Here is a 57,671-nt window from a genome sequence, read left to right as displayed (position 1 = left end):
GGTCCGTGGCAGTTCTGCGGTCTCCCCGGATTGATAATGGATGCGGAAAGCACCGACGGGCTCTTTAGTTTCCGTATCAAGGGACTCAATCACTGCTCCGAACCTCTCAAATCGGTTTTTGATCCGGACAAATACTTCCTTTCGAAGCGTGAGTCATTCCTGAAAATCACCGACCATAGCCGCCGTAACCGTTCATCGTCGATCAAGGCGCTCACCGGAGGCCGTGTCAAACCCCAAACCGACAACGCTGTCTACTTTGACCTCATAGAAACTGACTACCGCAGCCAATGAAACGGCCGATGTTCATTCTCTCTTAATGAAACGGCCGACGTTCATCTCTCTTAATGAAACGGCTGACGTTCATCTCACTCTTTAGAAATACAGCCGGATAAGAGGCTGATATAATCAGTGATTTTGCAATATCGCTCTTAAAATCGGTGGCAAAAAAATAGTACCTTTGCAGTGAGATGAAAAATTTGATTTGGATACTGATTTTAGCCGCCTTGGGCATGGTTGCATGTTCCCGGTCTGTGTCATATTATGATGATGTCATAGCCCATGCTGAGACTGTTGTTTCGGAAGACCCGGACAGTGCGTTGTCAATGCTTGAGGTCATAGATCCGACGGAACTATCTGTTGATTCCCTGAAGGCTAAATATCATTATCTCATGGCCTCAGCACATGAGATGCAGGGACACGTCATGCTGGCAGATTCCATGATAAGGTATTCTGTGGATTATTATAAGGATAGGGATTTGCCACGGGCCATTAAAAGCGCAACATTATTGGCACTATACAAATTATGGAGTGGAGATGGCAGAACTGCAATTAAACAGCTTGATTCTTTGTCCAACCTCGCGAATGTTCCTGACAGCCTTATGATATATCCATTGGTCAAAAGGGCTTATTGGGGCCTGAAAGTGTCCAATTCAGAGAATAATAGAAAGAGTATAAGACGTCTACTCTCTATTGATAAAGATTCAGCCTCACAGAATTTATACAAATATTGGCTCTATGTTGATTATCTTTATAATGGGGACAATGATTCTGCCCTTGTCGTGTTGAATGAGCTGATTGATAAAGCCATAAATGATAAGGCATCTTCAAAACAGTTCAGCTATGAGTATGAGAAAATAGGTGTGTTGGAAGAAATGGACCGATATGACGAGTCCCTGCTGTTGACAGACAAATTTCTGGAAAAAGCACCTGAAAATTCAATCAAGCATTATATTCATCTTTGGAGGTCGTTGGCACTGTTCAATATGGGAAAAATGGATATGGCTATTCATGAATTAGGGAAGGCCGATAGTTGTGCCTCGGTGATTTCTGATGCAGAGAAAGGTTATTATAACAGTTTCGCTTATGTGCTATATACTGTTTTTGACTTTCAGAAGACCGGCAAATTAAAATTGATACGGATGGCGCAGATCAACAATATTCAAAAAGATAATTTGCTTCGCAGTCTGTCCATACAGCGGGAGTCGGAGCAAAACGCTCTTGAAATCGAGAATAAAAGATTGATTCTGAAAGCAAAAAATGAACGGCAGACAGCAATGACAGTTATAATAGTTCTTGCGGGCTTCCTGATTTCGGGAATACTGTCCTGGTATGCGTTGAATAGGAAACGAAAGGCCATAGAGAAGGAAGAGCAGGTTGAAGCTTTGCAAAAGATGGTTGACGAGTTGACGCCATCTGCTTCCCCGTCGTCTGGCCAGGAATCGTTGCGCCGGGCGATGCTTCAACAGCTCGGCATTATAAAGATGGTAGCCGAGACTCCGACTGAGCAGAACCGGGAGATGCTCAGGAAAATATCTTCGATAGACAGTGATACAAAGGGGGCACTCGTGAATTGGAATAATGTGTTTGAAATAATCGACAATTTGTATGCCGGGTTTTATTCATGTCTTCATCAGCGCTACGGAGATTTGCTTACCGATAGGGAAAAGCAGATTATAGTTCTTATGATGGCCGGATTCTCAACAAAGGAAATCAGTGTAATCACAGCACAGACAACAGCGACCATATATGTGCGTAAATCATCTGTCCGAAAAAAGCTCGGTTTGCCCGAAAAGGAAGATATAGTGGCTTTTCTCCATCGTGAGGTATCCGTTTAATCCCGATTTAGACCGGTGAGCGTGATATTTAGACTTTTAAAACTAATCGCTGTTGATAATCAGTAAGTTATATAAGGGACGTTAAGATTTTTACATTTGGCGTTAAGACTGATTTAGGCATAAATTTGCGATATGAAAATCAAAAAAACTATCGCAATATGAACACAAAAAACATTAGTCGAATTGTATCTGTTGTAATGGCCCTAATCACTATGCCTGCCATTGCAATATCTCAGGAAGTTGCTGACTCAATCGCTACGCATGAACTCACAGAAGTCGTTGTTCAGGCGTCGAGGGTCATACGCAAGACAGATATGGATGTGTATCATCCGTCCAAAAGCGCGCTTGAAAATTCCAAGAACGGTATGCAGTTGCTCAGGAATCTGATGATTCCGTCACTTACAATCAATGATGCTCTTGGTACAATAAGTGCCGCCGGTCAATCGGTGCAGGTTCGCATCAATGGTCGGGAGTCGACGATACAGCAACTGCAGGCGCTACTGCCGGAAACAGTCAAGCGCGTGGAATGGATGGACAATCCGGGGCTTCGTTATGGTGGCGCGAATTATGTCCTTAATGTTATCGTGGTCAATCCCTCAGTTGGTGGCGCGTTTATGGCTGATGCCAAACCGGCCTTAAATTGTGCGTGGGGAAAATATAATGTATCTGCAAAATTCAACACCGGATATTCGCAATGGGAAGTAGGAGGACATTTCAAACTAACCAATAGGCTGGATGCTCACCGTGATTACGCAGAAACTTTTACATGGCCGGATGGAAAGGTGTTGACAAGGACTGAGACTCCGATTGGTGGTAAGCTGAACAACACCCAGGGTTACGGTTGGCTGTCGTATAACTATATAAAGCCTGACACCACTGTTGTTTATGTCCAGATGTCTGCCTATAGGAATTTCTCGGATCTTTGCCGATACAACGGGATTCTATCGCTGAGTAACAGTGATGAAAAAATTCTTTTGAATGATGCGTCAGGCCGAAGAGGAACAACGCCTCGCTTTTCCGCATACTTGGAGCAGCATTTCGCCCATAAACAGATGTTAGTTGTCGATTTTAATGCCTCTCTATACTCAGGTCATTCTTATTCGGATTATCTTGAAAGATACGAGGCTGCTTCGGACTATATAACCAATGTAAATACCTACATAAGGGACCGCAATCAAGCCTACGGTCTTGAGGCTGACTACATAAAACAATGGCGTTCATCTAAACTTACCGCAGGGGCATCCTATACGGCCAACCGTAACCGATCCATTTATGAAAACCTTGGAGGTGAGATTTTCCATCAGCGTCAAGATAAGGCATATTTCTTTGCAGAATATTTCCAACGCATAAACAAGGTCACACTTACAGGTGGACTTGGAGCGCAGTACACATCTTTTAAATTCAAAGAGACAAATCAGGGAAATCACTCGTGGAATCTCCGACCGCAAGCCACGGTGACATATTCACTGAATCAGAACCATAATTTCAGACTTGCATTCACATCATGGCAATCCGCCCCCTCTTTGGTGGAGACCAATATCGCTCCTCAGCAACTCGATGGGTTCCAATGGCGTATCGGAAACTCAAACCTTAAGACCTCATCTTCTTACATGCTTACCTTCAGATATGGGCATAATCTGTTTAACCAACGTGTCAGTGGTTCTTTCGGTGTCAGGGCGTTTACAAGTCCCAATGCAATAACCCCGTATTTATATTGGGATAATGACCGACTGATAACCTCATACGAAAACAGCAGAGGATTGCAGAATATGAGTTTCTGGTTGGCCGAACAGATACAGATTATTCCGGATTGGCTGATGTTTTCCGGCACAATACAGTATAAAGCTGAACGTATGAGGGGCAATACATATACTCTTTATAATCACACATGGAGCGGTGACGCGGCCTTGATGTTCATGCATAATGGATTTCAACTGGTATTCCAATATGTGAGGGCACAACGTGACCTGTGGGGTGAAAAAATCAGTTGGGGCGAGGATTTCAATGTGATTGCCGCCAATTATAATTGGAAAAACTGGCAATTTGAGGTCGGGATGTTCATGCCCTTCGGAAAATATGACCAAGGTTCGAAAATGTTGAGCAAGTGGAACACCAATGAGCAGCATACTCGCCTCGACATGAGGATGCCATATCTGAGTGTCAGCTACAACATCCAGTGGGGCCGTCAGAAGCGTGGTGCCCGAAAGATGATCAACGCCGATGCCAATGTCGACACCTCCATCGCCGGAGGCAGATAGACAATTTGCCCCCGTTAAAATAGCTGTATGATAAAGGCCTACAAAAAAATGAGGGATACATAAGCACACAAGGGCATAAGAAACAGAAGAAGTATATTGCCTATATGGGTGTCAATTATCATGACCTATAGACTGTCAATTATCATGACCTATACGGCTACCGAGTGCTTTTTATGACAAATACGCTGTATAGCAGATAATTGACAAATATAACTTCTGTTTCTTATGCCCTTGTGTTCTTCTGTATCCCCTTTTGTGGGTTATTCCTCGGAAAGCTTGCTGTAGGCTTCATCCGTGACCGGTTCGAGCCATTCATTGGAAGTGTCTTTGCCATCGACCGACATGGCGAGGTGTGCAAACCAACTGTCGGCAGTCGCGCCGTGCCAATGCTTGACGTTGGCAGGGATGTTTACGACATCTCCGGGACAGAGTTTGCGCGCGGGTTTTCCCCATTCCTGATACCATCCCTCACCGGCCACGCAGACGAGCAACTGACCGCCACCCTCGGTGGCGTGGTGGATATGCCAGTTATTGCGGCAACCCGGTTCGAAAGTCACGTTGGCTATGCCAATCTGCTCCGATGATATGGGCGCGAGATAGCTCTGACCGATGAAATACTGCGCGTAGGCATCGTTAGGCGAACCGATGGGAAATATCATCTCCTGCTCGAATTTCCGGCGCGCGTCGGTTGCGTCATTGTCATCTTTCCATACCTCAGTGGCTTGACGGAACGCACCCCATGCTTTGGGCCATCCGGCATAGAAGGCCACTTGGGTGAGGATTTCGGCGATTTCAGTGCGCGTCACGCCGTTCTTTTTTGCTTCCTGAAGATGGTAGGTGAGCGATGAGTCAATGATGCCGCTGCTCACGAGTGAGGTGACGGTGACGATGCTGCGGTCACGGAGCGAGAGGCGGTCGGTGCGGCTCCATACCTCTCCGAAGAGGACATCGTCGTTGAGTTGTGCGAATTTGGGCGCGAAGTCGCCGAGCTGTGCCATTCCGGCTGTCTGACGTATATCCGACGGTTTGTCGGTGAGGCGGGTAGGATTCTGGGAGTGTGCCATGATTGCTGTGGTGAGTAATGTCAAGATGAATGCTGAGTGTCTCATTGGAGAGGCGGTTGATTGGTGATTTCTTCAATGCAAAATTACAATGCAATTTCGGTATGCATTATACATTTTCACATAGATATGTACCAATTTTAATGCTCCGCCTGATTAATGATACCCTGTCATTTTCACAATGATGCAGCTTCCCTCGTTTAATCACATTTGATCACAGTCCATTCTCCTCCATCCCTGTGGCAGTGGCATTATCCTCCATTCCCGGGATTGTGGTATCGGCCTGAGTGACGGGGCCGAACCATTCCTCAAGCTTCGTGCGGGCACGGTCGAAGACGGACGGTGTAAGATTGTGCCACACGGTTTTCAGGACGAATGTCAGTGCAGCCATGTCATCTACAAAGCCACCGAAAAGCGCGTCGGGAATGATGTCGAGCGGCACCACGAAATAACCAAGGGCGGCCATTATCATCATCCTGTCTTTGAATGAAATGGATTTGTCAAGCGAGGCATAGTAGAGAATCAACACACCGTAGACTACCTTCAACCCCGCCTTGCGCCCATATTTTTTGAGTTTGTCCATGAGGGCAGTGTGGTCGTAGGCATCTTTGAAACGATTGATATTGTCGAGGAAATATTTCCGAGAGAAGGCCATGATTGAGAAGTTGGGATAAGGATTATAGTGTGCGTGTCATTACTGTAAACGTCAACCCCCGCCTGTAGGTTGAGATGGTCGCTCACTCCGGAGAGTTATTTATCGTCCGCTTTTTCGCCTTGATTGCCATTCGTGGCGTTCGTCTGTGGCCATCTGTTCATAGGCGTAGCTGAGCATGATTGAGGGCATACGGGCCACATTCTCATCAAGAAAAGCGCGCAACTCACGCCGATAACCCTTCTTCCATACTTCTCGAAGCATCCAGCCCGCGGCCTTGTGCAAGAGGTCGTGGGGACTCGACAGCAGGAATCCGGCTCTTCCGAGGCATTTGTCAATATGGCCTCTGCGGGTGAGCATCCATGTGCTGACCATGGCGATGCGCTGTTGCCAGAGGGTGTGGCCATCCGGTTTTATCCACTCGTCCATCAGGGTGAGTTCCGGATTCATGACCTCATGATTGCCGACAATCTTTATCGCCGAGAGGTCGACAAGGTCCCAGTTGTTGATATACGGATGCAGTGCAAGATATGATTCGAAAATCCGGTTCATAGCCTCCGTGTCGCCCTTTTTCATGGCTTTCAGATATTGCTCCACCATTATCAGAAGTCCGCACAGACGCACTTCATGGAGAGGCGACCTCGCGAGTTTCTCAGCTTCGGAAAGCGGAGTTTCCTTCCATGCTTCTTTCACTACCATGCGCACCTGTGGATTGCGCAGACCGATGAATTTGTCACCCTCGCCGTATTCTCCCGGACCGGTTTTAAAAAATCTCAACAGTTGCCGGGCCTGACGTTCATCCGCCATGCTCAGCAATGTAGCTTCTATGTCTGCTGCTTTAATCATGGATTTCTCTTTTTTTGAGGGGTGTATGATGGACAAGTTTTTTAGAATGGTTGATAGGTCTGCGAAGTTACAAAATTTTTATCAGTCCTTTGCATTATCGCACCTTTCCGGAAATTTCGGATATTAATTTTGTGTCAAAAACAAAATTAATATCCGACCACTATCATGAAAAAGACATCACCTCTGACCTCCACAGGCAAAAAATCAAGGTCAATCACCAATATTGCAGCCACTTCGGCAATCTGTAAACTGCCACCTCTTCCGGTTTCCAAAAAATTCTATGCAGCTATCCGTCAGCGTGTCACCGATAGCTGCGCTTGCCTTCCGAACGGCAAGGAAGTGTGCAAGTCGGCGCTTGCACTGATTGACACATATCTTGCTATGGGTAAGGCTGATCTTGATTGGTGGCCAATCGAATGTAGCCTCATTTTCGCTCTTGTGAAGCCGGAAATCGACCGGGCAATTGAACGGTCGAAAGCAGCAAAAGCGCGTGCAGCACGAAAGAAAAAAACGATGGAAAACGCTGTCGGTCCGAATGATATGGCCGGTGTAGAGACGCATGAATGTATGCCTGCAAATCAACCGGATATAGAGAATCCGGTGACGCAGTTTTCACACGATGAGGAGTATCCCCCCTGCCCGGAGACAATCAGTCTGTCGCGCCGTCAGCGTCGCGCGATGTCGCGCTCCCCGAAGCGTAAATGGGCCAAGATAAGCTCCGGAGGAGGAAAAGTGGGAATGCGTTAAGACAGGCTCAGGAGGAGGAAATGTGTGATTCGTTACGCCCTCTAAAGATATTCTCAGTTATTCTTATTGATGAGGTTGACCACGACCTTTACCATCGTATCCTTTTCCTCGGTGCGGCTTTCGGCAATCATTAGCGTAAGGGCAACGAGGGTATTGTCGGCGATTCGCTTTGTGCCGTCCTCGTTGTAGAGGATGCCGTTGCCGTTCAAGAACCATAGGAAGAGCGTGGCTGCAATGCGCTTGTTGCCGTCGCTGAATGAATGGTTTTTGGTTACCAGATAGAGCAACATGGCAGCCTTTTCCTCGACAGATGGATAGAGGTCAACACCACCGAAAGTCTGGTAGATTTGTCCGATGGAGCTTTTGAAGGAGTCGTCTTTTTCATTTCCGAACAGGGAACTTCCCCCGAATTTCTCATGAAGTTCGCGGATTACCTCCATCGCATTTTCGTAAGTGGCGTGAAACTCCTCTTTTCCGGTTGTTTCCTCGATTTTAAGCTCCTGATAGTCATAGCGGTCAAGGGTGTCGAGGGCGTAGGTGTAGTCGACTACAACTTCGAGAAGCGAGCGGCTGTCATCGGTCAGTTTTTCCTGATTCCTGATTGTCCGGCCAAGGACTTTCACCAATTGGCTCAGCTCGTCGAATTTCTGCGAGGCAATGCGCTCGTTGACGGCATAACCGTTGAGAAGGTATTGTTTCAATACCTTGTTGGCCCAGATGCGGAATTGGGTACCACGTTTTGACTTGACTCTGTATCCTACCGAAATAATGACGTCAAGACTGTAGACTTGAGTAGGTTTATACTTGGAAAGAGTATTATGCAAAATTTGCATATTACTTTCTTTTTCAAGTTCCCCCTCCTTAAAAACGTTGGATATGTGACGTGCGATGACAGATTGATCCTTATCGAATAGCTCTGACATTTGATTCTGACTGAGCCATACGGTATCATTTTGCAGGGTTACGTCGATGTTCAGATTGCCGTCCTGCGACTGATAAATTACGAGTTGAGAGTTGTTGTATCCTTCCATTTCGCAAAGATATGATTTTTATTTTGATAATCAATCACATAACAATGCGAAATTAAGATTACGGATATGCCAAATCCGCTTTTGATTCCGGATAGTGAATCAGCCTATTGTGTGGAATTCGATATTCCCGTCGGATGATGCGGAGTCCGCGCTGACGAAATGCTCCCCGTGGAGCGAGAGGAGGCCGGATGCAGAATTGATACAGGAAGTGACAATCAGTCGGAGCAACTCTCCACGGAGGGTTTTCAGCTTGCCCGAATTCGGAGTCCGGGTCGTTCCTCCGGGCAAGAGCTCCCGGAAATCAGCTTTCCACACTTTCGCCGACTTGCCCACGGCCTTCCAGTCTATACACTTGGCGGCATCACCGGGGAGGAGGTTCAAAACATCCTCATGTCCTCCCGTCGCGATTTCTTTAAGAAGACATTCGGTCACCTTGTCTCGCCAATATGTCGCAAGTGCTTTCCCTCCGGGTGCAAGCGGGGTTGTGAAATCCATCCGGTAGGCTTTCACGATGTCATCCGGGCGCAACCATCCGTAGAGCGATGAAAGGAGTCTGACGCATCCGGTTGTGTTCCGACGAGCTTCCTCGTCAAGCGACGCATAGTCGAACGCCTTGAACACCACACCGGTGAAAGCCTCGATGGCACGGCTCCCGACAGCCTTGTTGGGAAACTCGTAGGCCATCTGCTGCAACTTCCTCACCATCGGCAGACTGATTTTGACAGTCGCCACCAGCTCATCAGCGCTCAGGGAGCGGACGGTCTCCATGATTGCATCGGCATCGGATTCCAGCATCGGACGGCAAGCTGCATAGTCCGCCTTACTTACGGCGTTGCCGCAAGGTGTCATTGTCTTTGATTCGGCTATGAGGATAAGCATGTCAGATTGATTCAGTAGTGTACATGTCTATGATTCGGTCACGATGCGAATAGTCCGCCCCAGGGATAGCTTCCCGGTTTCATGGTGATGTGGGTGCCATTGTCGCTTCTCATACGGATTACGCCGGGGGCAATCTCATGGGTTATGGTGAAAGACTCCCAACCCAATTTCCGGAGGATGGCGTAGGCTGTCGCTCCCCCTTCGATGACCAGTTCGGAGGGAGCATGGTGGCCGACAAGCCGTCGGACAATGTGGCCTGTGGTTTCCCTCAGATGCACGGCAATTTCCTTGCCCGTGCGGTGACGGTCGCGTATGGCGAGGATGAGGGAGTGTCGGAGGTCATATTCCTTTTCAAGTTCATCTGCCCAACTGTCGGCAGTCGTTTCGCCGTTGTAAAGTGTGGTGGGCATATAGAGGGTCTCTATGCCGCAGTCGATGGGTTTGCTCTGAGTGCTGCCACAGACAATCAGGGTGTCGGTTGTGTCGAGCGTGAACGTTTCTGTCTTCCTTGCTCCGTCGACCGGAAGATAATGTTTCAGAAATGCAGTGAAGAGGTCGGCTGCACCGGCGAGTATGGTGCTGTTTCCGGCTGAAGAGACAGCATGGACCATGTCATCCTCGTTTACGGCGTCGGCATATTCAATCCCCTTGACCTCGCATCCCGGGAAACGCTCCGCCATCTTCGACGAGAAGGCCGGAAATTCCGGGTCGAATGAGAAGTCTGTCTCATGAATCGGCTTGTCACCGACATAGTAGACACCATCGCGGATGATTCTCCCTTTGGAGGGATTGGCAGGAATATAGAGGGCCTTGGTGTAGGGCGTGGCGCTTATGATAGCCTCCAGCTCGGCCACGACATGGCCTCGCAGGGCTGAGTCTGTCTTTTTGAAGATATGCGCCACATCCGGCATTGAGGCGAGTGCGGAGGCAACACGGCGGGATTCAGCCGCAGCCTCGCTTTCGCACATCGAGCGGGTGTCGGTGGCCACTACAATCACATCGCAACCGGGAGCCTCTGCGGGTTCCACGGTCAGTTTCACACGAAGGCCGAGACGGTGGGCAATGCCCGCCATCTCGGCTGCTCCTGTGATGTCGTCGGCAATAACGGCAATCATTATTCCTTTATGCCTAAACGGTACTTCGCCATGCGTGTCGCGTAGTCGATGCTGAGCACCATGGCATCATCGCTTGCAATTCCCTTTCCGGCAACGTCAAAGGCGGTGCCGTGGTCCACGCTGACGCGGATGATAGGAAGACCGAGGGTGATGTTCACGCCGTTGGCGCTTTCCATCTTGCCTGTCTCCTTGTTCCAGTTGAAGGCGCAGACTTTCAAGGGGATATGGCCTTGATCGTGATACATGGCCACGCAGCCGTCATACTTCCCGCACTTCGCTTTCGCAAAGATTGAATCCGGGGGAACGGGGCCGTCGACGTTGAAACCGCGTGATTTCAGCTCCTCGATTGCAGGAATGATTTCCTCGGCTTCCTCGTAGCCGAACATGCCGTTCTCGCTGCTGTGGGGGTTGAGGCCTGCGATACCGATGAGGGGATTCTCGATTCCGAACTGCTTGCAGGCATCGGCGATGAGTTCAGTCACCTCGATGATGCGCTGCTTCTTCACAAGGTCGCAGGCCTTACGCAGGGGGACGTGGGTCGAGACGTGGATGACACGGATATTCTCGTCGGCGAGCATCATGGCATACTTCTTTGTGTTGGTGAAGGTTGCATAAAGCTCTGTGTGGCCGTCGTAGTGGTGTCCGGCAAGGTTGAGGGCTTCCTTGTTGAGCGGAGCTGTGACGGTTCCGTCGACTTCATTGGCCATGGCAAGCTCGATGGCTTTCTTGATGCTGACGAAGGCTGCGTTGCCGCACTGAGGCTGGACCTCACCGAAGCGGAAGGTCGACATATCGACACATTTGAGGTCAAACACGTCGATTGTGCCGTACTCAAACTTCGCGTCGCTCACCTTGTCGACAGCGTTGATCTTGAAGTCAAATCCGAGGAGTTTGACAGCCTCGCGCATCACCGCTGCGTCTCCTGTGACGATTGGGCGGCATTTCTCGTATGTTTCCTTATGGCTGAGGGCCCGGACAACGATTTCTGGACCGATACCGGCCGGATCGCCCATTGTGATTGCTAAAATCGGTTTCATAATCAGTAGAGGGAGTTGTAGATGTCCTTGGCATCCTGTTCGGTGACTTCGCGGGGATTGTTCTTGAGCAGACGCTGAACCTCCATAGCAGCTTTGGCCATGCGGTCGACTGCGCTCTGCGGGATGTTGAGCTCGGTGAGCTTCTGGGGTATGCCGACAGCCTTGGAGAGTTCGCAGATGAAATCGACACCGTTCTGTGCGGTCTCGTCGTCATCCTTGCCTTGCGGTGCGCCGCAGGCGATTGCAACTTCGGCATACTTCTTAAGATTGGCGGGACGGTTGAATTTCATCACCGAGGGGAGAAGGATGGCGTTGGAAAGTCCGTGAGGGATATGGAATTCACCGCCGAGGGGATAGCTGAGGGCGTGGACAGCGGCTGTGTTGACCGGGCCGAGCACAAGACCGCCGTAGAGCGAACCGAGTGCGAGAGCCTCGCGGGCCTCGACGTCGTTACCGTCTTTGACGGCACGGAGAAGGTTGGCTGCGATGAGCTTTATACCCTGGAGAGCATAAATGTCGGCTGCGGGATGGGCGAATTTGTTGGTGTAGGCTTCGATGCAGTGGGTGAGTGCATCCATGCCGGTGTCGGCAGTGACCTTGGCGGGAACTGTCATTGTGAGTTTGGGGTCAACGTAGGCTGCGTCGGCAAGCAGATAGGGGCTGACGATGCCTTTTTTGAGCTTGTCGCGCTCGTCGAGAAGGATGGCGTTGGGCGACACTTCGCTGCCGGTTCCTGCTGTGGTGGGAAGACAGGCGAGCCATACACCCTTGGCCTTGATGAAGCCTGTGCCGAAGCAGTCGGCTGCCTTCTGGTCGCTGTTGATGAAGGCGGCGACGAGTTTGGCAACATCGAGCACCGAGCCTCCACCGATGCCGACAACGCTGTCGGCTCCGAATTCGCGGGCGCTTTTGAGGATGGCTTCGAAGTCGTTGAGCGTAGGCTCAGCTACGATATTCTGGAATACTTCGATGCTCACGCCGTTCTCTTTCAGTTTGGCCAAAGTCGGCTCGATGAGGGGGACAATGGGAGGAGCGGTGAGCACGAAGAGGCGCTTATGTCCGAGTTTGAGGTAATCTTCAACGAATGTATTGATGCAGTCCGAACCGAATACGATTTTCTGTGGCTGCAGAAGTGTGATTGGTTTCATATCTTAAGTTGAAAATAAAAAACAAGTTACGGGTTTTAGATACAGAAGAACAAAAGGGGCAAAAGTAACAGAAGTTTTTAAGACGGGAAGTTTACATAAAAAACTTATGTCTCTTCTGACCTTATGTCCTTATGTGCCCTTCCATCATCCTTATTTACCCTTCCATTATATGATGTGTCAGATGGCTTCCACGTCGAGTTGCTGAGCGGCTTTCTTGCGCTCCTCGATATAGCCGAAGATGGTCAGTTCCTTCTCGGCGAGAGGTGCGGCGAAGAGATAGCTTGCGAGATAGCCCACGATGAGGACGATGAGGTGGCTGTAGACACCCAGCATGTATTTGTGGTGGGTGAAATTCCATTCTCCGAGGTCGAGCAGACATTCTTTCACTCCGGTGCCGTGGATGTCGACCTTGGTTGAGGTCAGTACGGCGTAGGCGGTGAAGAGGACGGCTGCTGCGATGCCGACATAGAGACCCTTGGCGTTGGCGCGGCGGCTGAACAGTCCGAGGAGGAAGATGCCGACAATACCGGCCGAGAAGATGGCATAGAGCGAGAACAGTGCTCCAAGCACACCCTCACCGCCCCAGGAGATGTAGAGGATGGCGACACCCACAGCACCGATGCCGGAGAGCACGACCATGATGCGGCCGAAGCGGAGCTGCTGGCGGTCCGTGGCATTCTTCTTGAAACGTACATAGTAGTCCTGCACAGCGATTGCCGAGAGGCAGTTGAGGTCTGTGTCAAGGCTCGATATGGCCGCTGCAGCGAGGGCCGCGATGATGAGGCCGCGTATGCCGACCGGAAGCTCATTGCTGATGAAGTAGGGGAACACTTCGTCGGCTTTCAGTCCGTCCGGAAGGACAGGGGCAGAGGCGGAATGGTAGTAGGCGAAGAGACAGGTGCCGATAAACATGAACATTGCCCAGATGGGAACACTCATGAGCACTCCGATGTAAGCCGCTTTCTTCGCGTCGCGGTCATTTTTCGCGGTGAGATAGCGCTGCACGATGGTCTGGTCTGTGCCGTATTTCTGCAAGGCATAGAAGACACCGTTGAGAACCATCACGAGGAAGGTGAGCTGGGTGAGGTCCCAGTCGTAGGGTCCGACATCAATCTTGTTGTATTCTCCGGCTATGCGCAACACCTCCGAGGGTCCACCTTCGGGAAGGAAGAGCAGGAGCACCACGCAAATTAGGCCTCCGCCGATGAGCAGACCACCCTGCGCCACGTCCATCCACACGATTGCCTCCATGCCTCCGAGGAGGGTGAGGAAGATGATTGTGATGCCGAGGACAATGACAATGGCATAGATGTTCATGTCAAGGAAGGTCGAGAGGGCCATCGAGACGAGGAAGAACACCGTGCCGGCCTTCGAAAAGTGGCCGAGGGTGAAGGCGAAGGAACTATACATTCGGGCGAAGAGTCCGAAACGCCGCTCGAAGTATTCGTAGGTCGAGAGACGCACCACCTTGCGGAACAGCGGGACAATGACACCGATAAGGGCGAGGAGCACCAGCGGAACCATGAGTCCCTGGACGAGAAGAATCCAGTTGTCGGCGTAGGCCGCACCCGGATATGCGAGGAATGTGACGCTTGAAATCAGCGTGGCGAATATCGACATGCCCACCGCCCAAGCCGGAATCTTGCCTCCGGCGGCGAAGTAGGTGCTTGTGTCCTTCTGACGACGTGCGAAATATACGCCCACACCGATTGCCGAGGCCACGGACAGGAAGACAATCAAATAGTCGATCCAGTGAATGTCGTTGCTCATAGCTTCGCCTTGATTGCTTGTTCTTCTTCAGATGAAAGGCGGGTGAGGGGCATGAGCATCCAGGGGTCGCAGAGGCCCTTGGTCTGCATCATCACCTTAAGAGCAGTGAGCGACTGGCCGAGGGTGCGGCCTGCCTGATAGATCTTTGCAATTTCGTTGGTTTCGTCCTGCAGGCGGTTGGCTGTTTCCATGTCGCCGCTGACGGCTGCTTCATAAAGGGTGTTGAACATGTCGGGAACATAGTTGCCGGTGCTGGGGACGATGCCGTCGCCTCCGAGAGAGAGGGAGAATGCCGACTGTGCGGCCCATCCGCAGAAATATGCGAAGTCCTCGCGGTCCTTCGAGATGGCGATGCACTCCTTCATGCGTTCGAGGTCACGCTCAGAGTCCTTGAGACCGACGATGTTGGGATGGTCGGCGAGACGCTTCACCACGTCGACGGGAATGGTCATGTGGGTGGTGGCGAGGATATTGTAGAGCATGAGGGGACCGGTGATGTTGTCAGCGAGGGTCTTGTAGTAGTTATACATCTGCTCTTCAGTGAGGGCATAATACGAGGGGAGGGTGGCGACAATCACGTCGGCACCTGCCTTGGTGTAGGCCTCAGCCTGTCGGAGCTGTTCGCTGAAGCAGTTGCCTGTGAGTCCGGCGTAGATGAGGATGCGGCCCTTGGCGGCTTTTACTGCTGTCTCTACGAGAAGGAGACCGTCGGCGGCTGAAACGCTGTTTCCCTCGCCGGTTGTACCCATCAGGAGGGGTGCCACTCCGTTTTGGGCGAAGAATTCAATGATTCTTTCCACTGCGGCTACGTCGAGATCCATTTTTTCTGTGACAGGGGTGACCATAGGCACGACCACGCCACGATACTTGCAAGTTTTCATTTACTTATTGTTTTAGATTTAGGATATTGTCAGTTGTTCATTGGTAATAGCCATCCGGTTTGCATGAATTGATTGGCCGAGGCCAAATCGGGCAAATCCAATGGGTTGGACAAAAGTAACAAAAAAAGTTGAGCAAACGCCCCTTTTGCCGTAAAAATCTGCCGTAATTGTGGCTTATTGTAGAAACACCCCATTGTAGGGACGCGCTGTAGCGCGTATGCCGGATGAGATAGAATCTGATATGCAGACACACAAAAGCGCACAAAAAACAAAAGTTACGATTATCTGAAGAGAGATAGGGTTCAATCTTGCAGATGCTTTTGTCTCTTGTGCGCTTTTGTGCGTCTGTATCTAAAATGCGTCTGTATCTAAAATGCCTCTATATCAAATAAAGCTTTTTATGCATTATTGTCCTTGACTACTATTATCAGGCTTGCCAGCCATACAACTACGGCTAAAGCAACTGTCCACCATCCGGTGAAATCGCTGAATTTAAGTATGGGCCAAAGCAAGAGAAGCATACAGCCGCCTATCAATGCGACCAATCTGGCTCCTTTTTCCGACATCGTTTTCACGGACAGCCCTTTGGCCTTGACATAGATAATCCATATCGACCAGGCGATAACTGTGGCAAGGTTTATCAGCATTGCAATGAAATCCACAGTCGCAAATCCTGCGTCTGCACCATTCTTTGTCGAGAAGTGGATGACAAGACTGCTTGCAACAGTCATCAAAGCCATCATTGTGACGGGGGAATTCATCACATTCCCTTTATTCGTCATGTCTGCGGTTTTTTCCATAAATAATCCTGTTATTTGACTTATTAGCCCTATTTGACTTATCTGCCTTATAGGTTCTGTTGGCTTTTTTACTCGAAGCGGGGTGCTGTGAGACGGGAGCCGCGGAGGAAGTCAGGGGTAGGCATACGGCGTTTGCCGGGAGCCTGGAGGCTGAGGATTTCGATTGGATTGCCGTCGCCTGTGCCGACAAGGAGTGTCTGGCCTTCGATGATGATTTCACCCGGAGAAAGGTTGGTGTTCGCGGGATGAATTCGGGTCTCGAAGATTTTGACAGCCCCAAGTTCGGTGTCGCCGTCGAGGAGGGTTGTCCAAGCCGCAGGATAGGGGGAGAGGCCGCGGACGAGGTTGTGGATTGTCACAGCCGGAGCGTTCCAGTCAATCTTGCATGTCTCCTTGAAGATTTTTGGTGCAGGGGTAGGCTCGGTGTCACCTATAAGTTCTTCCTGAGCAACTGTGGTGAGGGTTCCTGCGATGATGTTGTCGATGGTCTTGATTGTGAGATCGGCCCCAAGGAGCATGAGGCGGTCATGGACATCGCCGACATTGTCGGTCGGGAGGATTTCTACGCGTTCCTGCGCGATGATGTCGCCGGTGTCGATTTCATGTTTGAGGAAGAAGGTGGTCACACCGGTCTCCGTGTCGCCGTTGATGACCGCCCAGTTGATGGGGGCAGCGCCACGGTAGCGCGGTAGCAGGGAGGCGTGGAGATTGAAGGTGCCGAGGCGCGGCATTGTCCACACGATTTCCGGAAGCATACGGAAGGCGATGACGACGAAGAGGTCGGCGTTGAGCGAACGCAGCTCCTCGACGAATTCGGGGTCTTTCAGCTTGACGGGCTGCATGAGGTGGAGTCCGTGGGTCACGGCATACTCCTTGACGGGGGACTGATAGAGCTTGTGGCCACGGCCTGCGGGTTTGTCGGGCATGGTCACCACGCCAACCACGTTGTAGCCACCCTCGACGATGCGGCGGAGACTCTCGACTGCGAAATCGGGAGTGCCGAGAAATACAATTCTGAGATTTTCTTTAGTCATTGGCAGTGAGGTTTGTCAGGCTTCTACTGTTTCGGATTTTGCAAAGTTCGATTCAATCTCCTCGTCGGTCACTGTGTAGTTCACGAGGTCTCCTGCGAGATACTTGTCGTAAGACGCCATGTCGATGAGTCCGTGGCCGGAGAGGTTGAAGAGGATGACTTTCTCTTCGCCCGGTTTGAGTTTCTTGACCTCGCGGATGGTTGCTGCGATGGCGTGGCATGATTCGGGAGCGGGGATGATGCCCTCGGCGCGCGCGAACAGACATCCTGCCTCGAAGGATTCGAGCTGCTCGATGTCGACTGCTTCCATGAGTCCATCCTTGAGCAACTGGCTGACGATGGTGCCGGCTCCGTGGTAGCGGAGACCTCCGGCATGGATGTTGGCGGGAGAGAATTTGTGGCCCAGCGAGAACATGGGGAGAAGGGGAGTGTAGCCCGCTTCGTCGCCGAAGTCGTAGCAGAACTTACCCTTTGTCAGTTTGGGACACGATGAGGGTTCGGCAGCGATGAAGCGTGTGGCAGTCTTGCCCTCCTCGCCTGCAATCTTGTGGCGCATGAAGGGGAAGGAGATGCCGCCGAAGTTCGAGCCACCGCCAAAGCAGGCAATGACCATGTCGGGGTATTCACCGGCCATCTCCATCTGCTTTTCGGCTTCGAGACCGATGACGGTCTGATGGAGGGTGACGTGGCTGAGGACAGAACCGAGGGTGTATTTGCAGTCTGGGGTCGTGCGGGCAAGCTCAACGGCTTCGGAGATTGCTGTGCCGAGCGAACCCTGATAGTTGGGGTTGACAGTCAGAATGTCTTTTCCGGCGCGGGTGGACATCGAAGGTGAGGGGGTCACCTGTGCGCCGTAGGTCTGCATGATGCTGCGGCGGTAGGGCTTCTGCTCGTAGGAGATTTTTACCTGATAGACGGCAGCTTCAAGACCGAAGAGCGATGCGGCGTAGGAGAGCGAAGCGCCCCACTGACCGGCACCGGTCTCTGTGGTGACATTTTTCACACCTTCCTTCTTGCAGTAGTAGGCCTGGGGGATGGCGGAGTTGAGCTTGTGGGAACCCATCGGCGACACGCTCTCATTCTTGAAATAGATGTGGGCTGAGGTGCCGAGTGCCTTTTCAAGACCGTAGGCACGGACGAGAGGGGTCGAGCGATAGTATTTGTACATCTCGCGCACTTCCTCGGGAATGGGAATCCAGCGGTCGGTCATGTTGAGTTCCTGGTCGCAGCACTCACGGGCGAAGATAGGGTAGAGGTCTTCGGCCTTCATAGGCTCGTGGGTTGCGGGATTGAGCGGAGGAAGGGGTTTGACGGGCATGTCGGCCTGAATGTTGTACCATTCGCGGGGTATTTCGTCTTCCTGAAGGAAGTATCGTTTTTTCTTTTCGTTCATAATGGTTTATGTTTTGGGCGGGATGGGGTTTGTGACGTTGATGAAGTTTTGAGTGTAATGCTTTTTTGACGTTGGATGCGGGTTTTGAAGAGAGATTGATGAGGTTTATTTGGCATACGCGCTACAGCGCGTCCCTACAATTCAATATCGTTTGTTTTTTTGCAATGTTGCTGTTCCCGATATCGTTTGTTTTTGCAATGTCGCTGTTTCCAATATCGTCTGTTTTTTGCGATGTTGCTGTTTCCGGATGCAAATTTACAGTTTTATCGTGTAGGACGGATGGCCCGGCGCTTGATTTTTGATGCATCAGCGCTTGATTTTTTTCTCGGTCGAGCCGTCGGAATAGACAATTATGCATATTCCGGTCGGGACATTCTCAAAATCGGTCCCGAATGATGTGCCGTCCATGCCGTAGATTCCTGTAATGGTTTTAGGGTTCATGAGCGGAGTGTCGATTGCTGAATTGTCCTTGTCTTTTACAGGCCGGATGCTGAAACCGAGCTGTGCCGAGCCCATCATCGACGGTAGGATTACACCGGAATTAATGGCGGTATAGATAGGGGAAATCACTTTGGCGACAATACCGAAGGCAGGAATCTCCTCAACGGAAAATTCGCAGTTCGATGAATGATAGGTGCCGTTGAAGTTGGCGTAGATTACGCGGCCTTCGCTCATGTAGCCACATATCGGTAGCGAGATGGAATTTCCGTTTGCGGCCGTGAGCGTGAGGATGTTGCCGTAGCCTTCAACCACAGATTCCGAATAACTTGCAGTTTCAAAAAGTTCCCTCTGCTCTTCGTCGGTCGGGATGCGCCATCCGTCGCCCAAAATGACCGAGGCTGCATCATGGATGGTGTTGCTGATGTCGGTGGTTCCGAGATCGTGGCAGGTTTCGAAACTGCCGTCGCAGTGGGTGTAGGTCGACCAGTTGTAGACCTCTTTGGTGGATGTCTCGCCAAAGGCATAGAAGCCGCCGCTTTCGTAGGGGTGTGTGGCTTCGAGGTTGCGGTCGGCCCAGAGGACGCTCAGCCCGAGGTCTACGGCTTTCGGTGTGATGTCAGAGGCATTGGTGGTAGCTGAGGCGGTAGCTGAGAGGGCGATGGCGATGATGAGGCGGATGATTCCGAGCGAGACGGCGCGGCGTGTGGCTTCGAGCATGGTTTTCGAGCAGAGTTTTTTCAGGATGTTTCCGCGATGGTATTCAACAGTCTTCTCGCTCAGTCCGAGAGCCTGGGCAATGTCGCGGTTGCTTTCGCCTGCGGAGAGACGGCGCAGGACTTCGATGTCTTTCGAGGACAATATTCCGTCGGTCTGCATGACTTCCCGGCATCGGCGGTCGAAAGCCGAGCTGCGGTAGGTCTTACCTTCCGACACGAGGCGGATGGCAAGCACGAGTTCGTTGAGGTTCTCGCCTTTGAGGACGATACCTTCGACATCAGATTTCATCAGGCGGGCAATGTTCCACAGCTCTTCGTGCATCGTGTAGACCACGACAGGTTTCGAGAAGCCCTCGGCACGCATACGTTCGATGAGGTCGAGTCCGTCTGTGCCGTTGGAGAGGGTGAGATCGGACACGACCATGTCGATATCGCTGAATTCCTTCATGATGGCCATGGCTTGCTGGCGGGTTCCGGCCTTGTGGACCCTGAAACCACGGCGCGTGAGGATGCTGCGGATTCCTTCAAGTACTATGGGATGATCGTCTATTACGAGTAGTGTTTTCATCGTTGGGTAATGTTGAGAGTGTAGGTGCCGTCGTTCACAATGATTTCGATGGAGGCACCGATGATTTCGGCGCGCGCACGGAGGGTGCGTGTTCCGATTCCGTCGCCGGGAGAGGCGTCAATGTCGGTGACACCGTCGTTGGTCACCGACAGCGAAAAGCGTTCGTTGCCGTCGAGGGTGATGGTTATGTAGGTGGCCTCCGAATGTTTGAGGGCATTGTTGACGCTCTCCTGAATGATGCGGTAGAGTTCGTGGCTTGTCCCGGCGGGAAGTGATTTCCAGTCGAAAGAGCCTTCGTCAGTGATGCTGAGGCGTGGTGTGTTATGGGTCGAGTTGTGGTGAGCGACGTAGTCGAGGAGCAGGGATGTGAGTGTTTCGGAGGCGAACTGCGGAGGCATCAGTTCGTGGGAGAGTCTGCGGACTTTGTCGGCTATCTCCTGCAGTCGGCAACCGTTTGCGCCCGGATTGGCGATTTCGAGTTCGCACTGGAGGCCTACAAGGTCACCGGCCACATCGTCGTGGAGTTCGCGGGCCATGCGGGCACGTTCCTGTTCGAGACCGCGGATGTATTCCTGCTGTTTTTCAAGTTCAAGCCGGCGGAGGTGGCGGCGGCGCGCGTTTGTTACGAGCACGGCTCCTGTCCCGAGAAGGATGATGCAGAGGAGGATGATGCTGACAAGAATCCAGTGCTGACGGCTGAGGCGCTGGATTTCCATCTCTTTGTTGAGAGTGTCGTAGCGCACGGAGAGGTCGCTTAGCTGAGTGTCTATTTCGCTGTGGCGGATGGAGTCGAGGATGTGGTAGGCTTCCATGGATTTGGCATGAGCCTCTTTGTGACGGCCCATCTTTGCGAGACATTCGGCATGTTCGAGCAGGATGAGATTGCGGGGTTTCCCGTGGGTGCCGAGCGAGTCAATGGCCATGAGCAGTTCCCACTGGTCGGGATAGCGTTTCTCATGTTCCGCAAGGGAGGCTTTGGCTGTCAGGACCACTGTCGATGCCTGATGTGTCGGGGGAAGGAAGGCAGTTGCCCCCTCCATCATTGCGATGGTCTCACGCGCGGCGGCTACGGAATCGAGGGCGATGTAGGCGCGCACGACGGGTGTAAGGAACTTGATGAGATAGAGTGGAGAGGCATTCCGGGCAAGCGGATAGAAGGGCCGGAGGGTCTTGATGACCTCCTCATGGCGGCTTTCCTTCATGTAGATACCGCCGATTGTGCTGACTGCCGAGAGGATTGCGGTGGTGTCGGCCAGTTCCTCGGCCATCCGGAGCGAGCGTTGGCCGAATTCATGGGCTTCGTCGCAACGGTCGGTCTCCGCGTAGATGACGGCAAGAACATCAGCGAAGGTCTGTTCCATCTCCATGTTTTCCTCGCGGATGGCAATATCGAGACCTCGACGGTAGCAGGCGATGGCCGAATCGAAGAGCTCTTTGCGACGGAATGATATGCCACGGCACTGTTCGCCCTGCATCTCAGCCTCCCCGAAACCGGTCCGGTGGCCGAAAGTGATAAGAGTGTCGGCGTAGGATTGCGCGGCTTCTATCTTTCCGCTGTTGATGAGGGCAACAAGCCGTTCAATCATCAGATAGCCACGCAGAGTGTCGCTCATCTCGCAGTTGGAGAGGAGCGAATCGCTTAGGGTGACGGCTTCATCGTAGCGACCTTCGCTTCCGGGGAGGGCAACGAGCATGAAGGTCTCCTCCTCATCGGCGGGAGCTATTTCCGTCTGATTGGAGCAGCCCGCGAACATGGCAAGCAGTATGGTCAGCAGGGGAAGGCAGGCGAGGAAAGCGGAAGAGAGTCTATTGGAAAACATAGGGGGGATGTGAAGATGACGGTAAGGCTGATTGAAAGCCTATTGGAATAAGAGAACAGGTAATGAATGTGATTCAGGAGGGCTATTGGAACTTGTAAAAAAATATCCGCATGTGTTGAACAGACAATCACTTGCGGATATTTGCGGTGCTCGAAGCGGGACTTGAACCCGCACGGTCGCAATGACCAAAGGATTTTAAGTCCTTCGTGTCTACCATTCCACCATTCGAGCGGCCATGGTACAAAATAACATTTTGCACTGCAAAGGTAACGCTTTTTTTGAAAAATCCAAAAAATTGGGAGCGTGGCATTGACCTTTGTGGCAGTGGCTGAAAAAATAGTATTCCCGTAGGGAGTCGAACCCTAATCGTCGGAACCGGAATCCGATATTCTATCCATTGAACTACGGGAACATGCCCTTGTGGAGCGAGTTTCGTTTCACAGGAGTGCAAAATTAGTGAAAATTTTGTATTTTTGCAAAGAAGTAAAATTAAAATTTAATGACCAATGGACGTAAGGATTGAGCCGTCGTGGAAAAATGCGCTGGCCGATGAATGGAACAAGGATTATTTCAGACAACTGACGGATTTTGTGCGCTCGCGCTATTCGACGCGTCAGGTATTTCCGCCGGCAGGGAAGATTTTCGCGGCCTTCGATGCATGTCCGTTCGAGGATGTGAAGGTCGTGATTCTCGGTCAGGATCCGTATCCGGGCTACGGTCAGGCCAACGGGCTGAGTTTCTCGGTCAATCCGGGGGTGGATCTTCCGCGTTCGCTCCGCAATATCTACAAGGAGCTTGAGGATGACCTCGGTTGCAAGGCTCCGCAGTCGGGCGACCTGAGTTTCTGGGCCCGTCAGGGGGTGTTGCTGCTCAATGCCACCCTGACTGTCGATGCCGGAGCGCCCGCATCGCATCAGAATCAGGGTTGGGAGACATTCACCGATGCGGCCATACGCAAATTAGCTACGGAACGGGAGGGACTGGTGTTTATCCTCTGGGGTGCCTACGCGCAGCGCAAGGGTGAGTTCATTGACCGTTCGCGCCATTGCGTCATCACATCGCCCCATCCGTCGCCGTTGAGCGCGTCGAGGGGATTTTTCGGCAGCCGTCCGTTCTCGCGCGCCAATGCCTATCTGCAATCTCGCGGAGAGAAGCCGATTGACTGGTGCGGGACAGGAGCCTGCGGGATGTGATATTGACAACAAAAAAACAGCATCAATTTATGAAATATACGTTAGAAGAACGCAAGGAGCGTGCCCGTCAGCTCAGAAAGGAGGGCAAGAACTGCTGCCAGTGTGTGGCCATGGTGTTTGACGATGTCGCTGATGCCGACCCTGAAATGCTTTCGCGCATTGCGGCCGGATTCGGTAGCGGCTTTGGCGCGCAGGGAGATGTCTGCGGTGTCATGTCGGGTGTGACTATGGTGACCGGACTGGTCCATGACTCGCTTGCACGTCCGGCTCTTTATGCGAAGGTCCGTCAGCCGATGGATGCGTTCAAGGAAATGAACGGTTCCTACATTTGCCGTGAACTTAAGCAGCCGGGACGCAGACCTTGTATCGACCTTATCACGGATGGTGTGGAAATTCTTCACCGTCAGCTCGAAGCCGATGGTTTCTAAGCGCAGGTTGAAGCGGATGGTGCTGACCGCCGTTGCTGCACTCTGTCTTGCCATTTCCGGCAGGGCGGAGGAGATGGACATGTCGCAACGCATAGTCAATCCGGCATTCAAAACCTTGAAGGTCACTCTCGAGGGGAATGAATTTGCTCCTCCGGTCATCCGCCTCGATGATCCGGCAAGCCGTGTGACCGTGAGCTTCGACGAAATCAGCGAGGACCGACGATATATGCGCTATGAGCTAATCCACTGCGATGCCTATTGGCAGCCGGAGGGACTTGTCGCGTCGGAATTCCTTGACGGTTTCAACGAGGGGGCAGTGGAGGACTATGAGTTCTCGCGCGCCACGCTCGTGCATTATGTCCACTACACAATCACTATCCCCAACCGTGAGGTGCGCATCACCGAGCCGGGAAATTATCTGCTCCGCGTCTACGATGAGAGCGATCCTGAGGAGACATTGCTGCAGGCACGTTTCGGGGTGAGCGATTTCTCGGCGGGAGTGTTCGTCGGGGTTAGCTCGCTGACTGATATTGATGCCAACCGCAGCCATCAGCAGGTGGATTTCACCGTTGACATTCAGCATGTGGCCGGTATTGACGACCCGTTCAATGACCTTAAGGTCGTTGTCAGTCAGAACGGCAGACTCGACAATGAAGTGGTCTTGACGGCTCCGCAGAGGGTGCTCGGAAACCGAGTCATCTACGAGCATCTGCGTCCGCTGATTTTTGATGCGGGTAACGAATACAGGCGCTTCGAGACGGTGTCGACCTCCTATCCGGGGATGAGGGTGGAGAATATCACCTACGAGTCGCCGATATATAATATGTGGCTTTACACGGATACCCCCCGCGCGGGCGAGTCTTACAGCTATGACAGCACGCAGCACGGACGGTTTTTCATCCGTGAATATTCGTCGTCGCGTTCGGACACGGAGGCTGACTATGTGATGACCAATTTCGCTCTTGAGATGCCGGAGCTTCCGGATGCCGACATTTTCATCGACGGCGACCTGACGCAACGGCGTTTTGACCCGCTGTCGCGGATGGTCTACAATCATGCGACCGGGCGCTACGAACAGTCGCTTCTGCTGAAACAGGGAGCGTATAACTACAATTATCTGACAGTGCCTTCCGGCTCGGAAAAAGGGGCGACAGGGCCTGTGGAGGGTGATTTTCACCAGACCACGAATGAATATACGGTCAAGGTCTATCACCGTCCGCGCGGTTCGCGCTTCGACCGTCTGATAGGGGTCGGAATGGTTGTGTCGGGCAATTAGAATTACAATTTATTGACAATGGAAGAAACAGAAGAAATTATGTTACAGATACAGGATACGTTGGTGTCGCTTGACCTTGCGGAAGTTTTTTTCTGCTGCGACCTTGAAAAGTGTAAGGGAGAATGTTGCATCGAGGGTGATGCCGGCGCACCTCTGACGGAGGAGGAGCGGGATGAGATTGACCGCCTGTTGCCTCGCTTTGAGGATAAGCTGCTTCCGTCGGCGAAGGAGCGCATTGCCGAGGAGGGAACGAGCTATCTTGACCCGGACGGTGACCTTGTGACGCAGATTGTCGATGGACGCAATTGTATCTATACCTGCTATGCTCCCGGTGGCTTGTGCCAGTGCGCGATTGAATGTGCGTTCAACGAGGGCAAGACGGGGACGTTCCGTAAGCCTGCGTCGTGTGCGTTGTATCCGGTGAGATTGACGGTCTATCCGAGTTTCACGGCTGTCAATTATCACCGCTGGAAGATATGCAAGTCGGCCGAGCAGCTTGGTCGGAAGCTTGGAATACGACTCTATCAGTTCCTCGAAGGGCCTCTGACGGCGCATTTCGGCAAGGAGTGGTATGATGAGTTGAAACTCGCCTGCGAAGCCTATCTGGAAGAGTACGGAGATAATTCCTCCTCGGATTGATTCCTGAATGTGGAAGGGTACATAAGGACGCATGATGGAAGGGTACAAAAGGACATAAGGTCAGAAGTGACAAAAGGATTTTTCCTGCACGATGGTGGAAGGGTACATAAGGACATAAGGTCAGAAGAGACAAAAGTTTTTTAGGCAGGAAAAATAAAGGGAAGCGTATACTTATTTATATACAGAAAATTTATATACAGATAATTTGTATATAGAAAAATAAAGGGTTTATTCAGCAATCATACGTTGATGCAGGAATAAATCCTTTTGTTACTTTTGACCTTATGTCCTTATGTGCCCTTCCATTTCAATTTGGGACAGGCCTTCGCTGCAGTATAAATCCTTTTGTCACTTCTGACCTTATGTCCTTATGTACCCTTCCACCATCATGCGTCCTTTTGTGCCCTTCCATCGGGGACATAAGGGGGTGATGACAAGAAAGGCGGCTGTACCGTGACCGGTATAGCCGCCTTGTTGGTATGGTCTGATGGTTGCAGACGGGTGATTAGATGATACCCTGACCCATCATTGCATTGGCAACCTTCATGAAGCCGGCGATGTTGGCGCCCTTCATGTAGTTGATGTAGCCGTCGGGCTCAGTGCCGTGCTTAACGCACTGGGTGTGGATATTCTTCATGATTTCATGGAGACGACGGTCAACTTCCTCAGCGCTCCACTGGAGGTGTTCGGCGTTCTGGCTCATTTCGAGACCTGAAGTGGCCACACCGCCTGCGTTGACAGCCTTGCCGGGAGCGTAGGTTGTCTTTGAAGCGAGGAATGTGTCGATGGCTTCGGGTGTGCAACCCATGTTGGAAACTTCAGCAACGAGTTCAACACCGTTGGCAACGAGTTTCTTTGCGTCTTCGCCGTCTACTTCGTTCTGAGTAGCGCAGGGGAGGGCGATGTCCACCTTCTGTTCCCAAGGCTTGCGGCCGGGGAAGAATGTGGCGTTGGGATATTTTTCAGCGTAGGGAGCAACGATGTCTTCGCCGGTTGCACGGAGATAGAGCATGTAGTCGATCTTTTCGCCGGAGATGCCGTCGGGATCGTAGATGTAGCCGTCAGGACCTGAGATGGTGACAACCTTAGCGCCGAGTTCGGTAGCCTTGAGGGTGGCACCCCAAGCCACGTTGCCGAAGCCGGAAACAGCGACTGTCTTGCCCTTGATGCTGTCTTTCTTCTCGTCGAGCATACTCTGCACGAAGTAGAGAGCGCCGAAACCGGTTGCTTCAGGACGGATGAGTGAACCGCCGAAGTCGAGACCCTTGCCGGTGAAGGTACCTGTGCATTCGTTGACGAGTTTCTTGTACATACCGTACATGTAGCCGACTTCACGACCGCCTACACCTATGTCGCCTGCGGGAACGTCGCGGTCGGGACCGAGGTTCTTCCAGAGGCAGAGGATGAAGGCCTGGCAGAAACGCATGATTTCAGCGTCGCTCTTACCGCGGGGTGAGAAGTCGCTGCCGCCCTTTGCACCGCCCATGGGGAGAGTGGTGAGAGCGTTTTTGAATGTCTGCTCGAAGCCGAGGAACTTAAGGATAGAAAGGTTTACAGAAGCATGGAAGCGGATGCCGCCTTTGTACGGGCCAATGGCATTGTTGAACTGGACACGGTAGCCGATGTTGTTCTGAACTTCGCCCTTGTCGTCGACCCAGGTCACGCGGAAAGTGACGATGCGGTCAGGCTCGACCATGCGCTCGATGATCTTTGCTTTTTCAAATTCAGGATGCTGGTTGTAGACATCTTCAACGCAGATGAGAACTTCTTTGACTGCCTGAAGGTATTCCTTTTCACCCGGATGCTTGGCTTCCAGGTTGTTGAGAATGGTGTTAATATCCATGATAAAAGAAATTAATTGAAAAGGTATTTTTATTTGATTTGGTTAACGGTGCAAATGTAATAATTTAATTTGATAGGGCGGATGAAAAAAATGAAAAAAAGCTGCAACCATGCTGTAGAACACATGGAAGCAGCTTTTGAAGTCTTGTCTGATAAAAATTGAGACGTCGTGCGTGTTGATTATTCGCCGGGGATGATAGCGTCGCTGGGGCAAACTTCTGCGCAAGAACCGCACTCGATGCAAGTATCGGGATCGATGTGGTAGATGTCGCCTTCAGAGATAGCGTCAACGGGACAAACGGGCTGGCAAGTGCCGCAAGCCACGCAAGAGTCGGTAATAACGTAAGCCATGATAGATTAATTTGATTAGATAATTTATACGAAAAATTTATACGATGCAAATGTAGCGCTTTTCTTTGAAACTCGGCTAAAATTTGGTGAAAAAAATCATATAAAAGTCATAATTCTGTTAAGGGAGAGTGGATTTAGATGGGCTATCACCTACTGTGTCACGCGCAAATATTTGTGCGTGACACAGTAGTTTCTGGGGGTCGGGCTGAGAGATGGCTCAGGGTTTCACGCGGAATAGGGTGAAGGAGTAGGGTGGCAGGGTGAGTGTGGGGAGTGGCAGGGTAACATCCTCGGGAGTGGCTTTGGAATCCGCCGGTTTGCCGGAGAGCCGGGTGGCTTTCACTTCGCGGATGTCTATCCCGAGGGGGGTGAGGTCGATGGTGCCGGTGGCGCTGACGGGGAGGAGGTTGACGAGTTTCACGATATAGTCTCCGTTTTCCCGGTCAAAGACGGTCGAGATGCCGATACGGGCTGTGACATCGCTGTCGGTTGAGTTGACGTTGAGCGGCGAGGGGATGTAGCTGGTGCCGCTGTTGCTGCCGAACATTTTCTGGACGTGATAGTCGACGGTGGGGAATACGGAGTCATTGTTGAAGTAGATGAGGTCGGGGCGCCATTGGGTGTGTCCCTCCTTGGCGAGCAGAGGAGCGTAGGAGGTCATGGCTACCACATCACCGTTGCGTTCAACCGAGGTCAGATAGAGCGCTTCGGCAAGGGCTGTCTCAATGTTGCTCGGACGGCCGGGGAGATGGGCTGCGTATTCACCGAGATAGACACCGGTGGAGTTGCGGCGGTAGTTATCGTAGTAGTCCTGATTGTGTATCATCCACGAGGGGTGGACATAGTAGTGCTCATCGACCATAGGTATGCCGAGTTCTTCGGCGAGTTTCCATCCGGCATCGTAGTCAGAGCCTTCGTAGAATGGGCCGACGGTGCCGATGACTGTGATGTCGGGATATTCGGCCTTGATTGCATCAAAAATCATTTTGAAGCGCGGGATGAAGACGTCGGAGATGAGGTCTTCGTTGCCGATACCTATGTATTTAAGATTGAAAGGTTCGGGGTGACCGGCTTCGGCGCGTTTTGCTCCCCACGTCGTGGTGACATCTCCGTTGGCATATTCGATGAGGTCGAGAATGTCGCGGACATAGCTGTCCATCTCCTCCATCGGGATGCCGCACTGCTGACCGAAAGTGGTGAGGGGTTCATGGGAATGGTGACCGGGGAGGCCTGAGTTCTGGCAGGGCACACCGGCAGAGAGGACGGGGAGGGGTTCAGCTCCGAGGTCTTCACAGAAGAGGAAATATTCGTGGTAGCCGAGTCCGCGTGTCTGATGGTAGTTCCAGAGATTGCGGAGTGGCTTACGGGCTTCGAGTGGGCCGATCGAACCTTTCCAATCATAGATGTTGTCGATTCCGTTGCCGTGGGCCACGCAACCGCCGGGGAAGCGGACGAATTTCGGACGGAGGACAGCAAGTGTTTCCGCAAGGTCATTGCGCAGTCCGTTGACGCGACCCTTGAATGTGTTGGCGGGGAAGAGCGACACCATGTCTATGTCGGCTTGCGCTCCGGCGGGGAAGTCGAGTTCAAGGTGTGAGCCGGAGGCGGAGCGACCGGTCTTGATGGTAGCTGTGTAACCGGTCCAACCGTCGGACGGTTTGATTTTGATTTTGGCATTGCCGATAATGGAGCCGTCGGGCGCAACGATTGACACTCGGAGCGGAAGGGTGCGGGAACTACGGGCCGATATTGAGAAACGATAGCTCCGGCCTTTCTCCACACTTATTCCATCGTAGCCTGAATTGGCGATTATGGCCGGTCCGTTGACGGAGAGGTAATGGGGATTGTTGGGGTGGATGGGGGAGTCGGTGGAGACTGTCATTGAACCGTTGCCGGTCATTGTCCATGAGTGGGTGGAATTCCATGTCTGGTCTCCTTTGCGGTCGGAGGGGGTGTATTCGAAGTCGCGGTTCTGGACGAGCTCGGCATAGAGACCTCCGTCGGCGGCATAGTTGATGTCCTCGAAGAAAATTCCGATGAGTTTATCGGATATTGGGTAGGCTCCCTGCGGGTCTGCGACAGCGGTGAAGCTTACATTTCCAAGTCCGGCAAAGCGGATGGAGTCGTCTTTCGCACATTGGCTATAAAGTGTGGAGAGGCTGTCGCGCCGACTGACGTAGTTTCTGAGGGTGGCTATCAGCTCCGGGCTCACATCCTGACGGTAGCCTTTGACAAGGGTGTTGCCGATGTTTGCGGAATCGGGAGTGAGAGGATTGAGCGGGCGCATGTCGCGCGGGAGGTCGAGACGGTTTGCAAAGTAGCGTTGCGGTTGCCACGAGATAAGGTCGGGCGACACGGCAAGTGCAGTCACCTCGCCGTCTGGCATGGCATCCCACACGCAGACCCATGAGGAGTCGGCTGCATTGACAAAGAGCCGAGGAGCGAACATTTTCTTATGGCTGCCCCAGGGACCGAAGTCGGAGCTGACGAAGTTGTAGCCGTTTCCGATAGATTCCCATTCAGAATCCGGGCTGATGCGTGAGGCGAGGCGCAGACCGGACTTTCCGTCAGGGGTAGAATAGGAGAAGAGCTCGTCGGCTGATATTGACGGGAGCGACAGTAGCAGGACTGTGGAAGCAAGGATAGATTTAAGTTTCATACGTCGTTGATGTCAGGTGAGGTTCGATTGCAAATTTACGGCTTTATGTGTTGCGAGATGGTATGAAATCGGTCAAATATGGTTGAAATCAGACATAAATTCAATTATTCTTGCGGATTGACGGCTTGATTCATGGTTGAAATGCAGTAATAATGGAAAATCCTTGGAATCCGTGACACGAATAATGACAGGGATTCCAAGGATTTTTCAGCCTGACATCACTCATCGGTTGCGGAGTGAGGTCGGGGGATGTTTCGGGAATGATTTTTAAGCCTCGATTCTCTTGTAGCGGGGAACGAGGAGCTTCATGATGATCCAGCCTACGAGGTAAGCGACACCACAGATGCAGAATACGATGAAGTAGCCTGCGGGTTTACCGGTGAAGCTCATGAACGACATGTTGGTCTGGGCAGAATAGTCAAAGAGGATACCTGAGCAGTAGTTGATGAGGAATGATCCGAGACCGCCTGCCATGCCACCGATACCGATGATGGTCGCGATGGTTGACTTGGGGAACATGTCACCTACAACAGAGTAGATGTTGGCACTCCATGACTGGTGGGCAGCACCGGCGATACCGATGATGATGATGGGGAGCCAGGGGGACATGGAGCTGAGGGGCTGTGCGAGAAGCGCAAGGAGGGGGAACACTGCAAAGATGAGCATGGCGCGCATACGGGCTGCATACGGGTCGATGTGGATACCTTTGCGTGCGGCACGGTCAATGAAGATTGTCGGGAGCTTGCCACCGTAGATTGAAAGCATGGTGATAAGGTAGAGGACAAATATCATGAGCATACCCTCGCCTGACGAAGTGGAAAGTTTGAACACATCGGTGATGTAGGCAGGAGTCCAGAAGAGGAAGAACCACCATACACCGTCGGTGAGGAACTTGCCGAAGAACACGGCCCATGTCTGGGGATACTTGAAGCACTTGAAGAAGGGGATGGTTGCAGTCTCGCTGTCCTCGATCTCTGCCTTCTGCTTGGCTGTTTCATCGGCGGCATCGTCGTCCTGCTCGATGTAGGCGAGCTCGGCGGCGTTGACGTGGGGATTCTCGGCGGGTTTCTTGTAGAGGAAAATCCAGAAGCCCATCCAGATGAAGCCGAGGGCACCGATGATGATGAATGCCATTTCCCAACCGTTGCCCCAGCCGATGCTCTGGAAGAACTTGGCGAGCGGGCCAATGGTGAAGGGAGCGATGAGAGCGCCTACGGCAGAACCTGCGTTGAAGATTGAGGTTGCGTATGCACGGTCACGCTTGGGGAAGTATTCAGCTGTAACCTTGATTGCAGCGGGGAAGTTGCCGGCCTCACCGAGGGCGAGGATGGTACGGGCTGCAAGGAAGAAGTAGACCGACACGGTGGCGATGGTGATAGCCATGTCGCCGGTGGCCTTTACAAGACCGGCGGCATCGTGGAGGCCGAGGGTGGCTTCGGTTGCCACACCGCAGACAGCGTGGAGGCAGGCACCGGCCGACCATACGCCGATGGCCCAGAGGTAGCCTTTCTTGGTGCCCATCCAGTCGATGAAGCGGCCGGCAAGAAGGTTGGCCACGGCATAGACGATGGAGAAGACTGCGGTGATGAGACCGTAGTTGGCGTCGGTCCAGTGGAATTCAGGGGAGATGAACTCTTTCCAGGTGAGTGAGAGCACCTGGCGGTCCATGTAGTTGACAGTCGTTGCAAGGAAAAGCAGGGCGCAGATTGTCCAACGGAAGTTGGTCATCTTCTGGTTCGCAGCCGCGAGAGGGGTTGTAACTGCAGCCATACTTTAGAACTTGAAGTAGTTTTTAGCATTGTTGTAGCAAATGTCCTCGATCATCTGGTTGACGCGCTGCTCTTCGTAGCCGGTGTAGGGGATGAGACCGTTTTCAACGTCGTTGCCCACGAGGTTACAGAGGGTGCGGCGGAAGTATTCGTGACGCGGATAAGAGAGGAACGAGCGGGAGTCGGTGAGCATACCGACGAAGCGGCTGAGAAGGCCGAGGAGTGAGAGTGCGTTCATCTGCTTCTCCATGCCGTCCTTCTGGTCAAGGAACCACCAGCCTGAACCGAACTGGATCTTACCTGCAACGGAACCGTCTTGGAAGTTGCCGAGCATAGTGGCGATAACTTCGTTGGCGCAGGGGTTGAGGTTGTAGAGGATGGTCTTGGTGAGTTTGCCACGGGTGTTGAGTGTGTCAAGGAACTTGGCACAAGCCTTTGCAGTGGTGAATTCGCCGATTGAGTCGAAACCGGTGTCGGGGCCGAGGAGCTTGAACATCTTGGTGTTGTTGTTGCGGATGGCACCGTAGTGGAACTGCTGTGTCCAGCCTGACTCGTAGTCCATTTCGCCGAAGACGATGAGCATTGCGCTCTTGAACTTGAGGATTTCTTCCTTGGTGAGTTCCTTTCCGCCGTAGACCTTGTCGAAGATGGCTTCGATTTCGCCGTCGGTGAAGTCCTCTGCATAGAATTCCTCGATACCGTGGTCGGAGAGGCGGCAGCCCATTTCCTCGAAGAAGTCGTGACGCTTCTGGAGTGCGTCGACCATATCCTTGAACTTGTTGATTTCAACGCCTGAAACCTCGGCGAGTTTCTCAACGTAGGCGCGGAATTCGGCGGGATTCTCTACGGCCATAGCCTTGTCGGGACGCCATGTGGGGAGCATCTTGATTTCGAAGCCGCTGTCGCGCACCTGCTTGTGGTATTCGAGCGAGTCGACGGGATCGTCGGTTGTGCAGACGGCCTCAACGTTGTAGCGGCGCATGAGGCCACGGGCGGTCATGTTGGGATCGTTGAGGAGCTTGTCGTTACAAGCGTCGAAGATTTCACGGGCAGTCTCGGGGTTGAGGAGCTTGTCGATACCGAAAGCAGTCTTGAGCTCGAGGTGTGTCCAGTGGTAGAGGGGGTTGCGGAAGGTATAGGGAACTGTCTCGGCCCACTTCTGGAATTTTTCCCAGTCGGTGGTGTCTGTTCCGGTGCAGAAGCGCTCTTCAACACCGTTGGAACGCATTGCGCGCCATTTGTAGTGGTCGCCGCCGAGCCAGATTTCAGTGATTGACTTGAATTTGTGGTCATCGGCTACCATCTTGGGGATGAGGTGGCAGTGATAGTCGATGATGGGCATCTTTGCAGCGTGTTCGTGATATAACTTCTGTGCTGTTTCGGTCTGCAGCAGGAAGTTTTCGTCCATGAAGGGTTTCATGAGTGTAAATTTTAAGGGTTAAAGGTAGGGTTAGGGGAGATTTTTATGTGTTGAGGAGGAGAATCCGGTGGATTCCGTAGCCCCGGCCGGACCGTGAAGGTGAAATTTAAGGTCGTTGAAGTCGGTTGGCTTAACGACCTTAAATTTGTTGTATCCTTAAAGGGCTTTGGAATGGATTATCAGAGTGTCACACCATTCTTGAAGATGGAGATTTCGTGGATGCCGCTCTTTTCGGAGTTCACTTCCTCGCCGGATGCTACTTTGAGAACGTAGGCGATGAAGTCGGCAAGCACGTCGGCCATGGTGCTGTCCTCGGCGAGACGTCCGGCGTTGAAGTCGATCCAGGTGGGTTTGCGCTTTGCAAGACCTGAGTTGGTCGATACCTTCATAGTGGGGACGAATGTGCCGAAGGGGGTACCGCGACCGGTGGTGAAGAGCACCATCTGGCAACCTGCTGCGGCGAGGGCGGTGGAAGCGACGAGGTCGTTGCCGGGAGCCGAGAGGAGGTTGAGGCCGTGGTTGTGGATGCGTTCGCCGTATTCCATCACACCGAAGACGGGGCTCTTGCCTGACTTCTGGGTGCAGCCGAGGGCTTTTTCCTCAAGGGTGGAGATACCGCCTGCCTTGTTGCCGGGCGAGGGGTTCTCGCCTACGGGTTCACCGTGGCTGAGGAAGTATTCCTTGAAGTTGTTGATGAGCGATACGGTTTCGCCGAGAAGCTCGTTGTCGGCGCAGCGGCGCATGAGGATGGTTTCGGCACCGAACATCTCGGGAACTTCGGTGAGCACGGTGGTGCCACCCTGCTGTTCGCAGAGCCAGTCGGAGAATTCGCCGAGGAGAGGGTTGGCTGTGATGCCGGAGAAGCCGTCAGAGCCACCACACTTCAGACCGATGCGGAGCTTGGAAGCGGGCTGTTCGGTGCGCTTGAAGTTGCGGGCCTGGTTGTAGAGGTCGCGGAGGATGGTGAGACCGGCCTCAACTTCGTCGCCCTCGACTTCCTGACATACGAGGAATTTCACGCGGGTGCGGTCGTAGTCGCCACAGAATTCTTCGAAGACCTTGGGCTGGTTGTTCTCGCAGCCGAGACCGATGACGAGGACACCACCTGCGTTGGGGTGGAGCACCATGTCGCGGAGAATCTTCTTGGTGTTCTCGTGGTCGTCGCCGAGCTGTGAGCAGCCGTAGTTGTGGGGGAAGGCGAAGATGCCGTCTACTCCTTCAGCCTTTGTCTCGGCGTTGAGGCGGTCGACAATCTGCTTGGCGATGCCGTTGACGCAACCTACTGTCGGGATGACCCAGATTTCGTTGCGGATACCGACCTGACCGTCGGGACGCTCGTAGCCCATGAAAGTGGCTTCGGTGCCTTTGTTGGCTGCACCGGGAGCTTCGGGCGAGGGATTGTCGATGGTGATGTCGGAATAGTCGAGCTGACCTTCAAGATTTGTCTTGATGTCGTTGTGGTCGAGGAATGCACCACGCTTCACCTCATGGCGGGTATGGCCGATGGGGAAGCCGTATTTGATGACGTTCTCACCGTCGGCGATGTCGCGGAGGGCAAACTTATGGCCTGCGGGGATGTCGCTGACGAGGGTGATTTCGTCACCGTCGACGTTGACAGTCGTCCCCGCGGCGAGCGGATTGATGGCGACTGCAACGTTGTCGGCGGGATTGATTTTAAGAAAGTCCTTCATTCGGGCCTTGGATTATGCTTCAACAACTTCTTTAACGGTCTCAAGCATACCCTTCTCCTGGATGGAGTTGAGATACTCGGTGACGAGGTCGGTGAGACCGGGGATGGCGTTGAGGTCGCCGTGTTCTTCGCCCCAGATGAGATCCTTGGCAGCGAGTACGCCTTCAGCAACCTTGCGGGTGTCGCCGGTAGCCCAGAGTTCGGTGAGGAGATCCATGATTTTCTGGTCGTCCTTCGGAACGATTTCGGTACCGTCTTCGCGCTTGCCACCTTTATAATAAGTGATGAGGGCAGCGAGACCGAGCACGAGACCCTTGGGAAGTTCGCCCTTGCGCTCGAGGTAAGTCTTGAGGCCGGGGAGGTCGCGGGTCTGATATTTCGGGAAGGAGTTGAGCATGATTGAAGTCACCTGGTGGTCAACGTAGGGGTTGTTGAAACGTTCGAGAACGTCGCTACCGAACTTCTGGAGCTCTTCCATGGGGAGGTTGAGGGTCTGCATGAGTTCGTCGAACTGCACCTTGTGGATGTATTTGCCGATTACGGGGTGGTTGCAGGCATCGCGCACGATGTTCACGCCGCTGAGGAAGGCAACGGGCGAGAGGACAGTGTGCGGGCCGTTGAGGAGGGTAACCTTACGCTCGTGGTAGGGAGCCTCAGAATCGGTGATGAGCACTTCGAGACCGGCCTTTTCAGCGGGGAATTCGGCGCGGAGCTGCTCGATGGAGATGTTGGAAGCACGTTCGATGACCCAGAGGTGGAAAGCTTCGCCTTGAACGACGATGTTGTCCTTGTAGCCGAGTTTTTCCTGGATTTCGTTGATTTCCTTGCGGGGGAATCCGGGAACGATGCGGTCAACGAGGGTTGCGCAGACGTAGCAGTAGGTGTTGAACCAGGTCTTGAATTCCTCGTAGTCGCCGTCGAACTGGTCTTTCCAGAGTTCGATGTACTTGTTGATGATTTCCTTGAGGTGGTGGCCGTTTTCAAAGATAAGCTCGCAGGGCATGATGATGAAGCCCTTGTCAGCAGCGCCGTTGAAAGTCTTGAAACGACGGTAGAGGAGCTGGGTGAGCTTGCCGGGATAAGAAGCGGCGGGACGGTCCGAAAGCTTGCATTCGGGGTCGAAGGCGATACCGGCCTCAGTGGTGTTTGAAATGACGAAACGCATCTCGGGCTGGTCGGCGAGAGCGAGGAAGGCGTCAAATTGGGTGAAGGGGCTGAGACCGCGCGAGATGACGTCGATGCGGGTGAGCGAGTTCACTACCTCACCGTTGAGGCGGCCCTGGAGATTGACGTGATAGAGGCAATCCTGGCCTTCGAGAAGCTGCATTACAAATGCATCGGGTGTACCCTGAATGGCAACGACTGAAGAGTTGAAGTCAGTCTTGTCGTTCATGTTCTTGATGATCCAGTCAACAAATGCGCGGAGGAAGTTGCCTTCGCCGAATTGGATGATTCTTTCAGGTGCCACTGCCTTGGGAGCGGTGAGTTTGTTTAAAGCTTTCATGATTAAATTGTATAGTGATTTGATTAGTTATTGGTAAGATTAAGATGTAAAGGAGAGAATTGATGAGGAGGGGAATTGATGATTACGTCAATCAGCAGGATTCCAGCCGGTTGTCACTGCAAAGACCTCGGTGGTGTCGAGGCAGGCGGCAGCATCCTTGTCGCTGACCTTCATGGCCCAATTGACACGTCCGGTCTGCGAGCCGCCTTCGCCGCGCGAACCATACTCGCCGTAGCGGGCGGTGCGCTCGTTGTCGGTGTTGTTCCAGTTGTGCCAGCCTTCGGGACGGATGTGCTTGCCCATGTCGCAGTTGATGAACACGGTGTGGGCGTAGGGACGCCAGGGCCGGCCCAGGTAGACTTTCTTCACATCGTCGGCGGCGGTGAGCTTGCAATTGTCGAAGATGTAGCCGAATTTCACGTCCTCGGGTGTCGAGGCGGCGGTGATGTAGGAGTCACGCTTGCTGAAAATCTCGCAGTCCTTGAAATAGACTGTCGCGGGGCCGAATATGAAATCGGTTGTACCCTCAATGTAGCAGTCGGCGAAGTAAAGGCGGGAGTTCTTTCCACCTGTAAAGATGGTGTCCTGATTGCCGAGGAAACGGCAGTTTATGAAGCGGATTTTGTCGCCTTCGGTGTGGAGAGCCACTGCCTGACCGAGCTGCGGGGCATTGTTCTCGATGGTGAGATTCTTGAAAAGGATGTCGGAGGCATCGACCTTGACGGTATATGTGCGGAAGGTGCCCATCTTGTCAATGTTTGCGTGATGGTCGAAGGTGATGACAGTCTTTTCGGGGCTTTCACCGATGAAGCTCACGTTCTTAAGCCAGGAGGGGATGACGATTTTCTCCTTATAGATTCCGTCGGCAATATGGACGGTCACTTCGTAGTCCATATAGGCTCGGATTCCTTCAAGGGCTTCGGTGATTGTAGTGTAGTCGCCGGAGCCGTCCTGATTGACGTAAATCTCACGCTTATACTCGGCTGCCGCGGCACCGAGCGAACTGCCGATGCCTGCAAGCAGCAGAATAAGGGATATGATTCGGATTTTCATTTTCAGAACAGATGATTATTTTGTGATTCTGAACCAGTCGACGTCGAGCCAGCCGCTGTCGTTGCTCTCCCAGTCGCGGACACAGAAGAGACCGACTTTCGAGCCGATCCAGTGGCCGGAGGTGAGCTTGAGAGGTTCGCCGAACTCGGTGAATTTCTTGCCGTCGAAGCTGTAGGAGAACACAGCCTGACCCTTGAAATCATCCTTTTCCTTAGGATTCTTCGGACCGATGTTCTTGACGGTGACGCGGAGATAGAGGGGCTTGTCGCCGTCGATTTTCACGGCCTTGATTTCCTTCTCTTCCTTACCCTTGTTGGCGCTTTCGGCCATGACTTCAGTCAGATAGATACCGTCGGCGCGGCTGTTGATTGCGATTGCGCCGTAGTTGTAGCCCATGACTGCGAGACCTGCGCGCTCACCGGCATCAATCTTGCCGTTGCGCTTGCGGGGATGGAACTGCACCTTTGTGGTAGCGGTGAAGTTCTCGGCAGGGAATTTCTGGAGCAGGAGGTTGGATGCGTCGTAGAGGCGGGGGCTGTCGGTGGTCTTCTGGGAGAAGAGGCGGAGTGTTCCGGTGTTGGCTTCGCAGAAGTGCCAGAGGGCGTTGGGATTGCCCTTCCACTGCCACTGGAGACCGAGTGTGGTCGAGTCGAATTCGTCGCTTTCAACGGGGTTGACGGCGGGATAGGTCTTGCCGACGTTGGGCTTGCGGTATTTCATGACAGGCTCGCCGCGGCCATCGCCGTCGGGGTCAACACCGATTACGGGCCAACCGTCGTTGTTCCAAGTCATTGGCTGGAGATGAACCACACGGCCGTAAGGGCCTTTGTCCTGGAAGTGGAGGAACCAGTGTTCCTGACCGTCAGGGGTGTCGACCCATGCACCCTGGTGAGGGCCGTTGACGGGAGTGTTGCCCTGATCCATCACATTGCGCACTTCGTAGGGGCCCCAGGGGCTCTTCGAGCGGAGCACTTCCTGCCATCCGGTGGCAACGCCTCCGGCGGGTGAGAAGATGTAGTACCAATCGCCTACCTTATACATTTTTGCGCCCTCGATGGTCTCGTTCTCGATGTGGCCGTCGTAGATGACGCGGTCCTGACCGATTGTCGATTTTCCGTCGGGGGTCATTTCAATCATTCCGAGGATGCTCTTGACTCCGGCGCGGCTTCCGGCATAGCCGTGGGCAATGTATGCCTTGCCGTCCTCGTCCCAGAAGGGGCAGGTGTCGATGACGCCCTTGGCCTTATAGACGTGTACGAGGGGTTCCCAGGGACCTGCGGGATTCTTGGTCTTGGTCATGAAGATGCCGAGGTCGGGGTCGCCGTAGTAGATGTAGAATTCGCCGTTGTGGTAGCGGATAGAGGGCGCCCACACATGGTTGCCGTGGCTGGGGTCGGGGGCTGCCTGTGCATATTCAGGCATTTCGGCGATTGCGTGGCCGATGAGTGTCCAGTTGACGAGGTCCTTCGAGTGGAGGATGGGCAGACCGGGGATGTCGCAGAAGCTGGATGCGGTCATGTAGTAGTCGTCACCTACGCGAACCACGTCCGGGTCGGAGTAGTCGGCGTTGATGACGGGATTCTTGTATTGTCCGTTACCGAGGTCGGGTGACCATACCTGAGAGATGTAGGGCTTGCTGTCGGCCATAGCTCCGAGCGAGAAGGCCGCTGCAAGGGTAAGAAATGTGATTCGCTTACTTAGATTCATGTCGTTAAAAAAGTCATTATAACCTTCAACGGCCCGGATTACCGCCGATATACGGTGTGAGCTACTAATTCATAGTAAATTAGCCGTTTAGGGTAAGTTTTTGAAAGTTATAGATTTAAGTATGGTAAATTTCTCCCAAAGTTAATGATTTTCCGTTAGAATTCAACAAACTTTTAAAATAATTAACGATTTGGGGATTTTAATAATGAAAAAATTGTCAAAAAGCAATAACAACAATGAGGGAACAGCATTGATGTCTGTTCCCTCATGAATGTAAAAGTTGAAAAAGCGGTGAGTGCGGAGCGGTCTCCGCTGCCGTTTATTTTACGAGTTTGCCGTTGATATACAGATTGTTGAACTTGACGTTCTTTGTGAGGCCCGAGATGGAGTTACCGTCTGAGGTCACGCCGTCGAAGTGGCAGTTGTCAACGTTGATGTTGTCGATGTTGCAGATTTCCTTGAAGCCCTCAATCATCACGCCATATTTGCTCTTCTTGCAGGTGATGTTGTCGAGCCATACGTTCTTGACGGTCGGGGGGAAGCTGCGGTCGCAGAGCTCTTTGGGCTCATAGACGAGGTTGATTTTCAGCACTGATTCCTTGCATTGGCCGACCTCCACGTTGCGCACATAGATGTCCTCGATGACACCGCCGCGGCAGGCGTTGGTCTTGATGCGGACCACGCGGTCAAGCTCGGGGCTGTCCATGACGCAGTTCTCAAGGAAGAGGTTCTTGAAACCGCCGGAGATTTCACTGCCGACAACGATACCGCCGTGGCCGTTCTTCATCTGGCAGTTGCGGACGATGATGTTTTCAGAGGGGATGCCCTGTTCGCGTCCGTCGCGGTTACGTCCGCTCTTGATAGCGATGCAGTCGTCGCCGGTGTCGAAGTAGCAGCCTTCGATGAGCACGTTCTTGCACGATTCGGGGTCACAGCCGTCGCCGTTGGGGCCGTCGTTCTGGATGTGGACACCCTTGACGGTGAGGTTCTCGCAGAGGAGGGGGTGGATTACCCAGAAGGCGGCGCGGAGGAGTGTCACATCCTCGATGAGCACGTTCTTGCACTCCACGGGGTTGACGAGCTGCGGACGCATACCGTAGCCTTCGCCGAGGATACGCTTTTCAACGGGCACACCGTTCTCGTTCCATTCCTGGAGGAGGGGACGGCCGATTTTCTGAGTGATAGGTCCTTCGACATAGCCACGCTTACCGCTCATTTGCCACCAGTTTTCGTTGGATGCACCGCCGTCGACCGTGCCTTTGCCGGTGAGGGCGATGTTCTCCTGCTTATAGGCGTAAATCATCGGCTGATAGTTGTAGCAGTCCATGCCTTCCCAGCGGGTCTTGACGATGGGGTATTGCGATGTGTCGTCGGTGAAGAGGAGGGTGGCACCCTCTTCGAGATGGAGGTTCACGTTGCTCTTGAGGGTGATGGGGCCTGTGAGCCATGTGCCCTTGGGGATGATGACGCGGCCGCCACCTTCGCTTGAACAAAGGTCAATCACCTTATTAATAAGCTCGGTGTAGAGGAAGCCTTTGGTCTTTGATTTCTTTCCGTAGTCGAAAATCTTGTAGTCCTTGTCTCGGAAAGTAGGAGCCTGGATTGATTTTTCGATCTGAGGATAGAGGGTTGCCCACGCTTCCTTAGCGTCAAGACTTTTGGCAGTGCAGCAAGATTTCTTGGCTTTGCAGCACTCCTTCTTGGCTCCTTGCTTGCAGCAATCCTTGGGAGCGTCCTGCGCGAAGCCCGAGAGACCGATGCAGAGAGCGGCGGCAATCATTGCAAATTTCTTCATGGTGGTCTGTTATTGTTTGATTGGTTATGAATGTCGTCACCTTGCAGGCTGTGGTGCGGGAGAAAATCATCCCCCTTAGTGTAGGCCGACAGAAGACCCTGAAAAGGGCCGAAGCCTGCGTGTCGGCCTACAAAATTAGCAATACCCTTCCAAACTGCCAACTGACATTGCGAAGAATTATTTAATGTTAACAATTATGTTGTTTTTCATCCATTTGGTGTTGGTAAAAATGGTCAATGACACCAATTGGCTGATGAAATTGCGAATAGATTTTAAAATTAAATAAAATTTTGCTAAGATATTAAAACATTCTAAATTAGCTCAGAAAATTTGCATGTTTCCGAGAGAATTGGTAATTTTACAATCGAAAACAAAAACACACACAGCATCAACTCTGATTACACCAATTGAAGAATGCACTTTTCGTATTTCTTACAATGTTTTTCAGTCATAATTTTCCACCTTATAAATAAGGGTTCACAATTATCGAAAAGCCGGTCGATGACCGCCATCCGAACTAAAGACCAAATGTCTGAAAACACACATACTGACTTTTATTGATCCCGGCCTCTGTGCCATCCTTCTGATCTCCCCTCCCGACCTTTATCTGAACATTCCCCTCTTTTAACAGACTGTTCCGTAGGCCAATCATGCGATCTGCCGATTCATTTTCTCTATGAACCGACGGCCCTTTTTCGGCCCGAATCCAATCAACTGAATTTAGAAACCGACAAAACACACCCAACTTTCACAAACCTTTTGAAACGGTAATAGCTTCCAAGGCTAACCACTATCATATCAATCATTTAATTTGCATGAAAGAAATCTTAATTTATTATTTTGAAACACAACATGAAAGACTTGATCGTAAGTCGTAGTCAATGGCTGCGCCACCCTTCCTTTGCAGTGCAATGGAAAACCATGCTAATCTTGTTGGTGCTTTGCGTGGGCTTCAAAGCAAATGCCCAGAACCTTACCGTCAACGGTACGGTCATCGACAGCACCGAAGAACCTATGATTGGAGCTACCGTCCAAGTTGATGGCACTAACAATATAGTGGTTACTGACCTCGACGGAAACTTTACCCTTAAGAATGTTGCTTCCAACGCCACTCTCGTGGTGACCTACATCGGCTACAAGACTGAGAAAGTCGCCGTCAACGGTCAGAGCAACCTCACAATCACTCTCACTGAAGATTCTGAATCACTCGACGAAGTGGTAGTCATCGGCTACGGTGGCACTCGCGCCCGCCGCGACCTCACCGGCTCGGTAGGTTCGGTCTCCGGAGCGAAACTTTCAGCGGTCCCCGTGACCTCAGCGGCTGTAGCCCTTCAGGGTAAGGTCGCAGGTGTGCAGGTGACCACGGTCGACGGTCAGCCCGGTGCCGACATCAACATCCGCGTCCGCGGTGCGACGTCAGTGACCCAGTCCAACGACCCTCTCTACATCGTCGATGGTTTCCAGACCGACAACATCAACGACATTCCCCCGAGCGACATCCAGAGCATCGACATCCTCAAGGATGCCTCCCTCACCGCCATCTATGGTGCGAAGGGTGGTAACGGTGTAGTCATCGTGACAACCAAGTCGGCTCAGGAGGGCAAGACCCAGGTGTCGTTCAACGCCCAGGGTTCTGTCAGCCATATCTCCAAGAAGCTCGAGCTTATGGATGCCTATGATTTCGTGAACTACCAGTGGGACTATGCCACCGGACGTTCGACCCGTAACTCACAGACCCGTCTGTTCCGCTACAACTTCGGTAACCCGCAGGACATGGACCTCTACAAGCAGGCCCGCACACATGACTGGCAGGATGAAGTGATGGGCAACAATCCCTTCTCATATTCTACCAACGTATCAATCGGTGGCGGCAATGAAAAGACCCGCTTCAACGTATCGCTCACACAGTCTGACGATGAAGGTATCATCATGGGCACAGGCGTCCGCCGTACCAACATCCTTACCAAACTCCAGACCAAGATTCTTCCCAACCTTACCCTCCAGTACAATCCCAAGATGTCATATCGCCGTGACGAGGGTGCAGGTGGCGACAACGTGGGCACAGGCGGTATCATCGACGTGCTCCGCTACCGCCCGACCAACGGTATCCGCGAACGCGACGGCGCATGGTGGCCCGCAGAGACCATCGACCCGGACCAGGAGAAGATTTTCGAATACACCAACCCTGTATCCGACATCAAGACAAACGTGCGCAAGCGCCACTCCTACACCATCGCCAACCAGGCCTCTCTCGAATGGAAACCCATCGACGGTCTGACTCTCCGCACCGAAGGTGTCTATACCATCCAGTTCAAGGACGACAAGCGTTTCTGGGGCCGTCACACAGCCGAAGGTAAGAAGCACAACTCAAACCCTGTCGCTTCAATCGAAAAGATTCAGACTAACTCCTACACCTGGACCACGACCGCATCCTACGACTGGACCATCAAGGACAAGAACAACTTCTATGCCCTCGCAGGTTTCGAACTCTACGACAAGCAGTCGCAGTCGACCTATCAGAAGAACCGCTACTTCCCCGACAACATCTCGGCCGACAAGGCTCTCAACAACATGGGTCTCGGTTCTCCCTACCAGTCGACTTCCGAGCTTGGAACTCCCAACCGCACGACCTCATACTTCGGTCAGCTCAACTACAATTATGACCACAAGTATCTCCTCTCCGCAACCTTCCGTGCCGACGGTTCCTCGATGTTCGCTCCCGGCAACCAGTGGGGCTACTTCCCCTCAGTCTCAGGTGCATGGGTCGTGTCAAGCGAGGACTTCATGAAGGACTTCACCTGGCTCACCGAACTTAAGCTCCGTGCCGCAATCGGTAAGGCCGGTAACAATAACATCGATGCCGACATGTGGCGTTACCTCTATCAGACCAACACCACCGGAGGTCCGGCCTTCGGCGAGACAGGCGGTGCCAACGACGGCAACCTCTGGTATGGTCCCGACAAGTATCTCCCCAACCCCGACCTCAAGTGGGAAACCACCCTTACCCGCAACTTCGCGATTGACCTCTCTCTCTTCAACGGCCGTCTGCGCATCACTCCGGAATACTACTGGAACACCACTTCCGACCTTATCTACAAGGCCGACATCCTCTCTACCGTGGGCTACACCCAGCAGTATCAGAACATCGGTCAGGTGACCAACCGCGGTTTTGAAATCGCAATCAGCGGCGACATTCTCCGTGGCAAGGACTACTCGCTCTCAGCCAACTTCAACCTTGGCGCAAACAAGATGGTGGTCGACAAGCTCACAGGCGACAACAAGTATCTCTACGATACCCACAGCCGCTCTAAGGACGGAGGCTACAACTATCGCCTCGAAGTGGGCGGTGAGGTAGGTCTGCTCTACGGTTTCGTCTACGACGGACTCTACTCGACCGACGAGTTCTACTATGATGTCCCCAAGGCAACCTACTATCCCAAGGAAGGAACTGTCAGCATGGACAATATCTTTGACAATTCCCAGTCAGGCGCTCCGACCCTCCCGGGCAAGCCCAAGTTCAAGGACCTCAATGGCGACGGTGTCATCGACGATCATGACCGCACAGTCATCGGACGCACTACTCCCCGCCTCCAGGGTGGTTTCGGCCTCAACGGTCAGTGGAAGAATTTTGACTTCAACGCCAACTTCACCTACTTCCTCGACTTCGATGTCTACAACGCCACCGCCTACTATCTCTCGTCGTCAATCGACAACAAGAATACCTTCAAGAACGTGCTCGGCGCATTCTCCGACCGCTGGCGCTACGCTGACGGCTCCGAATGTCTCTACGGCAACACCTGGATGCAGGGTGCCTACGACCGCTACCTCGCGATGAACCAGGGCCAGACCCGCTGGAACCCGATGGATCTCAACAAGGACGTCACCATGAGCTACTTCGTTGAAGACGGATCGTTCCTCCGCTGTACCGACATCACCCTCGGCTACAACGTCCCGCAGAACTTCATAAACAAGGCCGGCATGTCGAAGCTCCGCTTCTATGCTTCTGTCACCAACCCCTTCATCATCACCAACTACACCGGTTATGACCCTGAAGTGGATGTCCAGAGCGGTCTCACTCCTTCATTCGACTTCAACCGCTATCCCCGTAGCCGCAGCTATGTGTTCGGTCTGAATGTCACTTTCTAAGACATAAAAATCTATATACCTCTTTTACGAAGAAGAAAAAATGAAATTACGCAATATATTCTTAACCGGTCTCTCGGCGGTTGCCTTCGCTTCCTGCTCCGACTATCTCGATGTCGATGCCCCGTCGAAGAATGATCCCGAATATGTGTTCTCTGACAAGAAGGAGATGCGCAATGCTCTCAACGGTGTCTATGCGGCCATGCTAAACAATGAGACCTACGGACAGAATTTCATCGAGAAACTCTCGTTCAACACCGATGTCGAATTCAAGATTCTCGACAGTGAGTTCGCATCATCGTCGGCCTACCAGCGCTATGAGTGCGACCCCGACGGCGGTGACATCAAAAAGGCATGGGATGCCCTCTACACAGGTATCGAACGCGCCAACATGCTCATCGACGGTATCGAGAATGCTGTCATCTATGATGAGGAAGACTCTGAACTGATGCAGATGCTCGGTGAGGTCAAGGTGCTCCGCTCGATTTTCTATCATGACCTCGTGTGGTACTTCGGCGATGTTCCCTATTCCCTCCTTCCCTCCTACAAGAGCCCGGAGAAAATCTATTCGGTCGGTGACCGCACCCAGATTCTCTCGGATCTCATCGAGGATCTCAAGGGGATTGCATCGAAGATGCAGCTTTCGACCGCCCAGTCGTTCTCCGACGGTCCGCAGCGCATCTCGAAGGACATGGCATGGGCGATGATCGCCCGTCTGGCAATGACCGCCGGCGGCTATTCGCTCCGTCCCGAGGGTGGTGAGTTCGGAACCATGAAGCGTCCGGACAATTACAAGGAATTCTATGCCACCGCAGCCGAGTTTTGCGACTCAGTGGTGATGAAGACCAACCATAGCCTCTCGAAGCCCTACCATGAAGTGTTTGTCGGCAACTGCAACTATGACTACACTCCCGGCGACGATGTCATCTGGGAAATCCCCTTCGGAACCCTCTCATCAGGCAACGTGGGCTATATCCACGGTCCGAAGATGGACAACCAGTCCGGCGTGACCACCCACTCCTGGGGCAAGGCATCGAGCTCGGCTCAGCTCAACGCTCTCTACCGCTTCCTCTTCGATGAGGACGACGTGCGCCGCGACTTCGTGAACCAGCTCTTCGGCTACAACAACCAGGGTGAGGCTCAGCTCAACAACAGCCGCACGAACTACAACGGCAAATGGTCGAAACTCTGGAACAAGAACGGTCTCGGTTCAGCCACCGAAGGCAACACCGGCTTCAACTTCCCCTACATGCGCTATGCCGATGTCCTCCTCATGTCGGCCGAGGCTGAGAACGAACTCAACGGCCGTCCGACCTCGAAGGCAATCGAGCGCTACGAGCAGGTGCGTCAGCGCGCTTTCCCGACCGCTCCCTCCAAGGCTGCCTACACCGGTGGCATGGACCACGATTCCTTCCTCAAGGCTGTCCTTGACGAACGCAAGTTTGAGTTCGCAGGTGAGAACATGCGCTGGCGTGACCTTGTCCGCAACAACATGCTCAACGAGCAGCTCTACTGGACATTCTTCCGCTACTATGCAGCGGCTGACCGTGGAAGCGGCTACGACGAATTCGTCGGTGAATTTGATTTCGGTGACGGTTCTATCTACAACAGCAAGTGGATGAACTCGCTCTACTATCTCAATAATGTCCCCAACAATGATTATTATTCAGTAAGCAAGTTCCCCCAGCAGTCGCCCAATGTCCGTGTGGTCTACATCGTGAATCCCTACCGTCTCCCGGCTTCCGGCGACGAGAAGATAAAGATAAAGGTCGACGGCAAGGACCAGACCGTGGCACGCGCCGACTACATGAACTGGTTTGACGAGAACAACTCCCGCCCGACCGCCCACTTCCTCTACTCGCTCCGTGGCTACATCACCTTCGACGGTGGCATGATCAAGATAAATGACAACGGCAACTATGTCAACGCTCCCGATCCCTCGAGCTACCCGACCGTAGAGCAGCTTCCGGCAGTGCGCTACATCCTTCCTTATCCGCGTGCGGTCATCACACGCTCCCAGGGTAAATATGTCAACAAATACGGTTACAGATAACATCAATTTTTTTCAAAACCCAACTCCTAAATCTAAATCATCAGACTCATAATATGAAAAAGACACTATTATACTGCCTGACCGCCATCATCGGCCTCGGATTCGCTTCCTGTAAGGACGACGATGAGATCATGGGGCCCGCAAATCCTGCGGAAGACTATAACCGTATGCCGATGACCATGTTCCGTCTGGAGGAGAACACCAATGTCTCCGACGACCCCTACGGAATGCGTGTGCTCACCGAAGAACTCAACTCCGTCATCCTCGCATGGTATGGCGTTTCGGGTGCCGCAGGCTATGAAATCAAGTTCGGACCCGAAGCGGGTCTGACCTCAGGCCTCGAAGAGCATTGGACCGACACTTCGCGCCTCTATCAGTGGCCCGACGGGAGCTACTCGAAGATTGTTCCCGCCGATCAGCTAACCCTCCGCATCGACGACCTCGAATATGAGCAGGGCTATCGTTTCGCAATCCGTGTGCTTCACCCCGACGGCAATGAGTCGCGCCACTCCAAGTGGTATGGCATGGGCAATGGCCGCGAGTGGGCCGAGCAGGCAGGTCTTGTGACCGAACCCCGCTACGCCACTCCCAAGATGGTCAAGGCCGACATTGCCGAGAGCAACGATGCCTTCATCGTGAGCATCGACATCAATGTCTTTGACCATGTGAAGGAACTCGCCACCAAGGAATCGGAATATCAGTCGATTTTCGAGGATTTCAAGAAGAACTTCGATTTCGTGCAGGACGGCACCCAGAACGACATGGCTACCGCCAAGTTCAAGGTCGACAAGCTCGTCATCACCCCCTCCAAGGATACTCCCGATGCAAGCATCGAGTCGAAGTGGCTCGACTATACTCTCCAGCCCACTGATTTCAAGGACGGTGTCGCAACCTTCCGCGTCGGCGGTCTTACGATGAACGCCAAGTATGAGATTAATGCTATCAACGTCTCGAAACCCGCGATTGTAGATGCCCGCTACAACTCAATCAGCAAGCCTATCTATGGTGATCCCGGTGCTCCCATCCTCATCGAGCACAAGGTCTGGGCCAAGGATCCCATCCCCGGCGCTGTTGAATACAATGCATGTCCCCTCGACACCGTCATCGGTCAGTTTGCCAACAATGTGCGTCTCGCCGAAGGTCAGGTCTTCTATCTCGAAGGTGGTAAGGCTTACTACTTCTATGAGAATCCCGTGATTGCAAAGGGCTTCACTCTCGCCACCAACCCCGACGATGTGGCTCTTGGAAAGCGTGCGACTGTATACCTCGGCGGCATCGGTGTACGTCTTGACGAATACGGTGCGGAAACTGCCGAACTCAACACTTCCAACTTCATGTTTGGCCGTCAACGTCAGGCAGGCGAGTCGGACTTCCCCATCGAGGTTGGCTCGGTAATCTTCGAGAACATTGATTTCGACTGTCCCAAGGCCACCAACTTCGGCCATCAGGAGACCGGCGTGGCTTCGGCTTCCGGCAACTATTTCGCCAACATGTACTCCGACGGTATGGAAGTCGTGTTTGAGTCGCTCGAAATCCGCAACTGTTCTTTCCAGCGTATGATCCGCGGTTTCCTCCGTGTTCAGGGCAAGAAAGACAAGACGTTCAAGAAAATCGTTGTCGACGGCAACCTCTTCTACAACTGCGGTTACTATGACAACAACGGTCGTGGCTATGCATGGATTGCCGGTGACGGCGCGAAGACCACCTCAAACATCTTCTGCGATTTCTCATGGACCAACAACACCATGTATGACTCTCCCCGCACTGCCCTCATCTCGGACAACGACAAGGACATCAACTATGCCGACAACGTGAAGTGGAACATCCGCATCGAAGGCAACACCTTCATCAACTTCTCCACCCGTTCTTCGGGTCGCAACTTCTTCCAGACCCGCTACGTTCCCGGTGGTTCATACTACTCTTTCCGTCGCAACCTGATTGTACTCGCCCGCGACGCTGCCGATGAGCGTTCAATCTATCAGACCGGTGCCGACATCCGCACGGTCAAGGGTAGCGGTGAGTTCTCCTTCAATGTCTCGGACAACTACTCTGTGGGTTGCACCGAGAGCCATGACAAGGACGACAAGATCTTCACCGGTTCGCAGTTCTCAAACTCGAAGAATTCATTCGGTGCCGCCACTTGGAATCCCGGTAACCTCGGTTCGAAGGATGACCTGAAGGTGAAGGCTCTCACCGACGACAACGGCCAGGCTCTCCGCGCTACTGATCTTTTCACCAGCCCGAATCCTGTCCACTCGGCCTACGATGCTGCCCGTCCGCATCCGTCGGACCACGAGGCTCCTGCCGACATCCACAATGCTCTCCGTTACCGCACTCTCCCCTCGGTAATCGTCGAGAAGAACATCGGCGACCCCCGCTGGCGCAACTGATTGCAATGACCCATACCGGTGATGCCGGTCGTCACCGGAACCGATGAGGTTCACCCGCTGAACCCATCCGCACTCATTCTCCCTCTTCAACCCCGCCTCCGCCCCACCGGGCAGAGGCGGGGTAATTTTTTTTGGTGGGGGAAGGGATATTTCCTTTTAGTCTTATATCCTTTTATGACTGTATCAACTATGGTGCAATAAAAACTCAGGCCGGCTCCGGGAGTGGAGTCGGCCTGAGGCTTTTGGATAGATGTCCGATATTTAATTTCAGTCAAATATAGTAGACATCATTTTTTCGAGATTAGTACCAACGGGGGTCACCGATGCGCTTCTGATAAATCTCGTGAGACTGAACCTTGGCATCAGAGCCGCGGACCTTAAGAGCCTCGAAGATGTTATCGGGAGCCGCATGGTCTTCCCTGTGGGGATTAGCCTTGCTGTAGTTGGTACGCTTCGGGTTGGGAGCCTGGAAGAATTCATCGGCACGGAGCGGAGTTGCACCGGTCTTAACGACGAGGTCAGATGCATCGCCGGAAACAAGGCCGGGAGTCCAATCCCACTTGTCGCCGATGGAGTTCTTCTTGGCCGAGAAGCCGGCTGAGGTGAAGATACCGTCGTCCTTCATGTGGGCGTCACGCGAACCGAGCGAATAGTTGTCCTTGAGATCCCATGTCACATTGGCTGCACCGGCGATACTGCGGAAGTCACAGCCGGACTGGTTGAGTTCGCGAGTATCATTCTTGTCAGATGCAAGAACGATGAGGTTGTTCTTGAATGTGATTTTCGAATCATTGGGCATGAAACGGAATTCGAAGAGCATACGGCCTGACGAGCGGGTCGAGAAGTTGATGAACGTACAGTTCTCGATAGCGATGTTGAAGTGGATGTCATCGCCCCAGAGAAGGTCCTTGTTGTTGTCAGAGAGGAGGGCGTGGCGCGGAGAATCGTAGAATGTGCAACGACGCATCTGGAAATCATTGTAGAGATTTGATTTCGCATTGTTACCGTCACCTGCAAACCAGGAGTAACCGCGACCGTTGTTGTCATAGTAGCCCTGATTGTAGAAGAGACAGTCCTCGATAAGGATCTTCTTGAAGATTTTGTAGCGGGGACCCTGCACACGGAAGAAGCCACGGGTAAAGCCCTGGAATGTACAGTTCTTAAGCTGGAACGATTCAAATGACACGGCAAGACCGCCTGAGTACATGTTGACGAAGTAGTTACCGGTAGCGCTGCCGTCGCCAAAGTTGCGGGCAAGAGGACACTGGAAGTCAATGCCTTCGAAAATGACGTCGCCGATTTCGATAGGAGCATCAACGTCGCCTGCTTCCTTGTTCTTACCAAGCACCCAGTTTCCGGTCACGGGGTTGCCACCCTTAAGGGAGATACCGCCGAGATAAACAACGGCACGCTTGCCTGCTGCGAGGTCGTCGGGATGTGTGGCGAGGGTGAAGCCTTTCTGCACGAGGGGGTTACCTGTAGTGTAGTAGTTGTGTCCACCACGGAGATAGTAAACCTGGCCTTCTGCAATCTCATTTGAGTTTACAAAGTTGGTGATGATGGTGTCAATACGTGTTGCATTGTACTCTACTGCACCGGGAATTGTGTCATTGGGGTCAACGATAGGCTCGATGATGATTGGGTCACCGGGGTCACCCTTGGTGCGGACAAAAACCTGATTGTATTCAGCATCGATGTCGGTGCTGATAGTTTCACCTGACATGTTTGTATAGGTGAACATGCGTGAATCATTGCGGAGGGTGATGTAGTATCCGCAGTTTTCGTCAAGACCGGTAAGGCGGATCTCGCCGGCAGCCTTTTCCTCATCTGTCAGTGTACGGAGACCATTGACAAATCCGTCAGGCATCTTGGCATTCGGATTAAAAGGAGCGGGTTTGACTACGATTGTGCTGACAACGAAATTGCCGTTGTTATCGACATCGAAGCGGTTCTTGATGTAGTCGGGGTTGGGTGTGCCGTCCTCAAGAGTCTCCATGAGGTCTGACGATGAATAGTCCTTGGCATCAAAAGCGAGCTTATAAGTAAAGGTAACTTCATGGTAATCCTTTTCCTTCTGTCCGCAGATACCGGGAGTGGTGTAGCGGTCATCAGTCTTGATACCGCAGTAATCCTCCCATTCGCGGCCACCGCCGAGTCCATACCATTCAGAGTGATGGCCTTCACCCTTGGGCGAAAGTACACGGATGATAAAACGGTAGTCGGTGCCATAGTTAAGGTTGGGAATCTCAACGTGGGTCACGTCCGGACCTACGATAAAGGATTCAACAATCTTTGCAGGATCATTCCAGTCCTCAAGAAGACCGGTGTTGAGGTTCTCCGCATAACGGATCTCATAGCCTGCAGCCCCTTGAATACCGAACCAGTGGAGTTGGACAGTATTTCTTGTCTTGGGGACAAGTTTTGAAGAATAATCGTCGTTCTCCGGCTTTACATTAGTGGTATGCTCGGATCTGAACATTGTTCTTGGCATTCGGTCCAGATCTACCGGTGAGAAATTTACATCGTCGTCCTTACACGAAGTTGCACCAAGAGCAACGAGAAGCGTAAGAGCATATATGAATTTTTTCATTGTTCTTTAGTTATTCAAGGTTGTGAGTTACTTATAACCGTATTTGTTCTCATAGCGTCCCTGAGAGCGGCTGATAACCGCACGGGGGATAGGAAGAATGTAACGGATGACGGGAAGATTGGTGCGGTTGGGGAAGGAAGCGAGATCTCGCGAATCCATGGCGAAACGGCCATTGTCATTAATCATGACGACACCGCCTGCACCGTTTTCGTCGCCTTCATCGGGAGTCATATAGATATAACCGCGGAGCGAGAAACGGAGATCGTTGCGGATTGAACCTTCCTTAGACCATTCAATGATATCCTGGCGGACATCTCTGAGACCCATAGCATTGACTTCTGAAGACGACATTGTCTTGTAAGGATTAAGGATACGGCATATTTTGACATCCTGATTGGGGAACACGTTCTGTGGATATACCGGCATTTCAACCCCATCAACAGTCATCTTATTGTCAATTGAACGGATATTGTAGATGGTGAAAGGAACTTTGTCATAAGCCTCGTCATTGCCGTCAAAATCATAAGAGGCAACATGCGAGAGATTTGAAGACGACGATTCAGAAGCCTCGGCAAGAGAAATGTAACGGTAGAATGTCCAATAAACATTTTCTGCAAGAAGATCATGACGTACGAGGTCGCGCCAACGCATGTTTTCACCTGCGAACTCAAACTTGCGTTCATCAAGCACGAGCTTGCGGAAAGCATCCTCTGAGGTGCGGGCTGAGATATAGGGCTCAACAAGTTCAGGATTGTTGGGGAAAGCACGATGACGAACCTGAGCGACAGCTTCCATTGCTTTAGCTCCGGCAGGACCTCCCACACCATGTTCGATCTCATTGATAGCCTCAGCATACATGAGAAGCACGTCGGCGTAGCGCATGAAAGGGAAATTGATACCGGTCTTATCGGTAGTCTGGTTTCCGAGTCCACCTCTTACCCAAAGTTTCGACCATTTGCCGTTGGCTACGGTATAGGTATTGTCAAATATCGCATCGCCATTGGGGGCATCATACTCTGTGAGCTGGTTGATATAGTCGCGGCGGACATCGTTTTCGTTGAACATGAAACGATATGTGGCGTTAAGGCGAACATCAGACTTGGCCTCTCCATAGTTATGGGGAGTCTCGCTCTGATAGGAGTCCATCTTGGGGCCGTGGGCATAGCCTACGCGTCCGCTTGCTGTCTTTGCGAAAGGGATTTCCCAGATGACGTCATCGCCTGAAGCGGGGGCAAAGTTACATTCATCATAGAACACCTGATAGAATTCCTTGCCGAGACGATGTTTCTGTGAATCAATCACCTTCTGTGCATAGTCACGGGTGATGGCGTAATAGTCAAGATAGTTGTCATTCATGCGGACCATCTTGCCGTAGCTTTCACCGTCGGGACGGAGGGTATAGCCGGCGGCAGTCTGCGCGATGCGCGCGATCATAGCCCATGCCATTTCTTTAGAGATGCGTTCAACTCCATCTGAAAGTTCATCGGCAAACTTCATGTCGTCGGCAATTCCCTTAAGATCCTCGATGATATTGTCAAGGATTTCAGCACGGTCCATGATGGGATAGATCTTCTCGGTTGCAGTACGCGAAGAATTGAACGAGAAAGGAACGTCACCGAACATCCAGGTGAGGTCATGGTAGACGATGGCGCGTATCACCTTAGCCTCGCCAAGCATCTGGCGTATTTCAGCATATTCGGTCTCATCCTCCGGATTGTAGAGCGACGATGATTCGGTGCCCTCCACGAAGAGGTTGGCCAATTCGATGGTTGCATACTGCTGCTTCCATGTCGAGTTGATGTTTCCTCCGTCGGGGTCAGCATCGTAGCGATACCAGTTCGAACCTGAAAGGAATCGGCCGGAGTTGGTCTTGAAGTCAACGTCAGTGTTCATGACGTAGGTTGAGTACAGCTTGTCGCCATAGGTGTCGCTGCTCAGCATGGCAGTGTAGATACCGTTGAGGGCATTGTTCATCTCGGTCTTGTCGGAGTAAACATAGTCCGGGTCGTTCTTCGAAGGAGCATCAACGTCCAGATAGTCCGAGCATGAGGCAAGTGCCACTACCGAGAGACCTGTTAAAAATATATTGCGAAATTTCATTGTGATTATTCCGTAATTGGTATTATGATTTAATTAGAAGGTCACGTTAAGACCGAAAACGTAGCTACGTGAACGCGGGTAGCGGTTCATATCGTAGGAAGGAGTGAGGCCGCTCTGCACATCAACTTCGGGGTCATATCCGGAATAGCTGGTAATGATGAACGGATTGGTCACAGAACCGTAGACACGGAGCTTCGACATGCCGGCCTTGCTGATGATGTTCTGGGGAAGTGAGTAGCCGAGGGTGATGTCGGTACAACGGAGGAATGAACCGTCCTCAACGAAACGTGAAATGGTGTATTCCTTGGTGATGTCGGCGGGGTTCCATTCCTTGCGGTTGCCATTGATGTACTGATACATCTCATAGCCCCAGAGCTCTCTGTTTTCAGTCATGGGAACGCCTGAACCTTCGAAGTTGGTCCATGTGCCCTGAGTGTTGCCAAGCATGTGTTCCCAACGCTTCTCGACATCAGTGTAGGTCCAACGTGTGCCCTTGTTGAACGACGAGAGGACATTGTAGAAATTGTTCTTGTTGTTCATCGAGGATGACAGACGGTAGGCAGTTGCGTTGTAGACGTCGAAGTCAAGGAAGAAGGTGAAGTTGGCTGTGAAGTCAAAACCCTTATACTGACCGTTGAGGCCGAAACCACCCTGAAGTTTGGGAGTCGTGCGGCCGATGATGGTCTTGTCGTTCTGGTCAATCACGCCATCGCCGTTGAGGTCCTTGAATTTGGGCTTACCGGGCTGGGTCTGTGCGCCCTGGTCATTCGAGTTATACATATTGTCCATAAGTATTGTACCCGAGACGAGCTTGCCGTTCTCATCGAACACCTGGGGGATGGGATCGTAGGCAGACTTTGCTGCGTTGTAGGTGAATTCGTCAAAGCCATAAAGACCGTCGTAGACATAACCATAGATAAGACCTACTTCGCCACCGACTTCAAGACGGTAGTTGTTACCGGCGTCAGTGTTGGCGCGGGAGTGACGGAGTTCGAGGAAGTTTTCATCGCCTGTGAGCTTGTCGACCTTCATCTTGTTGGCACCGAGGTTGAAGTTGGCCGAGAGGACATAATCCTTACCACGGAGAATGTCGCCGTTGACAGAGATTTCAAAACCGCGGTTGGTCACCTGACCGATGTTCTGAAACTGCTTGCCATAGCCGATGGTGGTCAGCACGTCTGCCTCATAGATAAGGTCGGAGGTTGTGTTCCAGTAGTATTCCGGAGTGATACGCAGACGACCGTTGAAGAATGAAAGGTCGAGAGCGAAGTTGCGGGTGAGGGTAGTCTCCCACTTGATGTCAGGGTTGGGGAGATAGTTAGAGGTGTCGTAGTAGAGTTCACCATCAGGGTTCTCTGCAGATTCACCAAAGTTGGGACCACCTGAACCGTTGGAGGTGTAGAGATAACGCCACATGTCAGCTTTGATACGGTTGTTACCGGCCTTACCGATAGCAGCACGGAGCTTAAGTTCCGTGAGCCAGCTGAGATCCTTCATGAAATCCTCGCTTGAGATAACCCATGCACCTGAAACCGAGGGGAAGTAGCCCCACTGATGACCGGGAGCGAACATTGTCGAACCGTCGGCACGGAATGTAGCCGAGAGGAGATACTTGTGGTCATAGTTGTAGTTGAGCTGACCGAAGTATGAAGTGGTGCGGTCTGCAGTGCCGAGGCTTGATTCAGAAACCCAAGGCTTGCCGAGACCGAGATTGTGGATCGCCTTGTCAGCCGTGATTTCGCGGGGGAAATAACGGTTCTTCTGCGTAGTTGACTCACCCTGCTTGTGGTAAAGCTCGAAACCGACGAGAGCGTAGAAATTGTTCTTCTCCTTGATTGACCAATCGTAGGAAGCAGTTGTGGTCCACGTGTACTGTGTTGTCTGCTTCTTTTCAACCTGAGCGACGGGAAGAGTCTGGTTATCGCGACCGGTTTTAGTCAGGGGACCCCAGAAACGGTTGTCGTCGCTGAATGAGAATGTATAGTTGCCTTCGGTGCGGAGAGTAAGGTTCTGGATAGGCTTGAACTCGAGAGAAGCCTGGTTGGCAATGGTGTAAGCGTGCTTCTTACGCACATTTGTACGGATGTCGTTGACAGGGTTGGTGTATTCGAAGAGGGCTTCCTGGTCAGGGTCGGCTGCACCGGGAGTCCACGTGATACCACCGCCAAGTTCGCGGATACCGTTGGTCGGACGATAGCGGAGCACGTCGATGATACCGCCTGTGCCCACGTTGTCGCCACCTGCACCCTCGTCACGACGATACGAAATCTTAGGATTGTACTGGAGTGTGAGGTTGGGGAGAAGCTTGGTCTGGAGTTTGGTGTGGATGTTGGTACGGCGTACGCCTGAACCCATGATGATACCGCGGTCGTCAGACTGGGTGAACGAGATGTTATAGCGGGTCTTGTCGTTACCGCCACCGATAGAAAGGTTGGTCGAATAAGAGAAAGGATCATTACCCATCACCTCGTCCTGCCAATCGTGGGTGGGAGCGCTGCGATAGAGGTCAAGGTCACGGATGTTACCGAAGTTGTAGCGGAACAGACGGGCTGCGCTTGAAGATTTCGAACGACCGGTTGCGAAGTCCCACTGGTAATCTACGAATCCGTAGGCATCCAGAAGGTCAAGCTTCTTGGAAATGTGGCTGACAGAACCCTGAAGATTGAGCGAAACCTGAGTCTTGCCTTCCTGAGCGGACTTGGTTGTCACGATGACTACACCGTTACCACCCTTCGCACCATAGATAGCGGTGAGGGAGG

At 52.5% G+C, this 57,671-nt stretch carries 39 protein-coding genes and 2 tRNA genes (1 of these 41 running past the window's edge); 11 read left to right on the top strand and 30 right to left on the bottom strand.

Translation table 11 applies throughout. The annotated features are described in order from the left end of the window. From QZ310_RS09520 to QZ310_RS09510, 3 genes are all read left to right on the top strand, one after another. On the top strand, positions 1-291 hold the final stretch of the coding sequence (locus tag QZ310_RS09520) for a GLPGLI family protein (protein ID WP_297072273.1). It extends 579 nt beyond the left edge of the window; 291 of the gene's 870 nt are visible here — the last part of the coding sequence; its start codon lies off the left edge, out of view; its stop codon occupies positions 289-291. Positions 292-467: 176 nt separating this feature from the next. Continuing rightward, positions 468-2,114, top strand: coding sequence for a LuxR C-terminal-related transcriptional regulator (locus QZ310_RS09515; protein WP_297072272.1), 1,647 nt, complete (start codon positions 468-470; stop codon positions 2,112-2,114). 212 nt (positions 2,115-2,326) lie between these two features. Further along, complete coding sequence (locus QZ310_RS09510) at positions 2,327-4,372, top strand: hypothetical protein (RefSeq protein ID WP_297072271.1); 2,046 nt, start codon at positions 2,327-2,329, stop codon at positions 4,370-4,372. Positions 4,373-4,632: 260 nt separating this feature from the next. Here QZ310_RS09510 and QZ310_RS09505 read toward each other — a convergent pair whose 3' ends face one another. The 3 genes from QZ310_RS09505 to QZ310_RS09495 form a co-directional block, all read right to left on the bottom strand. After that, complete coding sequence (locus QZ310_RS09505; protein ID WP_297072270.1) at positions 4,633-5,436, bottom strand: carboxymuconolactone decarboxylase family protein; 804 nt, start codon at positions 5,434-5,436, stop codon at positions 4,633-4,635. A gap of 211 nt (positions 5,437-5,647) precedes the next feature. Further along, entirely contained in the window at positions 5,648-6,088 is a 441-nt protein-coding gene (locus QZ310_RS09500; RefSeq protein ID WP_297072269.1) for a YkvA family protein, read from the bottom strand. Positions 6,089-6,187: 99 nt separating this feature from the next. Then, on the bottom strand, positions 6,188-6,931 hold the full coding sequence (locus tag QZ310_RS09495) for a DNA alkylation repair protein (RefSeq protein ID WP_297072268.1): 744 nt from the start codon (positions 6,929-6,931) through the stop codon (positions 6,188-6,190). A 165-nt stretch (positions 6,932-7,096) separates the two neighbouring features. Here QZ310_RS09495 and QZ310_RS09490 point away from each other — a divergent pair, with 165 nt between their 5' ends. Continuing rightward, entirely contained in the window at positions 7,097-7,678 is a 582-nt protein-coding gene (locus QZ310_RS09490) for a hypothetical protein (protein ID WP_297072267.1), read from the top strand. A 53-nt stretch (positions 7,679-7,731) separates the two neighbouring features. Here the strand turns inward: QZ310_RS09490 and QZ310_RS09485 are convergent, their stop codons facing one another. From QZ310_RS09485 to QZ310_RS09420, 14 genes are all read right to left on the bottom strand, one after another. Beyond that, positions 7,732-8,709: a virulence protein RhuM/Fic/DOC family protein gene (locus QZ310_RS09485; protein WP_297072266.1), complete on the bottom strand. Its 978-nt coding sequence runs from the start codon at positions 8,707-8,709 to the stop codon at positions 7,732-7,734. Positions 8,710-8,808: 99 nt separating this feature from the next. Next, entirely contained in the window at positions 8,809-9,588 is a 780-nt protein-coding gene (locus tag QZ310_RS09480) for a YaaA family protein (protein WP_297072265.1), read from the bottom strand. 38 nt (positions 9,589-9,626) lie between these two features. Further along, positions 9,627-10,703, bottom strand: coding sequence for a four-carbon acid sugar kinase family protein (locus QZ310_RS09475; protein WP_297072264.1), 1,077 nt, complete (start codon positions 10,701-10,703; stop codon positions 9,627-9,629). Beyond that, positions 10,703-11,740 carry a 4-hydroxythreonine-4-phosphate dehydrogenase PdxA gene (gene pdxA, locus QZ310_RS09470; RefSeq protein WP_297072263.1) on the bottom strand — a complete coding sequence of 346 codons (1,038 nt, stop codon included), beginning with the start codon at positions 11,738-11,740 and terminating at the stop codon, positions 10,703-10,705. The genes QZ310_RS09475 and pdxA overlap by 1 nt, the downstream gene beginning before the upstream one ends. A 2-nt stretch (positions 11,741-11,742) precedes the next feature. Further along, on the bottom strand, positions 11,743-12,888 hold the full coding sequence (locus QZ310_RS09465) for an iron-containing alcohol dehydrogenase (protein ID WP_297072262.1): 1,146 nt from the start codon (positions 12,886-12,888) through the stop codon (positions 11,743-11,745). Positions 12,889-13,065: 177 nt separating this feature from the next. Then, positions 13,066-14,658 carry a sodium:solute symporter gene (locus tag QZ310_RS09460; protein ID WP_297072261.1) on the bottom strand — a complete coding sequence of 531 codons (1,593 nt, stop codon included), beginning with the start codon at positions 14,656-14,658 and terminating at the stop codon, positions 13,066-13,068. Then, positions 14,655-15,539, bottom strand: a complete 885-nt coding sequence (locus tag QZ310_RS09455; protein ID WP_297072260.1) for a dihydrodipicolinate synthase family protein — start codon at positions 15,537-15,539, stop codon at positions 14,655-14,657. Before QZ310_RS09455 ends, QZ310_RS09460 begins: the two co-directional genes overlap by 4 nt. Before the next feature lie 398 nt (positions 15,540-15,937). Continuing rightward, complete coding sequence (locus QZ310_RS09450; RefSeq protein ID WP_297072259.1) at positions 15,938-16,339, bottom strand: hypothetical protein; 402 nt, start codon at positions 16,337-16,339, stop codon at positions 15,938-15,940. 68 nt (positions 16,340-16,407) lie between these two features. Beyond that, a complete protein-coding gene (gene fmt / locus QZ310_RS09445; protein WP_297072258.1) occupies positions 16,408-17,373 on the bottom strand; it encodes a methionyl-tRNA formyltransferase in 966 nt (321 codons plus the stop codon). A 15-nt stretch (positions 17,374-17,388) separates the two neighbouring features. After that, positions 17,389-18,765 (bottom strand): TrpB-like pyridoxal phosphate-dependent enzyme, encoded by a 1,377-nt coding sequence (locus QZ310_RS09440; protein ID WP_297072257.1) that lies wholly within the window; start codon positions 18,763-18,765, stop codon positions 17,389-17,391. Positions 18,766-19,071: 306 nt separating this feature from the next. Further along, on the bottom strand, positions 19,072-20,490 hold the full coding sequence (locus tag QZ310_RS09435) for a response regulator transcription factor (protein ID WP_297072256.1): 1,419 nt from the start codon (positions 20,488-20,490) through the stop codon (positions 19,072-19,074). Beyond that, the gene (locus QZ310_RS09430) at positions 20,487-22,310 is read right to left on the bottom strand and encodes a histidine kinase (RefSeq protein ID WP_297072255.1); all 1,824 of its coding nucleotides are present in this window, start codon (positions 22,308-22,310) and stop codon (positions 20,487-20,489) included. Before QZ310_RS09430 ends, QZ310_RS09435 begins: the two co-directional genes overlap by 4 nt. Before the next feature lie 147 nt (positions 22,311-22,457). Then, positions 22,458-22,541: transfer RNA gene (locus QZ310_RS09425), tRNA-Leu, on the bottom strand. A 109-nt stretch (positions 22,542-22,650) separates the two neighbouring features. Beyond that, positions 22,651-22,722 (bottom strand) — tRNA-Arg (locus QZ310_RS09420). 94 nt (positions 22,723-22,816) lie between these two features. Between QZ310_RS09420 and ung the strand changes: the two genes are divergently transcribed. The 4 genes from ung to QZ310_RS09400 are packed head-to-tail and all read left to right on the top strand — an operon-like array spanning position 22,817 to position 25,846. Next, the gene (gene ung / locus QZ310_RS09415) at positions 22,817-23,503 is read left to right on the top strand and encodes a uracil-DNA glycosylase (RefSeq protein WP_297072254.1); all 687 of its coding nucleotides are present in this window, start codon (positions 22,817-22,819) and stop codon (positions 23,501-23,503) included. A gap of 29 nt (positions 23,504-23,532) precedes the next feature. Then, positions 23,533-23,931, top strand: a complete 399-nt coding sequence (locus QZ310_RS09410; RefSeq protein WP_297072253.1) for a C-GCAxxG-C-C family protein — start codon at positions 23,533-23,535, stop codon at positions 23,929-23,931. Continuing rightward, on the top strand, positions 23,885-25,207 hold the full coding sequence (locus QZ310_RS09405; RefSeq protein WP_297072252.1) for a DUF5103 domain-containing protein: 1,323 nt from the start codon (positions 23,885-23,887) through the stop codon (positions 25,205-25,207). The genes QZ310_RS09410 and QZ310_RS09405 overlap by 47 nt, the downstream gene beginning before the upstream one ends. A 39-nt stretch (positions 25,208-25,246) precedes the next feature. Further along, positions 25,247-25,846: a DUF3109 family protein gene (locus QZ310_RS09400; protein ID WP_297072251.1), complete on the top strand. Its 600-nt coding sequence runs from the start codon at positions 25,247-25,249 to the stop codon at positions 25,844-25,846. A gap of 505 nt (positions 25,847-26,351) precedes the next feature. Here the strand turns inward: QZ310_RS09400 and gdhA are convergent. From gdhA to QZ310_RS09350, 10 genes are all read right to left on the bottom strand, one after another. Next, positions 26,352-27,689 (bottom strand): NADP-specific glutamate dehydrogenase, encoded by a 1,338-nt coding sequence (gene gdhA, locus QZ310_RS09395; protein WP_297072250.1) that lies wholly within the window; start codon positions 27,687-27,689, stop codon positions 26,352-26,354. A 179-nt stretch (positions 27,690-27,868) separates the two neighbouring features. Then, complete coding sequence (locus tag QZ310_RS09390; protein ID WP_297072249.1) at positions 27,869-28,039, bottom strand: 4Fe-4S binding protein; 171 nt, start codon at positions 28,037-28,039, stop codon at positions 27,869-27,871. Positions 28,040-28,256: 217 nt separating this feature from the next. Beyond that, positions 28,257-30,698: an alpha-L-arabinofuranosidase C-terminal domain-containing protein gene (locus tag QZ310_RS09385; protein ID WP_297072248.1), complete on the bottom strand. Its 2,442-nt coding sequence runs from the start codon at positions 30,696-30,698 to the stop codon at positions 28,257-28,259. Between the two features lie 267 nt (positions 30,699-30,965). Beyond that, the gene (locus tag QZ310_RS09380; RefSeq protein ID WP_297072247.1) at positions 30,966-32,468 is read right to left on the bottom strand and encodes an MFS transporter; all 1,503 of its coding nucleotides are present in this window, start codon (positions 32,466-32,468) and stop codon (positions 30,966-30,968) included. Positions 32,469-32,471: 3 nt separating this feature from the next. Next, complete coding sequence (gene uxaC / locus QZ310_RS09375; protein WP_297072246.1) at positions 32,472-33,887, bottom strand: glucuronate isomerase; 1,416 nt, start codon at positions 33,885-33,887, stop codon at positions 32,472-32,474. A gap of 179 nt (positions 33,888-34,066) precedes the next feature. Continuing rightward, entirely contained in the window at positions 34,067-35,578 is a 1,512-nt protein-coding gene (locus QZ310_RS09370) for a UxaA family hydrolase (protein WP_297072245.1), read from the bottom strand. Positions 35,579-35,590: 12 nt separating this feature from the next. After that, positions 35,591-37,081, bottom strand: coding sequence for a tagaturonate reductase (locus QZ310_RS09365; RefSeq protein ID WP_297072244.1), 1,491 nt, complete (start codon positions 37,079-37,081; stop codon positions 35,591-35,593). An 87-nt stretch (positions 37,082-37,168) separates the two neighbouring features. Further along, positions 37,169-38,134, bottom strand: coding sequence for a pectinesterase family protein (locus tag QZ310_RS09360; protein ID WP_297072243.1), 966 nt, complete (start codon positions 38,132-38,134; stop codon positions 37,169-37,171). Between the two features lie 15 nt (positions 38,135-38,149). Continuing rightward, positions 38,150-39,841 carry a glycoside hydrolase 43 family protein gene (locus tag QZ310_RS09355; RefSeq protein ID WP_297072242.1) on the bottom strand — a complete coding sequence of 564 codons (1,692 nt, stop codon included), beginning with the start codon at positions 39,839-39,841 and terminating at the stop codon, positions 38,150-38,152. A gap of 319 nt (positions 39,842-40,160) precedes the next feature. Next, a complete protein-coding gene (locus QZ310_RS09350; protein ID WP_297072241.1) occupies positions 40,161-41,636 on the bottom strand; it encodes a glycoside hydrolase family 28 protein in 1,476 nt (491 codons plus the stop codon). Positions 41,637-42,557: 921 nt separating this feature from the next. Between QZ310_RS09350 and QZ310_RS09345 the strand changes: the two genes are divergently transcribed. Genes QZ310_RS09345 through QZ310_RS09335 form a run of 3 tightly spaced genes read left to right on the top strand, consistent with a single transcriptional unit; the run spans position 42,558 to position 50,222 of the window. After that, entirely contained in the window at positions 42,558-45,782 is a 3,225-nt protein-coding gene (locus QZ310_RS09345) for a TonB-dependent receptor (RefSeq protein WP_297072240.1), read from the top strand. 40 nt (positions 45,783-45,822) lie between these two features. Beyond that, complete coding sequence (locus QZ310_RS09340; protein WP_297072239.1) at positions 45,823-47,832, top strand: RagB/SusD family nutrient uptake outer membrane protein; 2,010 nt, start codon at positions 45,823-45,825, stop codon at positions 47,830-47,832. A 53-nt stretch (positions 47,833-47,885) separates the two neighbouring features. Then, positions 47,886-50,222, top strand: a complete 2,337-nt coding sequence (locus QZ310_RS09335) for a hypothetical protein (RefSeq protein ID WP_297072238.1) — start codon at positions 47,886-47,888, stop codon at positions 50,220-50,222. A 301-nt stretch (positions 50,223-50,523) separates the two neighbouring features. Here the strand turns inward: QZ310_RS09335 and QZ310_RS09330 are convergent, their stop codons facing one another. The 3 genes from QZ310_RS09330 to QZ310_RS09320 form a co-directional block, all read right to left on the bottom strand. After that, positions 50,524-52,812 (bottom strand): fibronectin type III domain-containing protein, encoded by a 2,289-nt coding sequence (locus QZ310_RS09330; RefSeq protein ID WP_297072237.1) that lies wholly within the window; start codon positions 52,810-52,812, stop codon positions 50,524-50,526. Between the two features lie 27 nt (positions 52,813-52,839). Next, complete coding sequence (locus QZ310_RS09325; RefSeq protein ID WP_297072236.1) at positions 52,840-54,912, bottom strand: RagB/SusD family nutrient uptake outer membrane protein; 2,073 nt, start codon at positions 54,910-54,912, stop codon at positions 52,840-52,842. Between the two features lie 33 nt (positions 54,913-54,945). After that, a partial coding sequence (locus tag QZ310_RS09320) for a SusC/RagA family TonB-linked outer membrane protein (RefSeq protein ID WP_297072235.1) occupies positions 54,946-57,671 on the bottom strand: 2,726 nt, incomplete at its 5' end.

Origin of the sequence: uncultured Duncaniella sp., from assembly GCF_910577345.1 — a bacterium.
GTDB lineage: Bacteria > Bacteroidota > Bacteroidia > Bacteroidales > Muribaculaceae > Duncaniella.
This window is presented reverse-complemented; position numbering and strand designations above follow the sequence as displayed.

Bases quoted from the DNA above. Each gene is read 5' to 3' on its own strand.
- QZ310_RS09390 (WP_297072249.1), bottom strand. From the start codon at position 28,039: ATGGCTTACGTTATTACCGACTCTTGCGTGGCTTGCGGCACTTGCCAG.
- QZ310_RS09490 (WP_297072267.1), top strand. From the start codon at position 7,097: ATGAAAAAGACATCACCTCTGACCTCCACAGGCAAAAAATCAAGGTCA.
- QZ310_RS09350 (WP_297072241.1), bottom strand. From the start codon at position 41,636: ATGAAGAAATTTGCAATGATTGCCGCCGCTCTCTGCATCGGTCTCTCG.
- QZ310_RS09330 (WP_297072237.1), bottom strand. From the start codon at position 52,812: ATGAAAAAATTCATATATGCTCTTACGCTTCTCGTTGCTCTTGGTGCA.
- gdhA (WP_297072250.1), bottom strand. From the start codon at position 27,689: ATGGATATTAACACCATTCTCAACAACCTGGAAGCCAAGCATCCGGGT.
- QZ310_RS09480 (WP_297072265.1), bottom strand. From the start codon at position 9,588: ATGCTTATCCTCATAGCCGAATCAAAGACAATGACACCTTGCGGCAAC.
- QZ310_RS09335 (WP_297072238.1), top strand. From the start codon at position 47,886: ATGAAAAAGACACTATTATACTGCCTGACCGCCATCATCGGCCTCGGA.
- QZ310_RS09455 (WP_297072260.1), bottom strand. From the start codon at position 15,539: ATGAAAACTTGCAAGTATCGTGGCGTGGTCGTGCCTATGGTCACCCCT.
- QZ310_RS09410 (WP_297072253.1), top strand. From the start codon at position 23,533: ATGAAATATACGTTAGAAGAACGCAAGGAGCGTGCCCGTCAGCTCAGA.
- QZ310_RS09400 (WP_297072251.1), top strand. From the start codon at position 25,247: ATGTTACAGATACAGGATACGTTGGTGTCGCTTGACCTTGCGGAAGTT.
- fmt (WP_297072258.1), bottom strand. From the start codon at position 17,373: ATGACTAAAGAAAATCTCAGAATTGTATTTCTCGGCACTCCCGATTTC.
- QZ310_RS09360 (WP_297072243.1), bottom strand. From the start codon at position 38,134: ATGAAAATCCGAATCATATCCCTTATTCTGCTGCTTGCAGGCATCGGC.
- QZ310_RS09365 (WP_297072244.1), bottom strand. From the start codon at position 37,081: ATGAAAGCTTTAAACAAACTCACCGCTCCCAAGGCAGTGGCACCTGAA.
- QZ310_RS09340 (WP_297072239.1), top strand. From the start codon at position 45,823: ATGAAATTACGCAATATATTCTTAACCGGTCTCTCGGCGGTTGCCTTC.
- QZ310_RS09430 (WP_297072255.1), bottom strand. From the start codon at position 22,310: ATGTTTTCCAATAGACTCTCTTCCGCTTTCCTCGCCTGCCTTCCCCTG.
- QZ310_RS09465 (WP_297072262.1), bottom strand. From the start codon at position 12,888: ATGAAACCAATCACACTTCTGCAGCCACAGAAAATCGTATTCGGTTCG.
- QZ310_RS09505 (WP_297072270.1), bottom strand. From the start codon at position 5,436: ATGGCACACTCCCAGAATCCTACCCGCCTCACCGACAAACCGTCGGAT.
- QZ310_RS09515 (WP_297072272.1), top strand. From the start codon at position 468: ATGAAAAATTTGATTTGGATACTGATTTTAGCCGCCTTGGGCATGGTT.
- QZ310_RS09485 (WP_297072266.1), bottom strand. From the start codon at position 8,709: ATGGAAGGATACAACAACTCTCAACTCGTAATTTATCAGTCGCAGGAC.
- QZ310_RS09355 (WP_297072242.1), bottom strand. From the start codon at position 39,841: ATGAATCTAAGTAAGCGAATCACATTTCTTACCCTTGCAGCGGCCTTC.
- ung (WP_297072254.1), top strand. From the start codon at position 22,817: ATGGACGTAAGGATTGAGCCGTCGTGGAAAAATGCGCTGGCCGATGAA.
- QZ310_RS09440 (WP_297072257.1), bottom strand. From the start codon at position 18,765: ATGAACGAAAAGAAAAAACGATACTTCCTTCAGGAAGACGAAATACCC.
- QZ310_RS09385 (WP_297072248.1), bottom strand. From the start codon at position 30,698: ATGAAACTTAAATCTATCCTTGCTTCCACAGTCCTGCTACTGTCGCTC.
- QZ310_RS09345 (WP_297072240.1), top strand. From the start codon at position 42,558: ATGCTAATCTTGTTGGTGCTTTGCGTGGGCTTCAAAGCAAATGCCCAG.
- QZ310_RS09510 (WP_297072271.1), top strand. From the start codon at position 2,327: ATGCCTGCCATTGCAATATCTCAGGAAGTTGCTGACTCAATCGCTACG.
- QZ310_RS09370 (WP_297072245.1), bottom strand. From the start codon at position 35,578: ATGAAGGACTTTCTTAAAATCAATCCCGCCGACAACGTTGCAGTCGCC.
- uxaC (WP_297072246.1), bottom strand. From the start codon at position 33,887: ATGAAACCCTTCATGGACGAAAACTTCCTGCTGCAGACCGAAACAGCA.
- QZ310_RS09450 (WP_297072259.1), bottom strand. From the start codon at position 16,339: ATGGAAAAAACCGCAGACATGACGAATAAAGGGAATGTGATGAATTCC.
- QZ310_RS09405 (WP_297072252.1), top strand. From the start codon at position 23,885: ATGGTGTGGAAATTCTTCACCGTCAGCTCGAAGCCGATGGTTTCTAAG.
- QZ310_RS09380 (WP_297072247.1), bottom strand. From the start codon at position 32,468: ATGGCTGCAGTTACAACCCCTCTCGCGGCTGCGAACCAGAAGATGACC.
- QZ310_RS09460 (WP_297072261.1), bottom strand. From the start codon at position 14,658: ATGAGCAACGACATTCACTGGATCGACTATTTGATTGTCTTCCTGTCC.
- QZ310_RS09435 (WP_297072256.1), bottom strand. From the start codon at position 20,490: ATGAAAACACTACTCGTAATAGACGATCATCCCATAGTACTTGAAGGA.
- pdxA (WP_297072263.1), bottom strand. From the start codon at position 11,740: ATGAAACCGATTTTAGCAATCACAATGGGCGATCCGGCCGGTATCGGT.
- QZ310_RS09495 (WP_297072268.1), bottom strand. From the start codon at position 6,931: ATGATTAAAGCAGCAGACATAGAAGCTACATTGCTGAGCATGGCGGAT.
- QZ310_RS09475 (WP_297072264.1), bottom strand. From the start codon at position 10,703: ATGATTGCCGTTATTGCCGACGACATCACAGGAGCAGCCGAGATGGCG.
- QZ310_RS09325 (WP_297072236.1), bottom strand. From the start codon at position 54,912: ATGAAATTTCGCAATATATTTTTAACAGGTCTCTCGGTAGTGGCACTT.
- QZ310_RS09500 (WP_297072269.1), bottom strand. From the start codon at position 6,088: ATGGCCTTCTCTCGGAAATATTTCCTCGACAATATCAATCGTTTCAAA.